Here is a 57,671-nt window from a genome sequence, read left to right on the forward strand (position 1 = left end):
GCGTGAAATTAGCTATGCACGTAAACATAGATCAGCGCTTTCTTTGCTTGCTTTGGATGCAGATTATTTTAAAACCGTGAACGACCGTTATGGCCATGCGGCAGGCGATATGGCACTAAAGTTTATTGCTGAAACCTTACAAAAATTCAGCAAGGGCAGTGACTATGCTTTCCGTATAGGTGGCGAAGAATTTTTACTTTTACTGGTCGATAGCGACTTGAGCCGCGCCAAAATGGTCGCAGAAAATATTCGAATGTGTATTGAAGATACGACATTGCAAACATCTGTGGGGGAAGACTTTAACTTTACCGTGAGTATTGGTTGTACACAGTACGATGGTCATCCAGATTACCAGCGCTTTTTAGATGCGACTGATTTAGCGTTATATAGTGCGAAAAACCGTGGCCGTAACTGTGTATATGTGACAGAAGTACAGAAAATGGCTTAACCGTAAAATACATCAGTGCGCTTGTAGATGAAGCGCACTGTTTAACTTGCTTGAGTTGATTTAAGCTTCGACCACCACATAATATTTTTTAACTTTTTCAACTACTTCAAATGTCCCTTCAAACGCTGGAGGGATAATTCCAGCTTCGCCAGCACTGACTTCAATCACAATGTCTGAATGCTTATGATGCAGGCGGACACGACCTTCAAGCACTGTAAAAAATTCTTGTTTGTTGGCTGCAAAGACAATATTCCATGCACCGACTTCGCACTGCCAAATTCCACAGTCCATGTTGGGGTGCGCATAAGCACTGTAGGTATGACGCTCTGGGTTACCTTTAACCAGACGATCAGGTCGTGGATAATCAACTGCGCACGTACTATCGGTGAGTCCTTCACCTGCAAGCCAAATCTGTGGCATGGTCTTTTCCTCAAACAAAAACTAAATAATTAATAATGGCTGATAAAAAAGCCCCAACAAAAGTTGAGGCTTGATATACAACAGGAATTAGTAACTTTCAGGCACAGCACTTAAGAATTCGCGACGTTCTTCTTTGTTGGTTTTAAAGTCACCTACAAAAGAAACGGTACGTGTTGTTGATTCTTGCTTGCCTACACCTCGCATCATCATACACATGTGTGCAGAGTCAATCACAACCGCAACCCCGCGAGCGCCAGTTACTTCCGCAACCGCTTCAGCAATTTGCTGCGTGAGATTTTCTTGAATTTGTAAACGACGAGCAAACATTTCTGTAATACGGGCAAATTTAGATAAACCCAAAACATTGCCTTCAGGGAGATAGGCAATATGTACACGGCCATAAAATGGCAAAAGATGGTGTTCGCACAATGAATAGAATTCAATGTTTTTAACTAAAACCATTTCACGGTTATCTGAAGGAAAAACCGCATTGTTGGTCACTTCCTCTAAAGTTTGGTTATAACCAGACGTTAGATAAGAAAAAGCTTTAGCAGCACGCATCGGCGTATCTTTAAGACCTGGGCGATTCAGATCTTCACCAACGGCAGTAAGAATGTTAGCGTAGGATTGCTGCATAGACATAGATGTGTTCACTTACACAGAGAGATTGAACAAGGAGCGCATTGTAGCAGAAAACCATTACAATGCCCGCTTTTAAGGAGAAATCCGATTACTGTTTAAACTTTGGGTTCTTTTCTGCACGTTTTAACAAGACTAATACCGCACCAGTCCCACCTTGTTTTTCAGGTGCACTGACAAATGCCAAAACATCGCGGTGCTGACGTAGCCAACTATTGACGTGGGTTTTCAAGATAGCTTCAGGGCCTTTACCATGCACAATTTTGAGTACATTTTCATTGTTGTCTTTGGCCATTTGAATAATCTGCAAAACGGCACTTCGCGCTTCTTCAATGGTACAGCCGTGCAAATCTACCGCTTCAAACCAGCGTAAATTACCTGCTTTTAAATCTTCAAATACACGATGTTGCAAAGTTGCAATGCGGTAGCTTAAGTTGGCTTGGCTGGCAACTGGATTTAACATGGCCTGTGTGTCGGAAAGCAATGTTTCATCCGTTTCTAGGGGGCCAGTCGCAGAGGCACGTTTAGCAAGAATTTGTGCATCTGGTTTTTTCTTCGTGCTCTTTGTTGTTTTTGCAACATTGCTAGCGGCCATTTTTTGCACGCCTTGCATTTGCTTGCGAAAAAAATCTAAGTCTTCTTGCTGTTCCTGTTCTGGCGTTTTTTCAATAGGTGCAATGGGTTCGGGCGCAGGCGCCGGCTTATTGATTTGCTTTTTAAAAGCATTCAGTAAGTTATATTGTTCTTTAGACAGCGAAGAATCGTGTTTGCTCATAATGGAAAAAACAAGGGAGGAGGCTAAGACAGAGCTAAATTATAGTCCCAATTGTGAAAAATGAGAAATATATTACATTTGCGCTTTATATTTTAAATCTGAGTCAGAAGAGTAGTTTACGACCATTTATAGCCAACGCATGTAAAGCTATGCCGTGATACTTGATGTATTCAATATTCAATCTAAGTAAACACACCAACATCTTATTACCAAACTACAGATTTAATATTCGTTGTGCTGTTTCATAGCCATTGATATAGGCACCATGGACTGTGCCTGCATATTTGAGACTACAGTGTTCCCCAGCAAAAAACACTTTTCCATCAATGTGATTTTCAAATACTTGCGTTAATTTTTGGTTGTGATGAAGTGCAGGGAAACTAAAAGAGCCATAGCTGTTCGGATCAGATCCCCAGCGTGTGATAATCAAGTCTTTAGGTTGGCCAATCGTGGTCTTAAATGTGTCCTGCAAACTTTGCTTAATCATATCCCAGGCCGCATTATCATTCGCACGATCCATAAAAACAGATGCTGACCCGCCAAATAACATTAGATAGGTTGGCTTTTGATAGATGTGTGTCAAATCTAAAAGATTAAATAATTTATTATTGCTCCAATACAGCGTACTGGAATTCATCTCTAATGAAGAAGAATGAAGTGGAAGAACATGTCTAATTGAAAAAACACTTTATTAAATGAACCAAATCCCATGTTATTGATGGCATGACGATAGCTATCTGCTAAGGGTGGGCTAAATTGAAGATGTCCATGTTTTAATACACCTAAAGGTACGGCCACCACAATTTGTGAAGCTTGAAAGATTTGATGGTGTTGATCTTCTATTTCGACATAACCAGATTTAAGCGAAATTTTTTGAACCTTAACGTTGAGCTTAATATCAAGATCTTGTGCAAGATGATGAATCACTTGTGTATAGCCTTCAGGAAAAATGACTTCATCTCCCTCAAAATAGCCTTCATAATTTTGATATTGGCTAGAGAGTTGTTCTAAATCTGTGGCATAAGGATCATTCGCGACATATTGAAAAAAACTAAGCAAAAGCATTTTTAAGTCTTGTGCTGAAAATGCATGATTCTGATCATCAAGTGAATTTAAGATGTTTTGCACAGCCAGCAAAGCTGATTCATGCTCACTTTCTAATAATAAAGATTGTATTTTTTCAATATAATTCTCAAAAACTTGAACTTCATATTTAGTAAATAATTGACCGTTAGCGTGAAAATATTGTGGTTGGTCGTAGTTGAATACTTGAGTTTTAATCTTAAATTTTTGGCTCAATGTCCAGATGGGGTTGTTTTGAATACCATGAATCCATGAAGCGCCTAAATCAAAAATATCATCATTCATTTTGTTAGAGTCGATTCGCCCACCAATTCGATCGCGTGATTCCAAAATAATGACGCTTTTGCCAGCATCTTGCAGTTGTTTAGCACAACTAATTCCTGCAATACCTGCACCGATAATATAAATAGGCAGACCACAGTTATTATTATTCATATAGCGTTTGAATCGAAAATTGAGTTTATAAATTGATTTTATAAAAAGAATGAAAAAGGTCGATCTTTGGCAACATCACTACTATGTAAATTTACCTAAAATTACAAGGGTTTATTGCGCTAAAGTAGAGATCTTCTTTTAATTATATGCACTGCGCAGAGGGCACAGAAAGAAGTATCGCATCTAGCGAAATCGTTTAGGGGTGAATGTGTTCACCCCTAAACCAAAGAATTTATTGTGACTGTGGTACGCCAAATAATTCAGCAAAAGCCTGATCAGGACGAGGCTGTTTCATAAAGCTTTCACCCACTAAGAATGCGTGAATATCATTTTCTTGCATCATTGCTACATCGGCAGGTGTAGCGATACCGCTTTCAGTCACTAACAGGCGAGAAGGTTCAAGCAACTTTTTCAAACGTAGTGATGTATTCAAATCTACATCAAAGGTTTTTAAGTTGCGGTTATTCACACCTAATAGGCAACGATCATCTAAACGGAGCGCACGTTCCAGTTCGTCTTCATCATGCACTTCAACCAGCACATCTAAATTATGCTCAAACGCAGTTTTAGACATTTCTTCCAGTTGTTGATTAGACAAGCATGCCACAATCAGCAAAATACAGTCTGCATGCAAAGCACGAGCTTCAATCACGCCGTATGGATCAATCAAAAAATCTTTGCGTAGCGCAGGTAAGTCACAATGTGTGCGGGCAATCTGAATATTTTCGTCTGCACCTTGGAAAAAATCCACATCGGTTAAAACAGATAAACAGGCAGCGCCAGCTTCTTGATATTGCTGTGCAATTTCTGCAGGGTTAAAGTTTTCACGAATTACGCCCTTAGAAGGGGACGCCTTTTTAATTTCAGCAATTACGCCCGGACGTTTGCTTAACAACGATTTTGCAAAACCACGTACAGGCGTTGCCGCTTGCGCGAGTTCTTCAACATCTTTATAACTTTTCTGTTTTAAGCGAACAGCAAATTCTTCCTGCTTACGGTCAACAATTTTACCTAAGATGGTATTTGCGATATCAACCATGATGTTTTTCCTTAATCCTTAGGCTTCGTATTGTTTCAGTGTTTTTGTAAATTCAGACAGCACGTCCATTTTTTCAAGTGCTTGACCGCCATAGATAATGTCATGTGCCAGCGCAACACCCAGTTTATAGCTTGGTGTTAGGCCAGATACATAGATACCCGCACCAGCATTGAGTGCAATCATATTGGCTGCTTTATCACCTTTGGCGCTTTTTTTCTTGCCTAAAGCATCTTTAATCAGCGCTAAGCTTTCTGCTGAACTTTCTACAGATAAACCTGTTAATGTTTGCGATTCAATATCTACATCTTCAGGTTGAATTTGCCATTCAGTCACTTCACCATTTTTTAATTCTGCAACATAAGTGCTTGATGCGAGGCTAATTTCATCTAGGCCGTCTTTTGAGTGCACCACCATCACGTGTTCAGCACCAAGTTGCTTCAATACCTCTGCAATTGGGCGACAAAGTTCAGGTGAAAATACTCCAATGACAAAACGTTTTACGCCAGCCGGATTCGTAAGCGGGCCGAGTAAATTAAATATGCTACGGAAGCCCAATTCTTTACGTGGACCTGCAGCATATTTCATAGCTTTGTGATGGTTTGGTGCAAATAAGAAGCCAACCCCAAGTTCGCGGATGCAACGTTCTGTCTGTTGCATACTAAGATCTAAATTAATCCCAGCTTTTTCAAGCAAATCTGAAGAACCCGAAGACGATGACACACCGCGACCGCCATGCTTAGCAATTGTCGCACCTGAAGCAGCGATAACAAATGAAGACGCAGTAGACACGTTAAACAAGTTTTGACCATCACCACCTGTGCCGACAATATCGACTAAATTAGGCAAGTCGCTCACATCAATTTTAATGGCAAGTTCACGCATCACACGTGCAGCTGCTGTAATTTCATCGATACTTTCACCCTTTAAGCGTAAGCCCATCATAAACGCGCCAATTTGTGCATCAGAGGCTTCGCCATTCATAATGGTACGCATGACTGCTTCCATTTGTGGCTGAGTGAGTTCGATGTTTTTTGTAATATTATTTAAAGCTTGTTGAATATTCATTTGGATATCACTTATGCGTAAATTTCTAAAAAGTTTTTGAAAATTTGGTGGCCATGTTCACTCAGAATGGACTCAGGGTGGAATTGCACGCCTTCAACGGGCAATGTCTTATGTTTTACACCCATGATTTCTTCCATAGAACCATCAATTTCATTGGTCCAGCAAGTCACTTCTAAACACTCCGGTAGCGTTGCTTGGTCAATCACTAATGAGTGATAGCGCGTTGCTGAAAAGGGAGACGGAAGATTGCTGAAAATACCTTTGTCACTGTGATACATATCTGACAAGCGACCATGCATGACTTTCTTTGCGCGAATAATATCGCCGCCAAAAGCTTGCCCTATGGCTTGGTGGCCTAAGCACACACCGAGCAATGGAATTTTGCCTGCAAAATATTGAATAGCAGGAATGGAGATGCCTGCTTCACTTGGTGAACAAGGGCCAGGGCCAATGACCAAATACTTCGGTTGCCATCGTTCAATATCTTCCAAAGTCACGGCATCATTACGGACTACTTTTACTTCCTGGTTTAACTCGCCAAAATATTGCACGATGTTATAGGTAAAAGAGTCATAGTTGTCGATCATGAGAAGCATTTTAGATGTAACCTTTTGAAATTTATCTAAGTTATTCCTTTACATGCCTGAGTAATCATCGTAATGAGTGACTCAGTATATAAGCCCACTGAATAATAAACATTACAAACAGAGGCTATTGGCTAATATAGCATTTATTGCACGCTTTTTTGGGTTTTTATCAAGGTTTTGAATACGCTATTTTTACAGGTTGAAATTGGTTTTAAATGAAGAATAGATATTTGATTTATATATTCATTGTAGATTCATAAAAAAGAGAGGGATCATTTAGTTGATATTTAGAGTGATTAAATTCGCCTCATAAAATCTGATATTTGATTCAAAGAATCAATCATTAAAATAAAATAAGTTTAAATCAATGAAATAATTAAAAAACTTTTAAAAAATAATGATTTAGAAATTAGATGTTTAAAAATGTAGTAATAATGTCTATCAAATTGATTTCATAGGTAAATTTTATCATTTTTTGTGTGTTTTTTTTCGCCATAGTGCTGTGCTATTTTAAGGGCGTAAGAATAATTTAAAGATGAACACAATGATAATAGATGAATTATCAAATAAAAAAATACTATTACTTCAGGGGCCTATAGGTTACTTTTTTCGTAATTTAGCTAGGGATTTAAAAGACGTTAATGCAAGTGTTTATAAAGTAAATTTTAACGGTGGGGATGAATTTTTCTTTAAAAATGGATGGAATTTCAATGGGGAAATGTATGAATTTTCATCATATATTCAGCAGTTAGTAAAGCAGTATGACATCGACAGCATTATGTTGTTTGGGGATTGTCGGCCTATACATCGTTTGGCACGTGCAGCGTTGTCAGAATTTGAGTTGGAATGGTATGTATTTGAAGAGGGCTATTTGAGGCCGAATCACATCACCTGTGAAAAAGGTGGGGTGAATGGTTTTTCAAGTGTACCTAAGCGATTTCAACAATATCTCCAGCATCATCAAGAAGATCACATTATTGCAGATGATGTTGTGGAATTAGGGCGTACATTTTGGTATGCCGCATTTTGGGCAGCCATTTATTACATTATGGCGAGTTTAAAGTCCAAGCAATATCCGTTTTACCAGCACCATCGGCCACTGACAATTGCCGAATTTTGGCCTTGGTTAAAAGGTGGGATTCGTAAATATCAATTTAAATTAAAAGAAAGGCGTATTGAGAAATATTTATTAAATTTCAAAAAGAAAGATTATTTTTTAGTGCCTTTGCAAACCCATAACGATGCACAAATTGAATTTCATTCTAATTACAGTGGAATTGAAGAATTTATTGAAGAAGTGATGTATTCATTTGCCCATCATGCACCTCAAGATACGCTTTTAGTGCTAAAGCAGCATCCATTTGATCGTGGATACCGTGAATATACGCAACTTATACAGCAACTGGCATTGCAGTTAAACATCAGTTCTCGGGTTTTATATATTCATGATCAGTATTTGCCTGATTTACTTGAAAATGCACGTGGCGTGGTCGTGATTAACAGTACTGTAGGAATGTCTGCAGTAGAATCTTTGGTTCCTGTGAAAGTCTGTGGGCGTGCGGTATACGACATCGAGCCCATGACCATGCAATGCCATATAGATAGGTTTTGGCAACAAGCTTTGGCATGGAATGTGGATGAAAAAGTTGTACAGAAATATCTGTATTTTTTACAACACACCACGCAGTTTAACGGTAGTTTTTACAAAAAAATGAGTGGATGTCAAAACCAAACAGGCGTGGTTTGGTCAAAAGTTAAAGTAGAAATATACAATAAAAATCGTTCAACAAATCCATTGTTGAATGTGAAATAATTGAATTAATAGGAAAATAAAAATGTTATTAAAACCCGTCATACTCTCAGGAGGTTCAGGCAGCCGTTTATGGCCTTTATCTAGAGAAAAAAACCCTAAACAATTACTGAAGTTATTTAACGAAAAGACCTTATTACAAAATACCGTGGGCCGTATTTCGGGTTTGGAACAATATTTTGCGCAAATCTCCACACCACTCATTGTAGGGAATGTGGACTATCGTTTTATTGTAGAAAATCAATTAAAAAGTATGCAATCTATTGCACATTGTATTTTAGAGCCTGTTTCGAGGAATACAGCGCCAGCGCTTACCGTCGCGGCGTTTAAGTCAATTGAAAATGGCCTAGATCCTGTGCTGTTAGTGATGCCAGCAGATCACGCAATTTCCAATATTGAGGCATTTGAAAAGGCTGTGCATATTGCAGCAAAAAAAGCTGATGAAGGTGCAGTTGTTTGTTTTGGTATAACACCACATGCAGCAGATATTGGTTTTGGTTATATTAAAACACAAAAAAATGATCAAACTGGTATTCACCAACTTGAGAGGTTTGTAGAAAAACCATCTTTAGAAATTGCCAAACAATATGTGGCTTCTGGCGAATATTATTGGAACAGTGGTTTATTTGTATTAAAAGCAAGTGTATGGCTTTCACTTATCAAACAAGCCAATCTTGCAATTTACACCGCCTGCGAACAAGCATTTCAACTCTCTACAAAAGTAGATGCATTTACGATTTTAGATAAACCAAGTTTTGAAAAATCAGAAGATGATTCGATTGACTATGCCGTGATGGAAAAATTAGGGCAAGGGGCTTTTTCACATGTACCAAGTTATGTTGTGCCATTTGATGTAGATTGGTCGGATGTGGGGGGGTGGGCTGCGGTATGGGAAATTAGCCAGCAGAATGAACAAGGAAATGTGCTCAAAGGTGTCGACCCAACGCTTGTGCATGCGTCCAAAAATAATTTGGTCTACTCTTCGAATAAGCGTGTGGTTTCTCTTTTAGGTGCAGAAAATTTAATTGTGGTAGACACAGATGATGCGCTATTTATTGCTGACCGTGAGAACCTAAATGAAATGCGCGCACTGGTGAAAAAAATAAAAGATCACTATCCAGCGCTCATGGAAAATGGTCGCAAAGTTGATCGCCCATGGGGAACCTATGATTCAATTGATAAAGAACAAAACTTTCAAGTGAAACGAATCGTGGTTAATCCTGGTGAAAAACTCAGTCTACAAATGCATTATCACCGTGCGGAACATTGGATTGTGGTACGTGGAACTGGACGAGTCACTTGCGGTGAAAATGTATTTTTATTAACGGAAAATGAGTCGACTTATATTCCAATGGGAGAGGTTCATCGTCTTGAAAACCCAGGAAAGGTTCCATTAGAAATAATTGAAGTGCAATCAGGACATTATCTTGGTGAAGATGATATTGTGCGCATAGAAGATAATTATGGTCGTTGTGGTTAAGCACAGCTAAAACAATAGATTTGCGGCGAGAGGACCTTACCGCAAATGGTGATAAAAATTTAAATTTTTAAAATTAGAGTAATGCTAGCGCATGTTGAAACAGAAACGTTTATCGTGGTCATTTGTACTGATTGTGATTATTCCCTCAGTATTTTCAATTATATATTTTGGTCTTATCGCATCAGACCGCTACGTATCTTCTTCAAGTTATGTCATACGCAGTCCACAAAAAACCGCCTCCGCAGGAGGCTTATCCGCTTTTTTACAAAGCTCAGGCTTTGCCCGTTCTACGGACGATGCCTATGTAGTCAATGATTTTATGATGTCGCGTGATGCGGTTGCCAAACTGCAGAAAGAGCTTGATCTGAAAAAAATCTATACCCATGCTCATATCGATTTTTTAAGCAAATTTGATGGTATGGGTTTAGATAATACGATGGAAAATCTTTATAAGTATTATCAAGATCGTGTGAAAGTCACGATGGAGTCCACGTCTTCGATTTCTACACTTGAAGTCCGCGCATATTCAGCAGAAGAGGCATATAAGATAAACAATAAGCTGCTCAATATGGCGGAAGATCTGGTTAATGGCTTAAATGCGCGTGGCCGTCAGGATTTAATCCGTACATCGGCTACAGAGGTGGTGGTTGCTCAAAAACGTGTAGAAGCTATTTCAGCAGAGCTGGTGAAATTTAGAAGCAAAAATCAAATTTTTGATTTGGAGAAACAAGCTACTATTGATTTGCAGCTAGTTTCTAAATTGCAGGATCAGCTGATTTTGGTGCAAACCCAAATTGCGCAAGTGCAGCTGGTGACACCAGAAAACCCGCAAATTTCAATTTTAAAAGAACGTGAAAAAAATCTGGAAAATCAGATTTCCAAAATCAAGGGTCAAATGCTCGGCAATGGCAACAGTTCATATAACAATAAATCGATTGAATATGAGCGCCTCATGGTGGCCAAAGAAGTGGCGGTGAAACAGCTTGCTGGTGCTATGGCGACATTGGAGCAAAATAAAAATGAAGCTGAGCGCAAACAGCTGTACTTGGAACGGATCGCACAGCCGAATATGGCGGATGCAGCCATTGAGCCAAAGCGCTTTAAAAATATTATTTCCACGATTTTGATCTCATTAATTTTATGGGGAATCTATAGTTTACTGGCAGCAGGTGTAAGAGAGCATCAAGGTTAAAATGAATAGTTCTTTTGTCAAAAGCTTAAAAATACAGATTCGGGTGATAGGCGCATTGCTACTTCGAGAGGTGCTGACCCGCTATGGACGTCATAATCTTGGCTTTTTATGGCTGTTTATTGAACCGTTACTATTTACGATCGGCATTGTGATTTTATGGTCTTATACAAAGTTGCATACTGGAAGCATTTCGATAATAGCTTTTTCCATTATTGGCTATTCTTACATTCTCATGTGGCGAAATATCAGCAATCGTTTAGCAGGATCTGTTGAGCCAAACTTATCGCTTATGTATCACCGTAATGTCCGTATTGTTGACGTGTATTGGTCTAGGTTGATATTGGAAATTGCGGGTATTACGATTTCATTTATTCTGCTGATGACAATATTTATCGTGCTGGGCTTTATAGATATGCCAGACAATATTTTTCTGATGCTTTGTGCGTGGCTTCTTTTGGCATTATTTACAGCGGGCCTAGGGTTTGTGGTGGGTGTGATGTCTGAAATATCGGAAGTTTTTGATCGGATTTGGCATACATTCACTTATCTGTTTTTACCCTTTTCAGGTGCATTCTATTTTGTAGATACCTTGCCGACATATTTACAGAAATACATCCTATATGTGCCCCCAGTTCATGCGATTGAAATGTTGCGTCATGGTTATTATGGGCATCTTGTACAGACCCATGAAGAACCGCTGTATTTATTTGTTGTTTCTATAAGTATGATTCTTGTTGGATTGATGGGGATATCTTGGCTGAATAAAAAGGTAATTCCTGAATGATAAAACTGGAAAATGTGTCGAAGCAATACCATATTCATTCTGGCTGGAGAACAGTGCTGGATGATATTAATTTTGAAATGAAAGGAAATGATAAAGTTGGTTTTCTTGGGCGTAATGGTGCAGGTAAATCGACTTTAATCCGTTTGATCAGCGGTGTAGAACAACCTTCAAAAGGAACAGTTTCGCGTGGTGTTTCTGTTTCATGGCCGTTGGCTTTTGGCGGTGCTTTTCAAGGTTCGCTGACAGGTATGGATAACCTGAGATTTATTGCCCGCATTTATGATGTGGATATTCAGTATGTACGTGACTTTGTCCAAGATTTCGCTGAATTAGGAAGCTATTTATACGAGCCAGTTAAAAGCTATTCACAGGGTATGCGGGCACGTTTTGCATTCGCGCTGTCTATGGCAATTGAGTTTGACTGTTTTTTGATAGATGAAGTGATCTCAGTTGGCGATGCGCGTTTTCACCGCAAATGTGAAGAGGAGCTTTTTGAAAGAAGAAAAGATAGGGGTATTATTCTTGTTTCACATGAAGTTCATAATATTCGTGAACGTTGCAATTCAGTTTGCGTACTTCATCAAGGAAAAATGAAGCACTTTGATAATATTGATGAAGGGTATGATTTTTATAATTCCTTGATTTAGGGATACAATTTTTATAATTCGTTAATATTAGCTGAAATTTAGGTTTCATTAGAGTTTGATATTAAAAAAGCCAGATCATAATCTGGCTTTTTTTAATTCTAGATTCTTTGCAGTCTGATTTCACTGATTTTCAGTTTATTGTCCTCATTTACATCTATGAAAAATTCAGCATTTTGAATGTCATTTTCTAGATTAAATATTTTTTTTGAGATGATTGAATTAGTGGATTTTTGAATTGGTAAGTCATTAAAGTTTACTGCAATTTGTTTTGAATTAAATTCATCATAATAGCCAATTGAAAAATTTATCATTTGATTTTGAGGTGAAGTGCCTAAAATCTCAATTGTGTATTTTCCTAAGTCTAAATTGACTAGACCGCAAGTCAAAAGATTTCCTTTTTTATTCTGAGTATAAATTCCGCTCTCATTTTTTAGACCAATTTCAGATTTGAAATAATTGTGAGCAGTGTTTAGAAGTATAAAAGGAAGATCACTAGTTTTCTTGATTTCGAAGCAACTTACATATAAGTCATTTTTTTCAGATGATTCTATATAGATTTCAGCTCTATCAATTGATTCATTTAAGCTCACTGGTATATTGCAGATAATTTCAGGAATATCATAAATTCCTTTGCTTAAAGAGAGGGTTAAGAATCTTTTCTCGAATAGTACTTTGATTTCACCATGTAAATGAGTAACAATTTTAAGATTAATTTCTTGTTCAATATAGGATTTACCATATATTTTAAGATCATAGCTGCCACTTTCTAAAGGGAAATAGCCCCCCCAAACAAGTAAACCTTTTTCAAATTTAGATTTAATTCGATCACTTGAGTAAATACCGCTGGTACTATTAAATTTATTTGAACAAACTGGTAATAGCCAAAGTTTATCGTCACGATGCCATGTTTCGGAATTGTGGCCTTTTGTTATGGCATTCATCAGTTGTTTAGCCGATTCTCCCCAGTTTTGTGATGTAAAATTATTGCCTAATTGCTGTTTATGATATTTCAAAATAATATTTTTCAAATCTTCTGCATCATTAAAATATAAGCAGGAATTTTTAGTTACTTCTCGAAACACAGGGATGTTTCTAGCGATAACGGGTGTATTGTGCTGTAATGATTCAATCAGGGGTAGTCCAAAGCCTTCACCTAATGAAGCAGCAATGAGTGCGGTTGAATTTTTATATAAATATGCTAAATCGGCATCTGATATTTTTGAAGGCCAGAATAAGAGTTTATCTTTATATTGACTTGAATTAATTACTTCAATGACTAAATCATTGTTCCAGCCACGAGCACCAACGATGACTAAAGAACCTTGGTAACCGGAATCCCAGAGATCAGACATTGCTTCAATAACTTCTAAGTGTCCTTTACGGGGTTCGACGCTGCCGACCATTAAAAAAACAGGATTTGAAAAATTTATTTTTTGGAGTTCGATATTTAAATTTTTATCTAAATTTATGTGTTTTTCATTTTTAAAATTACCGCCAAGATGAAACCATCCTATTTTTAAATTCGTATTAATGTTCTCTACGGCATTAAGATAATATTTTGAATGTTCCATTACAGATTGTGAAACACATACTAAATGGTCGGCTTTAGCGATCGCCTTAAACCAGCCAAAATGTACAACTGCTGAATTTGGGCTAAAAAAGCTATCACCAAAATCAAAAGGCAAAAGATCATGAATAACAAAAACTGTTTTACATCCTTGTGATCTGAGTTTTTCGTATGCACCTTCTTTTGTATGTGCATTATGGTCAAGATCGATACTAATAAAAATATCTCCAATTCTAATATCATTAATATCAATTGATGAGTATTTTTTATTAATTTTAATGGTTTTTGGTGGATTATCTATGGCTTCAAGAATGTCGCTATGATGAGAAATTTTAATTGGTATAATTTCAAATTGATCGCTGTAGCTTTCGATTAAAGAATTGTAGATTTCATTTGTTACTCTTTGAATTCCTGTAATAAAATCTACAGTTATTAATTGTGAAATATCATATAGAATTCTAGGTTTTCTATTTTCTCGAAAATTTTTAATTATTTTTAAAGCTATTTGTTCTTTTTTCGTATTACTCAGATCGTCATTAATAGTAATTTTTTTAATAGCGTTGACACTTGAATTTATTAAATAAGAAGTATCAGCAGTAACTCTCTCGTTAGTACTACCAAAAGATTCCATGGAATCTAAAATTAATTTTGCACTTTTTTCCCATGTAAAAGTTTTTGAATGACTTTCACAATATTGCGAAATTTCATTCCTTAACTTTGGATTTTCTATTAAATTTTCTAATAATTTCTTTATTTCTAAAGCATTGTAGGGGTCGAAAGTTAAATCTTTTCTTCCAATTACCTCTGGGAGGCTGGTTGTGTTCGATGTAATAACAGCTGCACCACATGCCATTGCCTCAAGAGCGGGAAGCCCAAAGCCTTCATGAAATGATGGGAAAACAAATAAGTAGCAGACGCTGTATAAATCAATAAGCTGTTTGTCTGTAATATATTTTAGAAAAATATAATCCTCATTGTTTAATCCGCATCTGTATGCATAGTTCTTAAACTTATTCAAATGTTCATCATTTAATATCCCAGCAATGATTAATTTACTATTCTGTTTTGCTGTTTTAGATAAAAGTGAGTAAGCTTTAATTAATTTTAAATGGTTTTTCCTTTCGTCACTTGCGCCAAAATAGAAAATAAGTTTTTTATCTTTTAGTTTACAATCCAGCATCTTTTCTATTTTTTCAAAAGATGGCATGCTATTTTTGAAATTTTTTTCAATACCCTCAGATGTTATTATAATTTTTTCTTTAGAAATTCCTAAGTAAGTTTTGAGTTCATTTGAACATGAATTTGATACTGCAGCGTATAAATCTGCTTCTTTAAACTCTGATATTTGCTCTAAATAATATTTTTTAAAATCAGGATTCGGATCGAGATATATTTTTGGCTGTATTAATGGGATTAAATCATGAGATGTCGCGATTACTTTATATCTTCGAGTCTTTGGAATTGATAAAACGGTATCATCATGATAGCCTTCGAAATAAGTTGTTAAGAAAACAAAGTCAGGATCAATTTTTTCAATAAATTTTTCGCGTAAGATGACTGAGATATTTTTATTAATTTTATTATTTGCATTGCTGCCTGAACAGGGCCCTATACCATACCATATATGAATGTTTGAAATTGGTACAAAGTCAGAATAATGGTTTATTAGTTGTCGTAAATTGTCATTAAATTGGCCATTGAATAATAAATGGCAGTCGTGCTGGGTTACAGCTTCTTTTAAAAATCCAGTAACCATTCCTGTAGTATAGCGACCTATTCCACGGTTACGACTTAGGTTTTGACACCCTTGCATGTCTATAACAATACGCATATTTAAAACTCAAAATTATAATTGTTTGATGATTTCATTGAATAACTTTTGTTCTTTATCATTCAATGTTGCAGTAGCGAGTGGTAATGATTTGATATTCTTATTTCTCACAAGTTTTAATTTTTCAAAACTTATACTGTGAGTTGATAAAAAATGTTCTCGCTTAGGTATATCGTTTGATTCGAGTTTAAATTGCAGCTCGGTTAAACGATTCATCAAGATCCGCTGATTTTTTGGCATAGAAGTTGAAAACAAGCGGACGACGGGCAAATAACCAGAAATGCTCAAAGCTTTGAGACGCTGAACATCGAGGCGAATGAGCGTGAGATCTTTTTGATTAAAATGCAATTTAGTTTCAGCTGATTTCAGCATCTGCTCAATGATTGTTAGACGGTCAATACCTTGTTCTAAACGACCCAAATAATATTTTAATCCTTCAGGGTCAGGCTCTCGATTGAGAAAACAGCGGTACAGAATAGTCACGAATGGCGTACCCCAATATTGGAGCATTTTCGGTATATTTATCAGAGTTGTCATTGTTGTTTGGCTTTATATTTGGGTTAATTGAGTTTTTTTTATTCTATATTTGGCACTTTAGTTTGTATATAGAATATAGGCTTTTGCTCGAGAGTAGTTGTGTAATTATTTCGATGAATAACAGTAATTTAATCAAAAAAAATTAAAATAAGTCTTAGTGTTAAAAGTTGTGTAATTGTGTATATTAAATCACTTGTTATTAACAATAAGTGAATAATAAAGAAAATATTCAATAAATTTAAAAGGTGTCAATTGGATACATACATTCGGGTTCTAAAAAACTATGCTAAGAATAGGCCTCTAATCTTTTTACGCGATATAGTTGGGCTCGTTGTTGGTGAAAAATCATTTGAAAAAAATCATTTGCTTAGCGATATAGAGCTGAACAAATGGGGACTACATAAAAAGCGGGTCGCGCTGGTTCATCGCTTGGCACATCTCAGACGGAAGAAACTTGAAAAACACATTAATGCCGAAGATGCAGCGTTTTTTTATACACATGGATATATTGTTAAAGAAAATTTTTTAACTAAGGCTGAGTTTAACGCACTTCAATCAGAAATAGCGGCGCACAGTTTTGATACTCGTGAAATGCTTCAAGGCAATACGGTCACGCGACGGATGTCACTTGATGCACAGCAACTCCAGCAAACACAAAAAATAGCAGGATTTTTACAAAAAACAGAGTGGAATAACCTCATTAATTTTGTTGCCAGTTTTAAAGTACAACCAATGAATTATATCCAAGTGATATTTTCTAAAATTAATCAAGAACAGCCAGATCCACAGACCAATTTTCACAGTGATACTTTTTATTCGAGTGCTAAAGCATGGCTATTTTTAACGGATGTAGATGAAAGCACTGGCCCGTTTATGTATGTGCCTGGCTCGCACCGCGCAGATGAAAAAAGGTTAGCTTGGGAGCAACATAAAGCGACTCAAATATGTACACAACAACATACTGATGTTTTGTCACAACGAGGCTCATTTCGAATTAGTCCACAAGAATTGCAAGATTTTGGCTTTGCTACACCCATTAAATTTAATGTAAAAGCCAATACGCTTTTAATTGCTGATACTTTTGGTTTTCATGCGCGTGGTGAAAGTGAACAGTCTGCCATACGGGCCGAAATTTGGGCTTATGCAAGGCGTAACCCTATGATCCCTTTTATATTTGGGCATTATTTAGCTTTACCTTGGATAAAGGACAGAGCTGTCGGTTTGTACTGGCATGCACTTGATATTTTAGAAGCTCAAAAAATTAAGCGTAGTCCGTGGCGTAAAGTAGGCAAATTAAAGGTGTTGGATCCCGCTCAAATCACCACTGTAGAAAAGCAAAACAAAACTCACGATTAGGTACGCATAAATGCTAAAAATTACATTGCGAGCGTCTTAAAATTATTGCTAATATTTTTAAGCTGAACAAAAAAAGAATAGATTTTCATCAAACCCAGTCATCCAATGAAAATGTGTTCGAATAAGATGATAGGTAAAGGATAAGAAAAGTAATATGTTGAAAATAACAGCGGTTTTTCTTGGATTAAGTGCATCGGTTATATTGTCTGCCTGCTCAAATTCAACAAGTTTTATCCCGTCTTCTGGACCATCTAGTTCCAAGTTAATGTCGAATGAGACGCTAAATAACAGTGTTCATGTGATTGATATTAACTCAGAGAACTACCTATTTTATTCTCAGGCTACACCAAGTTCGATGACTCAGGCTTTTGTACAACGTGCTAAACCTCAACTTCGATTAGGTGCTGGGGATATTGTTCAAATTTCAATTTGGGAAGCACCGCCTGCAGTTTTATTTGGTACAACATCAGCCGATAGTTTAGGTATATCAGGTGGTGTGCTAAATATGCCTGAGCAAATGATTACAGATCAGGGTTATATCACAGTACCTTTTGTGGGAAATGTCAAAGCATCAGGCCGGACTTTAGATCAAATTCAACAGACTATTCGCCAAGGCCTATCGAAAATTGCGAACAAGCCCCAGGTCATGGCACGCTTAAGCCAAAACAACACGAATACTGTAACCTTAATCGCAGATCGTAAATCGGTAAGTATTCCTTTAACTGCAAAGGGTGAGCGTTTAATTGATGTCATTCCAAGTGTGACGGACATTCGCCTATTGAAATCTACAAGTTTTGTCATCGAGCGCGCTCAGCAACATTTTAGTATTCGAGCGGATGATTTAACTCGTAATAGCATGGAAAATATTTATCTGTATCCTGGCGATACAGTTCGTGTGATGCAAGATCAGTATGAAGTGACGGTATTGGGTGCAACCAATAGTAATACCATACTCAATTATGGAGACAATGGGCTCAGTATTTCCGATGTAATTGCTAAAACTTCAGGTTTGAATGATTTTAGAGCCAATCCTAAAGGTGTATTTGTATTTCGAAAGGCAGAATTTAGTCAATCGAAATTGCCTACAGGTGAAGCAGCACCCGAAGTACTACGCTTTGACTTAACCTCGGCGGAAGGTTTGTTACTTGCACAAAAATTCCAGCTAAAAAATAAAGATATGTTGTACGTGTCGAATGCAAGTGGTTCTGAGCTACAAAAGTTCTTAAGTATTATTGGTTCGATTTTATCGCCAGTCTCAACTACGACATCGATGACCAAATAATATGACGACTCAAAAACCCATTTTGATTGAAATTAGCCGCTTAATCTTTCGCTTAATTAAAGGCAAAACGATTACAGGGATTGATCGTGTGACCTTGGCATATATCAAACATTATGCAAAGCATGCGCAAGCAGTGTTGTCATACAAAGGCAGTGTTCATATTTTAACTCAGGTGCAATCTGAAAAGCTGTTTCAAATTCTGTGTCAAAATCAGCCGAAATTACTGCATTCATCATTTTTTAATGTTTTGACTGAATATGTATTTAAAAATGAGTCAGATTATTCACAGTATGCAGGATGCGTCTATCTAAATTTGAATCATAAAGGTATTGAGTCGAAGTCCTATATTCGAAAAATTCAACAACTTCAGCTCAAAACTGTTTTTTTTGTACATGATCTTATCCCAGTAAATTATCCAGAATATTGTCGTGCACAAGAACAAGCAAAGCATGCACTACGTATACGCCACATGTTGCAAGTTGGGCATGCCATAATTGTTAACTCGGCGTTTACCAAAGCCGAGTTATTACAATTTGCTCAGACGCAAAAGCTAACAGCGCCACCAATTACAGTAGCTTTACTCAGCAGTGATTTACATCATCTGCTTGCACCACCTAAACTTTTGCCTGTATTACAGCATAAAAAATATTTTGTGGTGCTGGCGACCATAGAAGCACGTAAAAATCATTTGTTGTTATTGCAGATTTGGCAACGCCTGATTCAGCAACTCGGCAAAGATGCACCATACTTAGTTTTGGTCGGGCAGCGAGGTTGGGAGGCCGATCAAGTCTTTAATTTATTGGATCGCTGTGAGCTTGTTAAGCGCCGTGTGATTGAATGTTCATCTTCTTGTGATGTTGAATTAAAAGCGACGCTGTTGAATGCACAAGCTTTGTTGTTTCCAAGTTTCGTAGAAGGCTTTGGTTTGCCTTTGGTTGAAGCACTCTCTTTAGGAGTGCCTGTTATTGCTAGTGATATTGGAGTCTTTCGGGAAATCGGACAGGGTGTACCAGAATTTATTGATACCTTAGATACAAAGCTTTGGTATGACATGATTTTGGAATACAACAAAAATGCCTCTTTATTAAGGCAAGATCAGCTGTTACGCATGAAGCACTATCAGCATTGGGAGTGGCAAGATCATTTTAATGCGATTCAGTATGTAATTGAGCCTATAGAGCGGGTAGAGGCGGAATGTCATTGATGGGGCTGCATGCTCTGGAATATGTAAAAGAGGCATGGGTCTATGGATTTTCTTATCGAAAATTTTTGATCCTAAAGACTTTTTTGCCTCATTTACAACTCAAGCGCTTTAAGCTGGATCAGCCTATTTCTGTCGAAGCCGTGTTGATTGTATGGGGTATGCAACCAGTACCTTTAGCATTGCAACATGTAAAAACCTTAATCCGAGTAGAGGATGGCTTTATTCGCTCTGTGGGACTAGGTGCTGCATTTAATTCGCCTATTTCTTGGGTTTTTGATGATTTGGGGATGTATTTCAATACACAAGTGGAATCACGTTTAGAGCGTCTGTTAAATCAACATGATTTTTCGGCTAAAGAATGTGCTGAAGCCAAGATGTTGCAACAGCATTTAATCAGTCAAAAGTTGAGTAAATATAATCTAAAAACGAAGCAGTTTAGTGATTTTCCAGCTATTTCAGGGCGGCAGAAAATTTTAGTCATTGGGCAGGTCGAAGGGGATGCATCTTTACAATATGGATCACCGCATATCAAACGCAATTTAGACCTTCTTGCGCAAGTTCGTCAATTATGGCCAGGCGCCTACTTAGTATATCGGCCACATCCCGATGTATCTGCAGGTTGGCGTAAGGACAGTTTGGGTCTGGCACAAGCACAGCACTATGCCAATGTAATTAGAACAGAAGGTGATATTACGGACTGGTTGGATTGGGCAGATGAAGTACATGTGATGACGTCTTTAACTGGATTTGAAGCCCTATTAAGAGGGAAATCCGTGGTCTGTCACGGTTTGCCATTTTATTCAGGTTGGGGCCTTACTCATGATATATACGCTATAGCGCGTACTAAAAGACCATTGAGGTTAGAGGAATTAATCGCGGGTGCTTTAATTCTCTATCCACAATATCGCTCTTTATTAAATCAACGTCATCCACAGATCACTGCAGTGCAAGCCATAGAAGAGCTGGTCATTTTAAAAAATAAAAACAAAATCAATTGGCTGGGTTGGTTACAGCCTTTCATGAAATATTAATTTTCCCAATAAATCATGGCTTATGCTGTTATCGGCACGCCATGTTTTTGTAAAATTTGCATTATTTTTTCCACACTTACATCCCATGAGGTGAGTGGAATAATGTGTGTAGAGCTTGAGTTTAGATCTTTGCTCCAGACATAAAGGGTTTCTGCCAAAGCATCGGGTTTATCCTGCTGAAAATAGTTTGCTTGGTTGCTACTGACTTCACGAAAAACAGGCAGATCACGAACTAAAAGCGGTTTTTGATAATAGATCGCTTCCATTAGGGGTAAACCGAAACCCTCTCCATAAGAGCAATTTACTGCGCCAACCGTATGTTGATAGAGCAGATTTAACTCAGCATCATTCATATCGTCCCACCAAAATATACGTGTTCCAAAATACGGGGATGCTTTCAAATATTGCAGGGTATGTTCAGATTTCCAACCATAACGTCCAACCAAATATAAATGATGTGGATAGTCTGGATAGCGTTTGAGTAATGCTTCAAAAGCTTGGATTAAACACAAATGGCCTTTACGAGGTTCGATCGTCGATACTTTGAGAATATAGCTTGAGGCTAAGAATTTTTGTTCAAATTCAGGGCGAATTTGCGCCGTATATGTGCTTGGGCTAATTTCACCACCAAGTTTAATGGCTGAGCAAGGCAGATCATCAATCTGATGTTCATGCAGGTATTGAAGCACTTGTTTTTTTACGGTTTCGGACACACAAATAATCTCATCGGCACATACCGCAATGACATTCAGCCAAGCTTGGAGTTTTTGTCTATTTTTGGCGGTGAACCACTCTGGATGCTGTAATGCCAAGATGTCGTTTAAGATAAAAACCTGTTTTGACCCTTTGATTTTCCAGGTCATTAAACGTACTTGATGTTTAATAATTTGATCTGCCGACCAATCTAAACCAAAAAATAAATCACCACTTTTGAGATTTACATATTGGCGTTTTTTAATATTTTTTTGTGGATATTGGGAGAGGGCATACTTTTTTTTGCGAGTTGCATAAATCGGATAGAAATTGAGGTTTGGTGCATGCTGTGGCAGACGAGACCATACCGATTTTACAAGGCGTTGAATGCCTGTACCTGCGTCATTCATAGAAATGACAGAGAGATCGGTATAAATGTTTTTGATGGGTTGAGATTGGGTCTTGGGAGTCTGTTGTTTTAAGAGTTGTCGTGCGTAGCTAATATTTCCTAGACGAATATTTATTTTTAAAAAGTGTAGTTTTAGCTTATGCAGCATGTTGCTCGCCCTTAGATTGATCATGCATTTTATTTTGTATGGAAAATATACGGCAAAATCTGTTCAAAAACATGAAGGAAAATGATTAATTTTGCAGAAAATTCTTGAATAGATCGAAGCACATGGTTCGAGATAAGAAAAAATCTGAGGCCTATCGACTATTTGCTGATTGAAGTGTTCGTTTGACTTTCTTGGTTTAATAGGATTTACAATTAAAACTTGTGTGATACGTTAAAAATTAATTTTTATTTTTCTATTAAAGTAAGTTATGAATTAAATTGGTGCATATTATTTCGCATAGAAAAATTTAAAATTAAGCTAGAGTGATTGATTTTTAAGTGTTTTAGGTAATTGTTTACAAATGGCAGCAGTAAAATAAATCATTACAAAATAAATATGCACTAAATTTGTGCGTTAACTCAATTTTTATTCAGAATTAAATATCTCTAGAATGAATATGGTGCATTTCACTTGGCAAACAGTATAATAAGGTGAAAGCAAAGGTGCATAATCTTTAATTCTGATAAGGAATTCAATATTTTAACTTTGCTTTTATAAAGTTGGTACGGTATTTGCTTTATAACAACCAACTACTAACACGCACATCAGCAGTGCAACAAAAAATCATCGGAGCAAAATGAGCATGGCGAACAAGGTCCTTCAACTCATCCAAGAAAGTGGCGCAAAATGGGTCGATTTTCGCTTTACTGATACTAAGGGTAAAGAGCAGCACGTAACTTACCCAGCAGATTCAATCGACGAAGATACGTTTGAAGATGGCAAAATGTTTGATGGTTCTTCAATTGCTGGCTGGAAAGGCATTGAAGCATCTGACATGATCTTACGCCCAGATGCGGCTACAGGTTTCATCGACCCGTTCTTTGCAGAGCCTACAGTTGTTGTAACTTGCGATGTAATTGAACCTTCAACAGGTCAAGGTTATGAACGTGACCCACGCTCTATTGCTCGCCGTGCAGAAGAATATCTAAAATCTACAGGTATTGGTGATACTGCATTCTTCGGTCCAGAACCAGAATTCTTCGTATTTGACGAAGTTAAATGGGACATCGATATGTCTGGCGCGCGCCATACATTAATCGCTGAAGAAGCTGCTTGGTCTACAGGTAAAGACTACGAAGCGGGTAACTCTGGCCACCGTCCACGCGTTAAAGGCGGTTACTTCCCAGTTCCACCAGTAGATTCTTCACAAGACATGCGTGCTGATATGTGTGCACGTATTGAAGACATCATGGGCCCAGGCCGTGTAGAAGTACATCACCACGAAGTTGCATCTTGCCAGCTTGAAATTGGTGTGAGCTTCAACACAATGGTTCGTAAAGCGGACGAAGTTCAACAGTTCAAATATGCTGTTTGGAACGTTGCTCACCAATATGCAAAAACAGCTACGTTTATGCCTAAACCAATGGTTGGCGATAACGGTTCTGGTATGCACGTTCACATGTCTATCTCTAAAGATGGCAAGAACTTGTTCGCTGGTGACGAATACGCAGGCCTTTCTGAAATGGCGCTTTACTTCATTGGCGGTGTGATTAAACACGCTCGTTCATTGAATGCGATTACTAACCCTTCTACAAACTCGTACAAGCGTTTAGTTCCACACTTCGAAGCTCCAATTATGCTTGCTTACTCAGCGCGTAACCGTTCTGCTTCTATCCGTATTCCTTACGTTTCTAGCCCTAAAGGCAAACGTATTGAAGCACGTTTCCCTGATCCAATGATGAACCCGTACTTAGGTTTCGCAGCGCTTCTTATGGCTGGTCTTGACGGTATCCAAAACAAGATCCACCCAGGTGAAGCTGCAGATAAAAACTTGTACGACCTTCCTCCTGAAGAAGAAGCTAAAATCCCTACAGTGGCTCATAGCCTAGATATGGCTCTTGAAGCGCTTGCTGCGGATCATGATTACCTTCTTAAAGGTGGTGTGTTCACTAAAGAAATGCTTGATGCCTACATCGAGCTTAAAACTGAAGAAGTTCGTCGTCTTAACACGACTACTCACCCAGTTGAATTCGACATGTACTACAGCTTGTAATTCTGTAAAGAATTTAAGCTTAAAAAAACCCGCGTTTATCGCGGGTTTTTTTGTCTGGATATTGTTGAATTTAAATACAAAAAAACTAAAAATAGAGTTTTTTTATTTATAAGAAGAATTAAAATGGGATGGATGCTGTCGCTTAAAACACTATTGTCCTGTTTATTATTGGTAGTTATTTTATTTGCGATTTGGGCAGTGGAGCGTTTACGTCCAGACCAGAAGGTCAATCCAGAAATTGTAAAACAGGCCAAACAGACGATTCGTTATCAATCAAATCTTAAGCAGCACAGTGATTTTATGATCATGGGGTTGGATACACAGCAGGATCAACATCAAAATTTACTGGCACGTTTACGTTATACAGTGAGTCATTTAGATGCTAATAACTATGATCATAAATTGATTATAGAGCGTGCTTTTCAGATTGAACGCCGACTGGCTCGTCAAGATATTGATGAGCGTGTAGTAGAGCTACGCCACTTAACTCAATTTGATCCACATTATTTATGGAGTTTGACAGCTGCAGAGCAAAATAAATCAAAGCTACTTGAACTTGTTCAACATGAACAGGCGTTGTTGATTCGTTACGATGCCTATCTAAAACAAAAAAATGAGCCTTTGTTGTATCCTGCGGGGAGTATTTTGGATGTATCAAGAGAAAAAATTATTGGTTATGCCAATACGCTGCGTTTGTTGTCATTTTGGTTTATGGATCAACCTGCTGAGCAAAAACTGCAAGCAGTCCGCAACTATTACTTGGCTTTAGCCCAACTATTGGCAGGGCATAAAATTAATACCGAAGAGACGGCACTAATTGAAGCCATGCATCGAAGTATTGAACTGATGCATATACTCAATCAGCAATTAGAACAGCCAATTCAATTGGCGCAGTTAAATGAGGCACAATTCAGCAGTGCAGATCAAGCTCAGTATACTCTTGCAATGATCTATGATTTATTGATGACAACTAAAGATGAAGAGTCGGGCCGTCCATTATTTTTCTATGAAGGTGAAACTTTAAATGATATATATGCGGCTATACAGCTGCATCAACAGCGTGTAGCAGGACCATATAATGACTATGTGAAGCATGCTGTGTTGACTTTGGAAAAAGAGCGCGAGAAAGAAGCGCCTGCTTTTAATAGCGAGGGACAGCGCTGGGTAAAAATGGCGCAAATCATGCTCAAACAAGATGAAATCCAGCGAAGAGTGTTAGACAGCAAAATTAGGTTGTTCAATCATCTGATGCAGGGTAACACTGATATCGAGTTACTCAACCAAAACACGCAAGCTTATGAGTATTATCGAACCAGTTCAGCCTATTTGCCACACACCTTATGTATTCGGGATCCGTATAGTTCGGACTATCAGCGTGAGGCGATTTATTTCACGGATGCATGTTTGCTGCTCAAGCCTTGATTGATTATCAATACGATGACTTGCTTTAGTGTCTGCGCTGGTGTTCTCCCTGCTGTTTTCGGTAATATAGAGTAGCATTTTCTATTAATCGTAAGCACATGGCTAAACCACGTAAGAAACATACTGGGTTTTTTCCTTGGATTGATCCAGCGGATCAGGCAAAGGGCTTTAAACTCAACTTCTCAGAAGTCACTTATTTGGAAGTGGGGCGGACCGTTGAAGGTTATAAGCAGGCTGAATTTGTCGAACTGAAAAACCCCGACTTAGCTTTAGAATTTGATTACCCTGAAAGTTTTTATATCACAACTGAAGGGTTGGTTTTAATTAAAACACCACAAGGAAAGTTTGAAGCCATTGCCAAGACAGATAACTTTTAATTCAACACGATAAAATTGATCTGAAAAATGACCCGTTACATAGCGGGTCATTTTTATTGAGCATTAAGTAATTTGCAAACCTTCAGTGCAAACCATGTTGTTTTAAGTTATCAATTTCATAAGGCGCATCTTCGGCAGGATAGCGCAGTTGAGTAATGCCTTGAGTTTTAGCAATGGGCCAAATCACACTTTCACCCGCAGGAATGTTTTGACTGTGTAGCGCATATAGTGGGTCTTTTAGGGCGCGCTCTGCTGAGATAAAAGTCCAACCATGAAGTTGAAATGCTGTAATAACATCCTTTAAAAACGCGGCATTAATTGCATTTACATGTAAAAGCAAAACATGCTGTGGGGAACGTTTTAAGCTGAGCTGTGCGAGTTGGTCATAATATTCGGCGCGATTAAGTAGGTGAGCAATATACGCTTGTTTTAACTGCTGTAATTTGTCTAACTCTTGCTGTTTAGCATAGTTGATATATTTTTGGTTATAAAAACAGTCACTGGCATCTATACTCACACCGCCAATGCGATATTGATGCTGCTCTAACCATTGATAGACAGCATCACGTTTTTCAGCGCTATTACCTTCTTTTAAAAATGGATAACGGTAAATTCGCGTGTAATTGGGTAATGTTTTTAATACTGTATCTGCATGCTCAATGCTTTTTATATAATCTTTTACGGATATATTTTCTTTATTCAAGTTTTGATGCAAGGCGCTATGGTTGCCAATCAGATGGCCTGAAATACCCCAATCGCGAATTAATTGTTTGCCTTGATAATCACCAATTTTAATTAGGCTAGGGAAGACAATACTTTTGATGTGTTGGTCTTTTAATTGCCGTAATATGCTTGCATTGATTGTACTGGCTTGAGCATTGAATGCTGGGTTAAGGCCATCATCAAAACTAAGTGCTAATGATTTGGCATGTAAGTGAGCGTTAAAACATAGCAAGCAAATCAGCATGGTATATAGGGCAGTGTGATGTTTTTTCATTTAGGCGTAGAGTTTATTTTTTCTGGCTTATGATACCCATCAGTTACACTAAAGTGTGTTAAAAATGTCATGTAATAAAAACAGAGAAAAAGAGGAGTTTGGCAAAATCTGAACAGCTGTGATGAAAACAATTATCGAGCCATGAAAAATACAGTTCAGTCCGCTACACTAGAGGCAATGATTGAAGGGATATGGAATATGCGGCAGCAGCAAAGCCAATTGCGGGATTGTAAAATCCCCACTGAATTAAGAACGTGGCTGTATGCATCTGGTTCCTTAACGCAACAATTAACAGATTTGGCGCAAGGTATCTTTAAAGTAAAACCAAATGCAGAACATTTTCAGCGTTTGAGCTTGAAAGATGCACAGTGGCTTAAAATGCCAGCTCACCATACAGCGTGGGTACGTGAAAGTTATTTATATGGCTGTGAAGCACAGCCTTGGGTGAAAGCTAAAAGTATTTTTCCGATACTGAGTTTGCAAGGCCGTGCACGGATATTTCAGCATATTGGCAATAAACCAATCGGCTACTTTTTATTTCAACGTACTACACCCGTATGTGAGCGTCGTGTGTTATGGCTAGAAGATGGCTGGACCCGCCAGAGCTGTTATACTTGGCATGGCTGTAAATTTATTGTACAGGAAACTTTTTTACCTGCATTTGAACAGTATCTTCAGCAACATTCTCTAAGAACATCAAGTTAAGGACAGTCATGACAGCAACGCATCCCATTACTTGGCGTCAGCGTTTAGAAGCTTATTATTATTTGTGTCGCTTTGATAAACCGATCGGCACAGAATTGGTATTTTGGCCGACCATGTGGGCACTTTGGATTGCAAATCAAGGTACGCCTCAGCTCGCGATTCTTATACCAATGATTTTGGGCACAATATTTATGCGTGCTGCGGGCTGTGCAATTAATGATTTTGCCGACCGTAAAGTTGATGGTGCTGTTGAAAGAACCAAAAGCCGTCCGCTGGCAACAGGTGTGATCAGTGCGAAAGAAGCGATTTATGTGTTTCTTTTTTTGGTGCTTGCAAGCGCATGTACCTTATTTTTCTTGCCGATTGAAACTTTTTATTGGTCCTTTGGTGCATTGGCATTGGCGTTCATTTATCCATTTATGAAGCGCTATACGCATCTACCACAAGTATTTTTGGGTGCTGCCTTTTCATGGTCGATTCCAATGGCATATACCGCGGTTGGGCAAACGCCTGATTTAACTTGCTGGTTGCTATATTTTGGCAATTTGGCATGGACGGTTGCTTATGACACACAATATGCCATTACTGACCGTGAATATGACTTAAAAATTGGTGTGAAATCGACAGCAATATTATTTGGTAAATACGATATTGAAATTATCTCTTTATTGCAGGTATTAAGTATATTACTCATTGGTTCTGCACTCTATTTAGAAAATTTATTGATGCCATTTGGTTTAATTGCATTATTAGCGGTGATGATTGACTTTATTTATCAGTGGAGCAAAACGCGTCATCGAGATCCTCAATGGTGTTTTTGGGCATTTCGTCACAATCGTTGGGTGGGTTTGTTAATTTTTTGCGGTATTTTCATGGCTTTGACCTTTTAAGATTGTTGGTCTTAAAAGCATAAGTTGTCATAAAGCATCCTATTCGGGTGCTTTTTTTTATGTATTAATAAAATGGCGTGTAGATTCATGTTTAAAAAATAATGATTAAAAAAGGATATTTTATGAAACATTCAAAAATAGTATTGGCTTTAACTGCAACGGTTTCACTGCTGTCCTTAACCGCATGTAATGATAATAATGACACGTCTGACTCCAATTTAACTCAACCGCCAACTTATGTATCTGAGGCAAATTATGATTCAGGTACAGTAGACAATAGCTCATCGATTAAAGTCATGACTTATAATATGACTAACTTGCAAGGGAAATCGGTAGAAGCAACCGCTTTGGTGTTGTTTCCAAAAGCGACACAACCTAAAGATGGTTATCGTGTCGTAGTTTGGGAGCATGGAACGGTTGGTGCTGGTGATGAGTGTGCACCGAGTAAAAACCCAATTCATCCACGTTTTAAAATTCTTGCCGACACATTATTGGCAGCTGGCTATGTCATTGTTGCACCTGATTATGAGGGCTTAGGTACAACAGGGGTTCATCCATATCTTAATTTATCCAGTGCTGCAAATTCTGCGCTGGCGGCAGTGAAAGCAGCCAAAGCGCATTATGGAACACAGTTGAACGGACAGTGGATGTCGATTGGTCAATCACAAGGTGGGCATGCATCTTTAGGTACAGCAGAATTTGCCAATACAGATAGCAGTTATAAGGGCGCAGTTGCAGCAGCGCCTGCATCTAGTTTAGGGGAAATTATTAAGGTTTATCTTGATCCTGCTTTAAATACATCTGGCGTATTTAAAACATATAATATGTTGGATGATCAATTAATGCAGATCCGTTTTGCGTTATCAAAACAACAGATTAGTGTGGCGCAAAGCGAAGTGATGATTGCACAAATTGCAGATGGCTATGCCGAGCTTTTAGCTTATGCGGCATTAACGACAGCTGGGATTAAAGCTTATGACCCAAGCTATGATTTAAAAAATATCTTTACCGGAGAAGCAGCTTCAATTGCAGAAAATGCCTATGGTCGCACAGGGGATGACGGTGCATGTTTAAGTTATGCCGATCCGAATGGTGCCAAAGGACTACAAGATCAATTTAAAGTGAGTTTACTGGCGTTTTTAAAAGATCCAACACATACGATTGCTCAGTATGGTATTGATTTAAGCAAAATTGATTCGGATCCATTGGTACAGAAATTTTTAAAAGACAATCAGCCAGCGACAAATGCAACAGCAGCGAAGGTGATCAAAGCCTCTGTGTATATTATTCAGGGTGGTGCTGATCAGGCGGTGTTACCACAAATGACGCAGAAATTATTTGCGAATATGAAGGCAAAAGCTACTGAGTACTTCCCGCAAGCCAAATATGAAGATGGCTACAAAATGGAGATCGTGCCAAATGCGAGCCATACTCAGGCCATTATTTGTAGAAATGCTGAGGCGGTAGACTTTATTGAGGAAAATATGTCTGCGGGTACGGGTATTACATTAACTAGTGCGCAGAAAGATGCAAGAACGAGTCCGCATTGTACGGGTGTAGCGGCCTCTAATTAATTGGCGAAATAAAAAAGGAGCTTTGGCTCCTTTTTTTATATTTATAGCTTGTGCTGAGAAGCAGCTTTAAGCTCAGTGCAAATCAATTGTAAGGCTTGATGTTGAGATTTTTTCTTATAATTGGCATACAGCTTAAGTGGTTCGATTGAAAAATCAGTTTCTATTATCTGTATATCATCGTTTAAAAATTTCAGTAGATATTCGGGTGCAAAGCTATAACCCATGCTCATGTTAATTAAGTTGATATGCTGCAGTACATTGGTTACCCAATGCATTTGCTGATGCGGCAAATGTTCTAAGCTAAGAATTCGATTGATATTGTCATAAAATACAGGGGAAGCGCTTTGCTCACACATAATGATATTTTGCTTGCTTAAATAAGCTTTGCTGACGATATGACCACTGCTGTGTAGTTTTTTTGAAGCGACCACATAAATTTTTTCGGTCATTAACGCTAAATTTTCATAATCATCGTGCTGAATGGCATAGCGGGTAAAGCTGATATCGAGCTCTGACTTTTTTAATTTTCGAATTTGCTCTAAACAGGTCAGGCTTTGAATGTGAATGGCAATGTTGGGGATTTGGCGTTTTAGTTTATCCAAAATCAGCGGCATGATTTTAAGTTCAGCCACATTTAAAAAACCAATATGAATTTGGTTATTTTTCAGGTGTGCGACTTGTTGCGCGGCCACGGTCGCTAAATGAGCGCTTTCAATTGCATTTAATGCATGCACTAAAAAAGCTTGTCCTTCATCTGTCAATTTGATCTGTTTACTTGAGCGGTCAATCAGTTGAACACCAACTTCTGCTTCTAAATCTTTAATTTGCTGACTCAGTGAGGGTTGTGCAGTAAATAGCTGTTCGGCTGCTTTGGTAAAGCTCCCGTATTGGGCTACGGCAGCAAAGTATTTGAGATGGCGCAATTCCATAGCACGAGCCTCTGCGGGAGAAAAATTAAAAAGCAGATCAGGGTGAAAATATACAGCATGGAAATTATGGCGCAATGTAGATGAAAAGCCTATGCAACTATCGTTTAAATGTCTGGGTGTTTGGTGTGCTTAAAATCTTTTTTACACTTTAGTGATCAAGGCAGGTGCTGGCACCTGATTATAGATGTGAAGTGGCGGAGTTAAAGATGTCAAAGCAATACGATACGGATGTTTTAGTGGTAGGCACAGGGCCTGCGGGTTCTACTTTGGGTTTGGCCTTAGCAAGCTATGGTTTAAAAGTGCAATTGTTTACGCAATTTAACTGGTTGGCAAACAGTCCACGCGCTCATATTACAAATCAACGTGCGATGGAAGTATTGCGTGATTTAGACATTGAAGAGCAAGTGAAAGAAATTGCGACGCCTTGGGAAGAAATGGGTGAAAGTTTAATTACTACCAGCTTAGTGGGTGAGGAAATTGCACGCATGAGTGCGTGGGGCACAGGAGATGAGCGCCATGGTGATTATGTTCAAGGTAGTCCATGTCCATTGGTGGATTTAATACAACCTAAAATGGAAGCACTCCTGGTGAAAAATGCAGGTGAGCGGGGTGCAATTTATCATTTCAATACAGAATATATGTCTCATATCCAAGATGAAGATGGTGTAACGGCAGTATTTTTTAATCATGCAACCCAACAAGAATTTAGTTTACGTGCAAAATACTTGGTAGGAATGGATGGTGCGCGTTCTAAAATTGTCGAGCAGCTGAATCTGCCTTTGGAAGGCGTGATGTCACGTGGTGGTACTGTATATGTGACGTTTAAAGCCGATCTATCGCAGTATGTACAGCACCGCCCAGCGATTTTACAGTGGATTGTGAACCCAGAAGCGGGTTTTGGCGATATTGGTATGGGGCTACTACGTGCCATCACGCCTTGGAATCAGTGGATTATGGGGTGGGGCTTTGATATTGATCAAGGTGAACCGCAAGTGACAGAGGCACAGGTGCGCGCTCGCTTAAATGCCTTTGTTGGTGCAGAAGTGGATGATGTTGAAATTGAAAAAGTGTCATATTGGTATGTGAATCAAACATGGGCAACCGAGTATTCTGTGGGTCGTGTGTTCTGTGGTGGCGACGCCGTACACCGTCATCCGCCTTCAAGTGGTTTGGGTTCAAATACCTGTATGCAAGATGCATTTAACTTGGCTTGGGAGCTGGCTTATACAGTGAAAGGCTGGGCAAAACAAAGCTTGCTAGAGACTTATACGGCAGAACGTGCACCTGTAGGCAAGCAGATTGTTGCACGTGCCAATCAATCTCGCTTTGATTATAAACACTTAAAAGATGTGTTTGGTTTTGATCAGGGCATAACGACACAAGCGCAGATGCTGGAGCGTATTTTTGCGGAAACAGAAGAGGCTGCTCACATCCGTGAACAGTTATTTAAGGCGCTAGAAATTAAACATTATGAATTTAATGCACAAGGCACAGAGCTGAACCAACGCTATGTGTCGGATGCTGTTGTGCCAGAAGGCGCTGAAGAAATCTTTAAGCGAGACCCGCAATTATATTTACAGGCAACAACGCGTCCCGGTGCAAAAGTACCGCATACATGGTTAATTAATGCAAAAGGTCAAAAACGTTCAACACTGGATATTACTGGGCACGGACGTTTTACCTTATTGACGGGTTTGTCTGGTACAGGCTGGAAGAAGGCTGCAGAGGCGCTTGAGCTCCCTTATTTAGATGTGGTTCAGATCGGCTCACGTGAATATCGTGATGTGTATGGCACATGGAATACGAAGTCTGAAGTACATGAAGCAGGTGCAGTGTTGGTGCGTCCAGATGGCTACGTGGCATGGCGTATGGCTGATAAACCTGCAACGGACTTTGACTATGTGGCGACATTAGAACAAGTATTAAATCAAGTGCAATTAAGCACCTAATATGGTGGCTATGCGAACACGATTTGCAATGCAAACGTGTCTCGCATAGGTGCTAGAGATGCGTATATTGGTTGTGGCTTTTCTAATTTTTGCTATATTGGACGGCCACCGAATAGCGCAACAATCTGTAGGGGTTTAGATGTCTACATCCGAAACAAAACCAAATCAAAAGAAAATGATTATTTTGATGTCATTGGGTTTGCTTATCCCTGTCTTTTTGCTGAGTATGGCGTATTTAGCAGTAACCAGTGATGAGAAGAATCAGGCTGAATATGCTCGAATTAAAGCGGAAAATTTAGCACGTATACAAGCACGTGAGGCTGCAAAAGCAATGCAAGCCAGCTCTGAAGCAGATACGACAACCACTGCAAAGTAGATGTAGAGATCTGCTAAAAAGTATATTCAAAAGCCAATCAGATGATTGGCTTTTTTGACGTCAATTTTTAATTCATTTCACATCTGAGTAAATGTGTATGAGGTTTATTACACATCATTCTTGTGATATTGATTTTGCTAGCGAAGAATATCGTTTTTGAGGGTGATTGCACTAGGAATATTGGTATAGCGGAGTACCCGATATCCAGCTTCTTCTAACATTGCATCACGTTCAGCATCGGCCTTTTCTTTGCTTAAATGTGAAGGATCATCCAATTCTATAATCACGACTACATTAAAATCATGATCTAAAATCACAAAATCAGTGACTTTGCGGTTAAAGAGATTGCGGATTTTATATTGGTGGTTGGTGATGAGTGCACTAAAAGCAACTTGAGCCAGCACATGATGCTGTGGGAGGGCTTGTAACAGGCGCGCATACATTTTACTTTCAAAATGTGTAATGACACGACGTGGATAGAACTTTTGCTTACGATAAAAGAATTTTGGAAATAGCATACATAGCAAAGTGAAACTTGCTAAACAGCCGATAATAAAAAATATAAGTTGATTTAAGTCGAGCACGCTAAAACTTACACATAAGAAAAAGCCCAAGGCTTAAATGCTTGGGCTTTTAGAATCTTGGCTCTCCCACCTGGGCTCGAACCAGGGACCTGCGGATTAACAGTCCGTCGCTCTACCGACTGAGCTATGGGAGAATCTGAAACGAATTCTATGTGGCAAACGTGCTTTGGTCAAGTCATTGATTAGGAAAAACAGTCAAAACTGAATTAAGTGTCTTAAAAGTAGTCAAAATGCTCAATTTAATATTTTTAAGAAAGATTTTTAATGGCATTCACATAAACATCAGCACTTTGTGAAGGTGTAGCTTTACGACAGTTTGCGATCAGTGCCATTAATTCTTGTTGCTTCATTTGAGGGTGAATTTGGCTTTGAATGGTTCTAAGTGTTGTTTTTTGCGTGATTGGTAGCTCTTTTGTGCATTGATATAAGCGCTCATACATTTGGTTAGAGGCTTGTCTGTTATTTTCAGAGCGTTGCGTGCATTGAAAAATCCCTAACACAGCAATAATTAAGATGGTCCAAAAAATCATAGATTTCAGCCATGGAAGTTCCATTTTTTATTCTCCTTATAAAGTCTGTATGGCTTTAAGGTATAGCGAATAGCGCGTAGATGAAAGCAGAAAATACAGCGTTTGGGTTGTATGGATGGCTTTGGAGGGAGTGGTGATCTATAAAATAATAGGCTGAATTTTATATGAAACGGAAGTATTTGAAGTAGGGGTAAAGTGCTAGGCAATAAAAAAGCCCAAGGCTTAAATGCTTGGGCTTTTTTGAATTTGGCTCTCCCACCTGGGCTCGAACCAGGGACCTGCGGATTAACAGTCCGTCGCTCTACCGACTGAGCTATGGGAGAATCTGAGACGCATTCTATGTGGCAAAGCTGAATGGGTCAAGGGTGTAAATAAAAAAAAGCAATATTTTAAGATTAAATGATTTAAAAACAGGCAAGAAGATAAAATCTGAACATTAATATTGATGTTTTTATATTGGATTAAGCTTTAATTATGAAATTTATTTTTTTAGTTAGTTAATTACCAATAGTAAGTTATGTGTGTTGTATGGAAATCTAAGTCATAATTTTTGCATAAGCAGATTGAACTAATCCATGAGCGCCATAATTGAGTGTAAATATTATTGTTATAAGGGCAATAAATTTTAGGTATAAAAAAGCCCACTTCGTAATGAGTGGGCTTTTTAGAATCTGGCTCTTCCACCTGGGCTCGAACCAGGGACCTGCGGATTAACAGTCCGTCGCTCTACCGACTGAGCTATGGAAGAATAGATGGCTCTCCAACCTGGGCTCGAACCAGGGACCTGCGGATTAACAGTCCGTCGCTCTACCGACTGAGCTATTGGAGAATCTGATGCGCATTTTAGGGATGAAAGCTAAAGTGGTCAAGTAAAAATGGAAGATTAAGCGCTTAAATGTTTTTTTATTATCCAAAGATGGGTTTGTTGCTTATTTATTGATTCTTTTGGGCTTTTGGCAGGGTTAAAAGTTGTCAGAATACTTTAGCTTTTATAGTTAGATGAGTGATGGATGGAGTTGAGCGTTAGGTTACGTTAGATCGCTATTATATTCCAAACATGTGGAAAGCACTGCGTGCCGAAATTCTATGCGCAAGATTTTAACTTAAATAAAGTAATTTTTTGATCTTATATAGGATGAATCATAAACAGGGTAGTAGTGGAAAATTATTTTAAGAAAATTTAACCAGACAACTTTTTATTGGTATTACTTATGAATTATTATTTTTATATGTAAATTACTGATATTTGGTTTTGTATGAAGTTAGGTGATAAAGTAGTCTTAAAGACACCTTTTTCATCTCCAATAATGATTGTTCGTTCAATTAATGGAGATGATGTGTGTTGTGAATTTGAAATTAATGGTTGGACACAAGAAGTAAATTTAAAAGCAAATCTTTTAAAAACTAGTCCGCCAGAAGTACCTATGGGTATGATTGATATTGATATTTTTGGTTGGAAGAGAGAATAAAAGTACATCTCACCACTTAGTCGAAGTTATCTTTAGTGGTGAGACCACTTGTGCTTTAACGATAGCTTGCTTCTGATTTTTTAACCTTAACATTTTTAAAGTCTAGTGAGTTTATTGCAAGGGAGACATCAATTTCTCTAGAATTGTTTTTAGGGCCTAAAATAACTTCTTTGATTGGATTTATATCATGATAGAAGTCTATATCTATGAAAGGCGTAGGGGTTGATCCATTCATACGAAAATTGATTTTATATTCTTTGCATTTCTCGCCATTCTCAATCCCGCCACCAAATGTATATCGAGGATTTTTTGAATCTGATCTATCTATTTGAATTACATGAACCATCCGTATTTCTTGTTCTTCTTTGAATGCGGAGTTTTTAAAGCCAGATAACCTAACTGAAAAATCCACACAGAGATCAATAAAACTGTCATGACCTTTACTTTCATTCGGATTATCAATTCTTCTCTTGTACATATACCAAATAAAATTTTCAACGATCTGTTTTTGTTCTTCTTTGTTGTAACAAACCTCAATGAATCTAGTCGGAAGTTTGCTCAAATATTTGGCAGAAAATCCTATACTATAGCCTGAGGCATCTAGAGCATAAGCTCTCCATTGACTTAAAACATCCCCATCCTTAGAAAAGCAGCAGGCTAGACTTAAAGTAAAATAACTTTCTTGGAAAATAATTTTTGTAATTTCTTTTAGAAACGCAAGATCAATACTTTTTTCATGCTCTAATTGATTTATAACTTCAACCCAAATGTTGTATCCCCATTGTTTTTCCATGTGATCATTCATTTGATATAAGCTTGAAAATCTTAATTTTTTACCACTACATATTGCCAAAAATGTCTCAGGTGAGCAGTAATGGTAAAAAATAGTATCTTCAGTGTATATATCATTAATTCGCATAATTTCTTTGTATTGATCGTCCACTAAGCATTACTCTTTTTTGAAATTATCTATGATTTATATAATACAGCGTATATAAAATATTTTATATTTAAATCATGGATTTATGGTTTTTTGTAAGTCAAGTTATAGTGATTGGAGCTTTTTGAGGATTTATCATATTCGACAAATTATATGCATATTATGTTTGATGTTTTTTTAAACTAAAAACAGTATCGTCAATTGCTTTTTCTAAATTTAAAATTGAATACCCATAAAAAAATCACCCATTCAGGGTGATTTTTTTATGCTGAAATAAAATCAAAAGATCTTATTTTTCAACACCAGCAGCTTGGCCAGCGTATTTAGCATTTGCATAGTCCCAGTTCACTAGGCTTTCTAGGAAAGTAGAGATGTACTTAGGACGAGCGTTACGGAAATCGATGTAGTAAGCGTGTTCCCAAACGTCAATCGTCAACACAGCAACTTTACCGTGAGCAAGTGGCGTGTCAGCATTTGAAGTTTTAAGGATAGAAAGGTTGCCGTTTACTTCATCAGCAACTAACCAAGCCCAGCCTGAACCGAATTGAGTTGTAGCTGCAGCTGCAAACTCTTCAGCGAATTTTTCGTAAGAACCGAAAGCTTCGTCAATTTTAGCAGCCAAAGCGCCAGTAGCTTTACCGCCGCCGTTTTTAGCCATACAGTTCCAGTAGAAAGTGTGGTTCCAAACTTGCGCAGCATTGTTGAATACGCCAGCTTTAGAAGCATCGCCAGCTACAGCTGTGATGATTTCTTCTAAAGATTTGCCTTCAAGGTCTGTACCAGCAATTAGGTTGTTCAAGTTAACAACATAAGTGTTGTGATGCTTGTCGTGGTGGAATTCTAAAGTTTCTTTGCTGATGTGCGGAGCAAGATCTTCGTAACCGTATGGTAACGCTGGTAAAGTAATCGTTGTCATGTTTTCAATTCCTTGCATTTTGCTGGGTTTTGACATTAAGTGCACTTATTGTAATAGATAATCGAGTCAAATTGCGCATTGCTTATAAATAAGAATACAGAATAAAGCTCGAAATTAAACGTATAAGGCCAAATGTCAAAAACAGGCTTATTTGAAAAATTAAATCGGATTGTTTAATTCGAAATAACTATACTCAATATTGAAATGTTCTGAAATAGCTTTTCCAAGGCGCTGCACACCATAACGCTCGGTCGCATGGTGGCCACAAGCATAGTAGTGAACGCCTAATTCTTTCGCTTCATAGAAGGTGCGTTCACTGACTTCACCTGAAATATACGCATCACAGCCTTGCTCAAAGGCTTTAGAAATATAATCTTGCGCGCCACCTGTACAGAAGCCGACTTTTTGAATGCTGGTTTTATCCGCAGGCAAGTGGATTGCGTCAAAACCTAAACGTTCCGAAAGCAGCTGCTTAAATGCTTCAGGCGACATTGCTTCTGCAAGATAGCCAATATTGCCAATCGGGTTGCGCTCAGTTGGATCAAGCGCTTCAATATTTTGCAGTTCTAAAATATCTGCAATGGCCGCATTATTACCAAGTGTCGGGTGACTATCTAAAGGTAAGTGATAACCCACCAATGAGATGTCATTTTGAATTAAGCTCTTAATGCGTTTTCCACGCATGCCTGTAATTGGGTAGGCTTCACCCTTCCAGAAATAACCATGATGAACTAAAAGCATATCTGCGCCCGCAGCAATAGCAGCTTCAATGGCATCTTGAGATGCAGTCACTGCACACAGAATTTTATGTACTTCAGCTTTACCTTCAATTTGTAGGCCGTTGGGTGCGTAATCTTTAAATTCACGCGATTTTAAAGTTTGATCACACCATTGAATAATTTCGTTTAATTGCGCCATAAACATCTCTTTAAAATTCGCAGTATTTCAGCGGTCTCGATATGCGTTTAATTGTAACTAAAGCATGACAAAACTCTGTGTTTATTTTAATAAGAACAGCATTTTTTGCATTACAATATGAGCTAAATGACTGAGTCATCAAATAAATTAAAAATATTTTTAGAGGATATAAGCGTGCGCCGGACCTTTACGTGGTTACCTTGGGTGTTACTCATAATTGTGATTATAGGTTTTTTCGGCTGGCATCAATTACAAAAACCTAAAGCGCCTGTGGCGGCTGATGGGGTAAAAATGCCTGCAGAAAAGCTAGAACCACTTATTGATACAACTCGTACAGGTGGTGTGGTGTCTTATAGTGCAGCTGTTAAAGTAGCCGCGCCAGCAGTGGTGAATATTTTTACCACTCAAAAAGTGAAACAATTAGATCATCCTTTGCTGAATGATCCTGCTTTTCGAGAATTTTTTGGTAATCAATTGCCTGATGGCCAAAGCCAAGACCCAAATGAAAATAGCTTAGGTTCTGGTGTGATTGTACGCCCAGATGGTTATATTTTGACGAATAACCATGTCATTGCTCAGGCGGATCAAATCGTGGTGGCTTTACGTGACGGCCGACGCGCCTCCGCTAAAGTCATTGGTACAGATCCAGACACAGATTTGGCTGTGATTAAAATTGAATTAAATAATTTGCCTGTATTGCCATTTAAATTAAGTGGTAATGAAGTGGGTGATGTTGTACTTGCTATTGGTAATCCATTCGGTGTGGGCCAAACCGTAACACAGGGGATTATTTCTGCCACTGGTCGTTCTGATCTAGGGATTAATACCTATGAAGATTTCATTCAAACCGATGCAGCGATTAATCCCGGCAACTCAGGCGGTGCTTTAATTGATGTGGCAGGTAATTTGATTGGTGTAAATACGGCGATCTTCTCGCAATCGGGCGGATCACTTGGAATTGGTTTTGCGATTCCAGCAAAAATTTGCCAACAAATTATGAATGCGATTTTAAAAGATGGTCGCGTGGTACGTGGTTATATGGGCATTAGCTTACAAGCGGTTTCTCAGGATAATGTTTTTGAGACCAAGGCACCTGGTGTGGTTGTAGCGAATGTACAGAAAAATGGTCCAGCGGATAAGGCCGGTTTTCAAAAAGGCGATAAAATATTGAAAGTGAATGATGAGCAAATCAGTTCGGCATCTTACTTAATTAATTATGTCGCGATGCAAGCACCGAACAGCACAATACAAGTGTCAATTGAGCGCGATGGCAAGCCAATGACTTTAAATGTTGTGGTGACAGAGCGCCAAGTACAAAACCAGAATTCTGATGCGCAGTATATTCCATTACCGCGTTAGTTAAAGTGATTCATACTAAAAGCACCTGAAAAGGTGCTTTTTTTGCTTAATGGTTAAAAATAGCCCTATAAACTCAGTAATAAAAATAAAAGCTTATGTAAATTTTGGTTGCAAAATAAGCGATGAAAATAAAATCGAGCTACGCTATGTTTAACTCATAATAACAACCGAAGAGAATAAAATGAGCTTTATTAGCGCAAAAGAAGCGAAAGAGTTTTCTACACATGCCAATTTAAATATTGAGCAGTACAAAATACGATTAGCACAGCAAATAGAAAGTAATGCGAAGCAGGGCAATACGGCGGTTTTCACTGTTTTGCCGAAGCACTTACCTTTAGATCAAATTCGTGCGCTGTCTGCAGAATTAACTCAAATGGGGTATCAAGTACGCTTTGAGGTAAATGAGTTTTTTTATAGCTTGAATGTGTACTGGATTTAAAACGATCGCTAAGTTGTAAATTTAAATAGCATTGAATAGGCACATATTTTGCTGAATGGTAAAATCTATATTAAAGCACAGGCCGTTCAATGCATTATCAGATTCATCCTTGTATACATAATCCAAATGCAGATTATGTGGTTTTTTCTTCAGGCTTAGGTGGTCATGGCGCTTTTTGGCAGCCACAGCTGCACGCATTTCAACAGCACTTTCATGTGGTTTTATATGACCAAGAAGGCTGTCATGCAGGTGCAGCGCATTTGCCACAACCATACAGCATGCAGCATCTGGCGCAGCAGCTGCTGAATATTCTATTCGACGCAAAAATTCAGACCTTTCATGTGGTCGGACATGCGCTAGGCGGGCATATCGGCATAGAGCTGGCGCGGTTAATTGCACAGCAAAATCTGCCCTTAATAATGAAAAGCTTAACGCCGATTAATGCATGGAATGAATTAGACCCGCATACGCAAAAATGCTTCCAAGCTCGAATCAGTCTATTGTTAAATAGCGGTGCAGAAGCCTATGTACGGGCTCAGGCGCTGTTTCTGTACCCACCGCAGTGGATTTCGGAGCATATCGAACAACTGTCACAGGCCGAAAATGCACAGCTGGCTAATTTCCCGCTCAAGGAGAACGTTCTCGCACGTTTAAACGCGCTACAGCAGTTTAAAGTCACACAGGCGCATGTTGATGCCTTGGAACAGACCCGCATGCATTATGTGGCCAATCAAGATGATTTTTTAGTACCTGTACAAAAATCAACGGATTTAAAACAGCACATTGGGCATGGTGAACTGAGTATTTTTGCAGAAGGGGCGCATGCATCTACACATACTCAGACAGAAATTATTAATCAGGCTGTGCTGGATTTTTTACTGCAGCCTAGCAATTAAAAAACTGAGTTAACACCAAAAAAACTCGAATAATTATTCGGGTTTTTTAATGGTTAGTAAAAATATATATTGAGTGAAAAATATCCAATAATATTTTTAAGCTGGTAATTTCTTAGTTCGAAACACGCACCGTTTTAAAACAGCACTACCTAAAATAGATCACATGGTTTATTTTATTTTTTACTAAAAAGTAAAATAAAAAAATAATAAGTACTTGATATTAAATATAATAATAAATTTGGCACAGCATTTGCTAAATATCCATTAAGAATCTATTTAAGTTTTAGGCTGACGAAAAACAGCTATTTTTTATCAAAATGTAAAAAGAGGCGGTGTCTATGAAAATCGGTGTCTTCTGTCCAATTGGCAATAATGGCTGGTTACTTTCTGAAAATGCGCCACAGTACAAACCTAGTTTTGAGATGAATAAACAAATCGTGCAGCGTGCAGAACATTATGGTTTTGACTTCGCATTATCCATGATTAAGCTGCGCGGTTTTGGCGGTAAAACAGAATTTTGGGATCATAACTTAGAAACATTTACTTTAATGGCGGGTTTGGCTGCAGTAACCAGCAAAATTAAAATTTATGCGACTGCTGCCACATTGGTTATGCCGCCTGCAATTGTGGCACGTATGGCATCGACCATTGATTCTATTTCCAATGGTCGTTTTGGCTTAAACGTAGTGACAGGCTGGCAAGCGCCTGAATATACGCAAATGGGCATGTGGCCGGGCGATGAATACTTTGGCAAACGTTATGAATATTTGTCTGAATATGTACAAGTCCTGCGTGAACTTTGGGCGACAGGCAAATCGGACTTTAAGGGCGAGCATTTTCAAATGGAAGATTGCCGTGTAAGCCCAACACCGCAAGCAGACATGAAAATTATCTGTGCGGGTCAGTCTGATGCGGGCTTAGCATTTTCAGCACAATACGCAGATTACAATTTTGTATTCGGCAAGGGTTTAAATACACCTACAGCATACGCAGACATTAATGACCGTTTAAAAACCCATACAGATGCAACAGGCCGTGATGTACAGACCTATGTGCTGTTTATGGTGATTGCAGCTGAAACAGATGAAGAAGCTTTTGCAAAATGGCAAAGCTATAACGACGGCGCAGATATGGAAGCTATCAACTGGCTGATGAACCAAGGCGGTAAAGATACGACCTCTGGTGCAGATACCAATATTCGTCAAATGGCATCAAGTGTTTCACCAGTGAATATCAATATGGGCACGCTCGTGGGTTCATTTGAAAATATCGCAAAAATGCTGGATGAAATTGGTGAAATTAAGGGTACAGAAGGCATTTTGCTGACGTTCGATGATTTTATTCAAGGTGTTGAGGATTTTGGTCAACGCGTACAGCCCTTAATGAAATGCCGCCAAGGCATTGTGGTTGATGCAGATCCAGCACCACTTGCTGTTTTGGAGAAATCAGCATGATTGAGCTTAAATCTAAAGAGACAGTCTGCAGCAATTTCACTGCAAAAGCAGGCACAGGAAAATGCCTTATGGCTGAGCCAGAGTCAATCATGCTGGCGCCTGAGCAAACTGCGCTGATCGTCATTGATATGCAAAATGCCTATACATCACAGGGCGGCTATTTGGACTTAGCAGGTTTTGATGTATCGAAAACAAAACCTGTGGTTGAGAATATTCAAAAAGCAGTTGATGCAGCCCATAAAGCCGGCATTCAAGTGATTTATTTTAAAAATGGCTGGGATGAGCAATACCGTGAAGCAGGCGGTGCAGATTCACCGAATTTTCATAAATCCAATGCATTAAAAACCATGCGTAAAAAGCCTGAATTACAAGGCACTTTGTTAGCAAAAGGGCATTGGGATTTTGAACTGATTGATGAGCTTCAGCCATTGCCACAAGACCTTGTGATTGAAAAGCCACGCTACAGCGGATTTTTCAACACGGCATTGGACAGCATGCTGCGTTGCCGAGGGATTCGCAACCTTGTGTTTGTAGGCATTGCAACCAATGTTTGTGTCGAGTCGACATTGCGGGACGGCTTCTTCCTTGAGTATTTTGGCGTGGCTTTGGACGATGCTTGTTATCAAGCAGGGCCGAAAGAAGCCCATGAAGCTAGCTTATTTAATATCAAGACTTTCTTTGGCTGGGTATCGGACACAGCGAATTTTGTTGAAACCTTTCAGCCTAAAGCACAGTTAGATAAATCAGCTTAAATATTTAAAGATAAATTTGGAGAACGAAACATGCCTAAAGAAATTATTGTGCCAGCAGGAACAGCTAAACCGCTTGCGCCATTTGTACCAGCAACTAAAGCAGACAATATTGTTTATGTATCAGGCACCTTAGCTTTTGATGAACATAACAATGTGGTGCATGTCGGAGATTGTGCTGGCCAAGCGCGGCATATTTTAGAAACCATTAAAAAAGTGCTGGAAACCGCAGGCGGCACAATGGATGACGTGACCTTTAACCATATTTTCCTTAAAGATTGGGCGGATTATGCCGCTTTCAATACGGTCTATGCTGAATATTTCCCAGGGGATAAGCCGGCGCGCTACTGCGTACAGACTGGGTTGGTAAAGCCAGAAGCTTTGGTCGAAATAGCATCGATTGCGCATGTATAAAAATGAATTGAATGAAGGCTGAGGTGCCTAAGCCAGAACTGCTTAGCATCCGAGCCTGTGGAGAAGGCGATGAATAGCAAGATCAATGCAACAGAAATGATGAGCGCATTTTCAAAACAGCATGTACCTGCCTTAGCAGAAGATGTGGTCAATACAGCTATGGTGATTGAACAAGTGGATCAGGCAAGATTTAGACAGGGCATGTCGAATTTAGGTGCGGCAGTCAATGTGATTACCACTCAAGGCGACGCTGGCCAAGCAGGCTTTACAGCATCTGCGGTGTGCAGTGTGACGGATACGCCTCCGACATTGCTAGTGTGTTTAAACCGCTCGGCGTCCGTCTTTGAAACCTTTAAAGCCAATAAGGTGCTATGTGTAAATACACTGAATGCGCAGCAAAGTCATCTTTCAAATATTTTTGGCGGTAAAACCCCAATGCTGGAACGTTTCTCGCATGGTGTTTGGCGCACATTAACAACGCAAGCGCCTGTTTTAGAAGACGCTTTGGTGTCTTTTGATTGCGAGGTGGTACAGAGCATGTCTGTGGGGAGCCATGATGTACTGATTTGCGAAGTAAAAGCCATGCAGTGTCAAGAAGGCGCGAATGCCTTGATGTATTTCAACCGTAGCTATTGTGAACCTCAACCTATGAACTCATAAATATCCGTCCCATCTGAAGGAGGGGAGCCGAATGAATACAAAAGAACCGTGGTTTCCGAAATTTAAGCCTTACACAGGCAATCTAGATACAACGCCAGTACAAACTGACGAATACTTACCCCCTTCAAAGAGCATGGTCTTGGGCCTGCAGCATGCGTTCGCCATGTTTGGCGCGACTGTGCTGGCTCCCTTGCTGATGGGTTTTGATCCAAACCTCACGATTTTTATTACAGGCATCGGCACAATTTTATTTTTCCTTATGACTGGCGGACGCATGCCAAGCTATTTGGGATCAAGCTTTGCTTTTATTGGTGCCGTGGCTGCAGCAACTGGTTATAGCGGGGTAGGTTCTAATCCGAATATTGCGCTGGCCTTGGGGGGCACGATAGCCTGCGGTTTAATTTATGCAGCTATTGGCCTTGTGGTGATGAAAACAGGGACAGCATGGATTGAAAAACTCATGCCGCCGATTGTTACGGGCGCGATTGTGATGATCATTGGTTTGAATTTGGCACCCGTAACGATTAAAAGCGTGTCTGCAAATAATTTTGATATGTGGATGGCGGTGGTCACCATTTTATGTATCAGCGCGGTCGCGGTATTTACCCGCGGTATGGTGCGCCGTTTATTGCTCTTGTTAGGCCTTGTAGCTGCTTATACGGTGTATTTCTTGCTGACCAATGTGATGGGTTTTGGCAAGCCTATTGATTTTGCAGCGATTTCAAATGCGGCGTGGTTCGGTTTACCAACATTCCATGCGCCAGTATTTGAAGCCAATGCCATGCTGCTGATTGCACCTGTTGCTTTGATTTTAGTGGCAGAAAATTTAGGCCATTTCAAAGCAGTTTCTGCCATGACTGGCAAGAACCTTGACCCATACATGGGTCGTGCATTTTTAGCGGATGGTGTATGTACCACTATGTCGGCTTCTGTCGGCGGTACAGGCATGACGACCTATGCTGAAAACATTGGTGTAATGGCCGTTACTAAAGTGTATTCAACTACAGTGTTTGTCGTCGCTGGTGTATTTGCTGTATTGCTTGGATTGTCACCAAAGTTTGGCGCCGTGATCAGCACAATTCCTGTGGCATTGCTGGGCGGGGCATCCATTGTGGTCTTCGGCTTAATCACCATTGCTGGTGCAAAAATTTGGATTGATCATAAAGTTGATTTTAGTAAAAACAGCACTTTGATTATCGCTGCAGTCAGTTTGATTATGGGAGCAGGTAACTTCAGCTTGCATATTGGCAGTTTTGATTTAGGCGGTATTGGTACAGCGACATTGGCTGCAATTTTCTTGAACTTTATGCTGAACCGCGGTGAAGAAAAAGATGTACCTGCTGTATCTGCAGAATCTAAAGATGATTCAGTGCCAGCAGCAGCGCATCACTAGGAGATGACTTTGAAACAAACTGTGGCATTTATTGGTTTAGGCGCAATGGGCTGGCACATGGCTTCCCATTTGCCTAAAACAGGTTTAGAGGTACTGGTCTGGAACCGCACAGAAGAAAAAGCGAAGCAACATGCAACCACTTTTTCAACTCAGGCAGTCAGTATTGAACAAGCAGTTCAGGCAGATTTTATTATTTCTTGCCTGCCGACCAGTGCAGATGTGGAACAGCTCATTGCATCGCATCCGCCAAAGTCGGGCAGTGTGTGGATTGACTGCACCAGCGGTGTGCCTAAGTCAGCACAAAAGTTAAGTGATGTTTTGGCTCAGTTAGGATCTGCTTATTTAGATGCACCAGTTTCGGGTCAGACCATTGGTGCAGAAAAGGGTACGCTGACTGTGATGGTGGGCGGTGATGCGGCGGCATTTGAAAAGGCGAAGCCTATTATTCAAGCATTTGCAGGTTTAATGGAGCATGTTGGGGGCAGTGGCGCAGGCTTTGCTGTGAAAGCGGTCAACAATACGCTGATGGCGACGCATCTATGGGCATTGGCAGAAGGCTTAACGGTATTGAAATCGAAAGGCGTCGATTTAGCTTCTGCACTGAGCTGCATTAACCATTCCAGCGGCAAAAGCAGCATGTCGGAAAATATTATGGCGCAGCGTGTGTTAAACCGTAGCTTCAATAAAACTTTCGCATTGGATTTACTGCAAAAAGATATTGGCATCGCTATTGATTTAATTCAGCAGGAACAGCTTCAGCTGCCAGCCATGCGTATGATGCAAGAGCAGTTTGCCTTAATTGAAAAATCACAAGCGCAGTCTTTAGATTTTTCAGCTGCTGTGCAGAGCTTAGAGAAAATCAATCAAATTGAATTATCTTAAAGAATTTGAAAATCAGAAATTAAAAAACCGCAGTCAGCTGCGGTTTTTTATAATTTTTAGCAGCGCTTTATTCCGCTTTTTGGTATTCGTTAATCACTTCTAAAGCCGCACGAAAAGCTTCTTGAGTTGCTGGTGCACCGCAGTATGGCAGGCTATGCAGTAGCACTTCCTGAATTTCTTCTACTGTTGCGCCGTTATTGAGTGCGCCACGGACATGGCCTTTTAGTTCAGTTGGGCTTTTTTGTGCAGTTAAAAATGCAATGGTAATTAGCGAGCGGTATTTACGCGGTAAAACGCCTTCACGTTGCCATGTTGAGCCCCAAGCATGTTCATTAATCCAGTCCTGCAAAGGTTGAGTAAACGGCACAGTATTGTCTTGTGCGCGTTTGACAAAGCTGTCACCCATGACTTCGTTACGTACTTTTAAACCATTTTCATAATCTTGCTGAGACATTTTTACCCTCTATATTTTATTTTACATCTATAGCCTATACCTATCTTTGGGCGAAACCATTGGCTGATGGTCTTAGACCTAAAAATTCAGCAGCGGATGGTTGCTGAATTTAAGAGCTTTAAACAACGTTTAAAAGATGAAATTTAGAACCTTAAAAACGCTTCAGGTTCATCTTCTGCCTGTTTTTTATTTACGTGATCAGCTTGAGCATGCGGGTTATCCAGTTCCAACTCATGCTTAAGCTCAGTATCAAAAATATCAGTCAGCATGCTGTCATAACGCTGAATGTTATAGGCTTTCAGCTGCTGCGCTTCTTCTGCGCTGATAAACCCAGTGGCTTGAGCATCTGCAAGGTGTTCTTCAAAACTTAGACCTTTAAATTTACCTTTAGATTCTGCTTTTTTAAATTTATCCCATAGCGGTTCAATGCGAAGCAATTGTAAAAATGCAGCCTCCATCCGTCCATTCACATCATGTGCTTCTACAGAATAGTGCACATGCTGTTTTAATTGCTGACGGAAAGCATTGTCTTGCATAAATGCTTCGGCCACCTTTCTTTTTAACTCGTCGCTTGGTTTGTTGAGTGGACGACCAAATGGGAAGCAGATGAATTTCACTAACATTGCTGCTGGGCGGATTGGGAAATTTTCAAACAGGCCATAAAAAGCTTCTTGGGCCTGATACAGCGCTTTATCTAATGCCAATTGTGCATGCAGCTGTTCATCTTCAGTTTTTGAACCATGTTCGTAAAATTTTAAAATTGAGGTGGCTATAAACATATAGGAATGCATATCTGCTAAACGTCCAGAGAGCATTTCTTTACGTTTAATATCGCCTGCCAGTAAGCCGAGGCACATGTCTGCGGTAAGTGCAAAGTCGGTACTTAAGCGATTAATGATTTTGTAATAAGGTGCTGTAAATTCATCAACATGTTCAGAGGCTTGGCTCGAGCCGCCAGTAAAGCCATAAGCAAAGGCGCGTGCGGTACGGTTAAAGGTATAAGCCAAATGCTTAAACAATAATGTGTCAAACTCAGCTAAAGCCGACGCACTGTCTTCTGCTTGCAGTAGTTGCAGTTCTTCATATAAATAGGGATGACAACGCATGGAACCTTGTCCAAAGATCATGAGTGAGCGACTCAGAATATTGGCGCCTTCTACAGTGATTGAGACAGGAATGGCTTGATAGTTTAGTGCTAGAAAGTTGCGTGGACCATGCTGTACGGCACGACCGCCAACAATATCCATGCCGTGATTGACTACACGGCGCATGGTTTCAGTAGCATAGTATTTGGCCATGGCAGTCATGACAGCAGGTTTGCCACCTTGGTTTAAGCCACACGTCACCATATAGCGGAAAGCTTCCAACATATAAGCATCGCTGGCAATATCACTGGATGCTTCTTGTACGCCTTCAAACTTGCCCACAGAGATTTTGAACTGCTGGCGAACTTTGGCAAATGCCCCAACATTTAAATAACTCATTTCACCAGCCGCCGTAGACAAAGCGGGTAGAGAAATACCACGACCTACTGCGAGGCATTCCATCAGCATACGCCAGCCTTTGCCTGCATTTTTGACCCCGCCGATAATCCAGTCTAGCGGGATAAACACGTCTTTTCCTTCAACCGTACCATTCATAAACGGTGAGCCTGGATTGTGGCGTGCACCAGTTTTTACACCATCATGGTTTGCAGGTAAAAGTGCACAGGTTATGCCGTAATCTATTTTTGCTGTATCTCCAAGCAGATGCTCTGGGTCGTATAGCTTAAATGCTAAGCCAATTACGGTGGCTACTGGGGCTAAGGTAATCCAACGTTTGGAGAAATTCATTTTTAAGCCCAGCACTTGCTGGCCTTCATATTCGCCATAACACACCACGCCAGTATCAGGTATTGCACCTGCATCTGAACCAGCTTCTGGGCTAGTTAGACCAAAACAAGGTATTTCTGTTCCTTTGGCTAAGCCGGGTAAATAGCGATCTTTTTGTTCATCTGTACCGTAGTGCAACAATAATTCACCTGGGCCAAGCGAGTTTGGCACCATACAACTGACGGCAGTGGTTAATGAGCGTGAAGCGATTTTGCTCATAATACGGCTTTGCGCAAAAGAGCTGAACTCACGGCCACCGTATTCTTTGGGAATAATCAGCCCTAAAAAGCCGTTATCTTTAATAAATTGCCATGCTTCAGGGGGCAAATCTTTATATTGATGGTGAATATCCCATTCATTGACCATATTACAAAGTTGCTCGACTTCATTGTCTAAAAAACTTTGTTCTTCTGCGCTGAGCTCTGGATAGGGATAAGCATCAAATTTTTTCCAATCTGGCGCTCCCATAAACAATTCTTTTTCCCACCAACTGGTACCCGCATCCAAAGCTTCACGTTCTGTGCTACTCATGCTAGGCATGGCATTGGCTAGGGTTTTATAAGCTGGTTGGCTAATAAAGCGCATACGTAATGGCTCAATAAGTACCAGCAAGCTAATGAGGATTAGCGCTAAACCCAACAAAAGTGACCAAGGGCTGACCCACGCTACAATTAAAGACAGTATGATTAGCGTGGCACTGCCAGCAATACGAGAGAGCTCAAAAAAGAAAATAGCCCATAAGGCTGCAATCAGTAAAATAATGCAAAGCAGAAATAGCATAGAACTGTGCTCCTTTGGCTTACGCCTGATAGTGCATCAGCACGGTCACATTTAAGGACTAAAAAACAATGTGCTGTTGTTTTAAATATATTATGTCGTGCAGTTATAAAGACTTAATGCTCAAAATCTGGCAGAGCAAAAATGTATGTTTTAAGGCTGAATAAAAAATGAGCGTTACACAATATTTTTATGTTTTAGAAATGTATTTTTAGGTAATTAGGCTGTGTTGGCCCTGCAGTAAGTAATTCATGCGCAATATAAAAGCCCTCTATATCAGAGGGCTTTTATATTTAGTGTGCTTTAAAGAAACTTAAAACATTAAGCTTCAATCGTTTGCACAGCAATTTTTTTAGCAGGATCAGTTTTACGACGTACAGCTGGTACAGGCTCGCCGTAATATTGACGGTCTGCAAAGTAGCTTGAACGAACCATTGGCGCTGCCCAAATATTTTTGAAGCCAAGTTTTTGGCCATGCGCTGTGTAGCGTTCAAATTCTTCAGGTGTTACAAAGCGGTCAATAGGGGCATGTTCTTTAGACGGCTGTAGATATTGACCAATTGTTACGTAGTCGACATCGTGTGCACGAAGATCATCTAAAAGTGCAATCACTTCTTCTTCAGTTTCGCCAATACCTACCATCAAACCGCATTTAGTCGGTACATCAGGGCAGTATTCTTTAAACATTTTAAGCAAGTCTAAAGAGTGCTGGTAGTCAGAACCTGGACGCATTGCTTTGTATAGACGAGGCACCGTTTCGATGTTGTGGTTAAACACATCTGGCGGGCACTCAGTCATAATACGAAGCGCAATATCCATACGGCCACGGAAATCTGGCACTAAAATTTCTAAAAGTGTTTTTGGGCTAAGTTCACGCGTTTCTTTAATACAATCTACAAAGTGCTGTGCACCACCATCGAGTAAATCATCACGGTCTACAGAGGTGATTACGGCATATTTCAAACCTAAGTTTGAAATTGTTTCAGCCATGTGGCGCGGTTCATCAGGATCAAGCGCATTTGGACGGCCATGGGCCACGTCACAGAATGGGCAACGACGCGTACAAATATCGCCCATGATCATAAATGTTGCAGTACCACCACCAAAACATTCAGGTAAATTCGGGCAAGCTGCTTCTTCACATACGGTATGTAATTTTTGGGCACGTAATGTGGTTTTAATGCGTTGCACTTCTTCTGGTGCAGACATTTTTACACGGATCCAGTCTGGCTTACGTGGCGTTTCAACCGTAGGAATAACTTTTACAGGTATACGAGCGACTTTTTCTGCGCCACGAAGTTTGACACCCTGTTCAGGTTTACGGTTTTCAGACATATTCAACTTTTCCACTGTTTCAGACGGGGAGAGATACGAAAATAAGTCCCAATATTATAGCCGAGTTAAGCTTAAATGGGGGAAAAACGATATTCATTTAAAAAATGTTGTTATCATCTAATATGTGTGAGCTAAATACAGCAAAAGCACAATATTTGCGTCATAATATAGGCCAGAAAGAAGCATTTTTGAATTTTTTGATTTTTTAAGGAGCGTTGAATGCCACGTAAAAAAGAGGTCGTTAGTGGGAATTTCGTGAAGTACGATGCGGTAGTTCTCGGCTCGGGCCCTGCGGGTGAAGGCGCTGCAATGAAACTTGCGAAATCTGGTAAGCGCGTCGCGATTGTGGATATGCGTGAGCAACTTGGCGGTAACTGTACACATGTAGGTACGATTCCAAGTAAAGCTTTACGTCAAACCGTATCGAGCATTATTCGCTACCAGCGTGATCCAATGTTCCAAAAAGTGGGTGAATGGAAACAGTTCACTATGAAGCAAGTGCTTCGTAATGCACACAAAGTGATTCAACTTCAAGTTGATACGCACTCACGTTTTTATGATCGCAATAAAATTGATATCTATCATGGTCGTGCATACGTACAAGACAAAAATACCGTGATGGTATTTAGTGCTGATGGCATGACAGAAACGCTTGTTTTCCAACAATTAGTGATTGCAACAGGTTCGCGTCCATACCGTCCAGATATTTTAGATTTTAACCATCCACGTGTATTTGATTCAGACAAAATTTTGGATCTAGATTTCTCAATTAAGAAAATCATTATTTATGGCGCAGGGGTGATTGGCTGTGAATATGCATCAATCTTTATTGGTCTAGACCATAAAGTTGATTTGATCAACACGCAGCACAAGCTTCTGAGCTATTTGGATGACGAAATTTCAGATGCATTGTCTTATCACTTGCGTGAACAAGGTGTATTAATCCGTCATAACGAGCAAATCGAATTCTTAGAAACCTTTGATGACCATGTTGTGATGCATACACAAAGTGGTAAGAAAATTAAAGCTGATGCGATTTTGTGGTGTAACGGTCGTTCAGGTAATACTGATGGTTTAGGTCTAGAAAACGTGGGCTTAAAACCAAATAGCCGTGGTCAATTGACGGTGAATGAGCAATACCAAACCGAAGTTGAAAATATCTATGCTGCAGGTGACGTGATTGGCTGGCCATCACTGGCTTCTGCTGCTTATGACCAAGGTCGTAATGCAGGCGGAAACATGAGCGGCGAAGAAGGCTTAAAACCTGTAACGTCTATCCCGACAGGTATTTATACTATTCCGGAAATTTCTTCAATTGGTAAAACTGAACAACAGTTAACTGAAGAAAAAATTCCTTACGAAGTGGGTCAGGCGTCTTTCCGTCATTTGGCACGTGCGCAAATTACGGGCGATACAGTGGGCGAATTAAAGATTCTGTTCCACCGTGATACTTTGGAAATTTTGGGCGTACATTGCTTTGGGAATAACGCAGCCGAAATTATCCATATTGGTCAGGCTGTGATGAACAGTCCGAACAATACCATTAAGTATTTTGTAGAAACAACATTTAACTACCCAACGATGGCGGAAGCTTACCGTGTGGCAACCTTAAATGGTATGAACCGTTTGTTCTAAGTCTAGCTTATCTAAAAGAATCCGCTACGGCGGGTTTTTTTATGCCTTTTATTTAGATGTTTAAGCCAAGAAAAATAGACTTAGCTTCACTAAAAAAACACGAAAAGTGCATAAAAATTACATCGTACAAATGCGATGGAAAAAATAGTATGGGTAGATCAATCGGTATAAATAGAATTGGATAGGTCATAGATGACGGATAAAATACGTTTAGCATCATGGGGTGTGCTGTGTCTAATGTTATTAGAGTTGATCTGTGCAAATACAGCCATGGCTAAAACGAAAGTCAAAGACCCAATGCAAATGACTTATAGTCAGCAACATGCATGGCAAGAGATAGAACAGTTCTTACCCAAAGAATTTCAATTAAGCCCCAATCATTTACCCACAGAGGAATGGTGGGCATGGCAAGGTCATAATATTCATTTAGATACGTTTCGTAATCCTAAAGCTAAAATCAAAGTCATTTTATTTCATGGGGTGGGAACCAATGGGCGCCAACTTAATTTGGTTTTAGGTGGACAGCTTGCTAAGCGTGGTTATGAGGTCATTGCGATTGATTTGCCAGGCTATGGTATGACACAGGTTGGCGCTGGTATTAATATTTTATACGACGATTGGGTGCAGGCAGGTCATGAACTGATTGTAAATGAGCAAGCTCAAGACAGCCGTCCCATTGTTCTTTATGGATTAAGTGCAGGTGGGAAGCTGGCCTACGATGTAGCAGCAAAAAATAAACATATTAAAGCCATTGCGGGGATGACGTTTTTAGACCCACAAAACCTTGAAGTGAGAGATCAAATTTCCATAAATAAATGGATGAGCCGTGTTGGTTCTACGACCGCAAGTTGGACGTCTAAATCAGCTTTTAAAAATACAAAAATTCCCATTCGTTGGGTGAGTAAAATGTCAGCTTTGGTGAATAACCCGCAAGCATTAGATGTATTTTTGGCCGATAAAAGCTCTGCAGGTAATACGGTTTCGGTGGCTTTTTTAGATTCGTATTTAAATTATACGCCCGCCATTGCACCTGAAGACTTTAAGGTCGCGCCAATCTTATTAACACAGCCAGAGAAGGACCGTTGGACGCCACTTGCCCTGAGTGAGCTATTTTTGCAGCGGATTCAGCATGTACCTGTAAAAACAGTCATTTTAAAAAATGCAGGGCATTATCCTTTAGAGCAACCAGGATTAAATCAAATGGTAAATGCTATTGACGCATTTTATAAAGCCAATGCGAAATAAAATGCAGATTTAAAAAATAAAGAATTAAAAAATTAAGCACCATACAGGATGGTTATTGTTTTACTGTATGGTGCGCGCGGATTGAAATATTTCTTATTGTTTTAGCTTGTTTTTATTGCACATGAGATTGAATGCTAAAGCATTAAAACGGACGACCTCCAGCTAAGCTAATACGTTTAAGCAAACGGCGTTGCTCCGATGGAAATGGACGGCGTGAATGCAAAGTGACTTGATTGTCCCAAAATACAATATCTCCCGTTGACCATTGATGCTCATAACGAAACTCAGGTTTTAATAGATGCTCACGTAATTGTGCAATCAGCTCACTTCCTGCTTGATCATCATAATTGACCAGCTCAACTTCATTATGCGTGCTGAGCCAAAGTGCTTTACGGCCTGATTCTGGATGGACTCTCACCAGTGGGTGGGCATAGGCATCGCCAACAATTGGTTGGTCTTTAAAACGATAGCGTGGAAATACGCCATAACCTGCACTTGGATCTTGTACTTTGTTTTGTGCAATACGGACAAAAGGGTTATAGGTAATGAGCTGTAGCTGACCAATATGCTGTTTAGTTGCGTCATCTAAGGCATCATAGGCTTTAATGGTGTTATACCAAGAGGTTTGGCCACCATCTTGTGGCAGTTCAATGGCATAAAGTAAAGAGCCAAAGGAAGGCAGTGGTGTCCACTGATGATCAGCATGTGGCGTTAGTTCACCGTGGCCAGTATAGTCACCTTGACCGACTGCGTTGGATACAGGAACCACATCTGGTGGAGTGCCTGTTTCTTTTTGCGTCGCCAAGACTGGTGTGTCGGCACTTGGGCGAAAGATTGAACCAAAGTAACTGGCAAAAGCAAGGTACTGAAGATCATCTAAACTTTGCTGTTTAAAAATTAAAATCAGATGCTCAGCCAAGGCTTGCTTTAGGCGATAAATGGTTTCGCCTGCTTGTGCTTTTTTTGCATCTAGGCCATAGACTTCGGCACCGAGTGCCTCACCTGTTAAGGGTACAATTTGGATGTCTGCTGGGTTTTGAAATTGATCTGCTTGGTGCCAACGAGGGGCATCGTGTATTGCTTGAGAAAGTTGGGTTAACGCTGTCATTTTTATTTCACAGATGTTGTATTTGGATAAACAAAATCTATGAAATATCATGGAGGTTGAGAAATTAAAAAATAAGATAAGTTTATGAAAAATGAAAAAAATATCTTAAGTTAATGATTTATTTTCTTTTAGTCTTTCTTGCAAAAATATCCTTAAAAACTGCTAAAAAATGTCAAGTTTTTGACATCTTTTAGCTAGGTTTTTTTTTTGCTAAATTGAATTAATGTGCACAAAAAGCTTGTTGGAAGTCATTAAACAAAGCAGGGGTTTGCATCCATAAAATAATGGAAAGTGCAAATAGCACTGCAATACCTACTGAAATGGAAAACTTAAGCCAAAACATTGAATTATTCATGAACGACAGTGTCCTCAGTAACCCAGAAATGCACCAATACACCAAACACACTCAGTAGAATGGAAAAAGCCCACACCATATTGTAGTTGCCTGTCATGTCATGGTTCAGGCCACCCAGCCAACCGCCAAAAAATGAGCCAACTTGATGGGTGAAAAATACAATACCGCTGAGCATGGTTAAATATTTAACCCCGAACATATTGGCCACAATACCATTGGTTAAAGGGACTGTAGATAACCACAATAAGCCCATCGTGACACCAAAGGCATAAATTGTCCATGTGCTTAAAGGCAACAATAAAAACCCGATAATTGCGATACCCCGTAAACCGTATAACAACATCAGCAAATGAGGCTTAGAATATTTGCCACCTAACCAGCCTGCGCCGTATGTGCCTACAATATTAAATAGCCCAACCAAGGCCAGAAAGATTGTACCTGTGGTGGCATTGTAGCCGTGATCGCTTAAATAGCCGGGTAAATGGATCCCAATAAACACCACTTGGAAACCACAGACAAAGAAACCCAAAGAGAGAAACCAAAAAGGCTTGTGCTGTTTTGCAATGACTAAAATTTGTTTAAAGCTTAAGCTCGGATGCGGACTTTGCGCAGAAGCATTTGGGTCGACATAAATAGGTGCTTTAAGCATCCAAGCTAAAGGAACAATGAGTGCAACCAAAATGGCACTGACCACCAGAGCCGCTGACCAACCGATATGCTGCAATAGCAATAGGGTTGATGGAAGCATAATAAATTGCCCAAATGAACCCGCTGCACTGGCAATCCCCATGGCAAGACTACGCTTTTCAGGCGGGGCTGCACGCCCTACAGCAGACAATAAAACAGGAAAAGAGGTTGCTGAGAGTGCTAAACCTAAAATTAAGCCAACGCTCAGATTTAACAAAAGCCCAGTGGAGCTAATCGCCATAAGGAGTAAGCCAATGACATACAGTACGCCACCAATAGCTACTACAACCTTGCTACCATATTTGTCGGCAAATGCACCTGTAATGGGCTGAACTGCACCCCAAATGAGGTTTTGCATGGCAATCGCAAGGCTAAAAACATTGTGCCCCCAGCCAAATTCATGGCTCATTGGGACCAAATATAATCCAAAGCCATGGCGAATCCCTAAGGACAAAGCCAAAATAAATGCACTACCAATTAACATATAAATCAGAGGCTTGGAAAATCGAGTATCTGTCATTGGCATGGTCATTATGAAAATAATATCGTTATTTTAAGCCAATACAGTGTGTGAAGGGATTAATTAAATTTCACCTGATGATAAAATTTTGTTATGCGAGTTTGTCATAAAAATCAAACAAGACAGCAGTTGCTGTCTTGTTGATGAGCTAACTTAGATTAGAGCAGAAGGGCATTTAGCTTAGAAGCGTATGCCTACACCTGCGTATGCCAAAATTGGATTAATCTCAATATCTGCTGTAGAGCGAATAAGTTCGCCTTTGGTTGCATCACTGACCGTAATTGTTGTATCACCTTTTAGGTGTGCATAAGACACAGAGCCTACAGCAAACCATTTGTCATTAAAGT

General features: G+C 39.4%; 55 protein-coding genes and 4 tRNA genes (1 of these 59 running past the window's edge). 30 read left to right on the forward strand and 29 right to left on the reverse strand.

The genetic code is table 11. The features are described from left to right. Positions 1-448, forward strand: a 448-nt coding sequence (locus EXE29_RS11570) for a GGDEF domain-containing protein (protein WP_130125656.1), incomplete at its 5' end; no start/stop codon positions are given. Between the two features lie 60 nt (positions 449-508). On the opposite strand, the gene EXE29_RS11575 is transcribed toward EXE29_RS11570, so the two are convergent. The 8 genes from EXE29_RS11575 to EXE29_RS11605 all read right to left on the reverse strand — a co-directional run bounded on the left by EXE29_RS11575 (position 509) and on the right by EXE29_RS11605 (position 6,500). Further along, positions 509-868, reverse strand: a complete 360-nt coding sequence (locus EXE29_RS11575; RefSeq protein WP_120364708.1) for a cupin domain-containing protein — start codon at positions 866-868, stop codon at positions 509-511. 87 nt (positions 869-955) lie between these two features. Continuing rightward, complete coding sequence (folE, locus tag EXE29_RS11580; protein WP_171356341.1) at positions 956-1,504, reverse strand: GTP cyclohydrolase I FolE; 549 nt, start codon at positions 1,502-1,504, stop codon at positions 956-958. A 94-nt stretch (positions 1,505-1,598) separates the two neighbouring features. Continuing rightward, complete coding sequence (locus EXE29_RS11585) at positions 1,599-2,282, reverse strand: Smr/MutS family protein (protein ID WP_106986286.1); 684 nt, start codon at positions 2,280-2,282, stop codon at positions 1,599-1,601. 214 nt (positions 2,283-2,496) lie between these two features. Beyond that, entirely contained in the window at positions 2,497-2,919 is a 423-nt protein-coding gene (locus EXE29_RS17750) for an FAD-dependent oxidoreductase (protein WP_252383551.1), read from the reverse strand. 2 nt (positions 2,920-2,921) lie between these two features. Continuing rightward, entirely contained in the window at positions 2,922-3,800 is an 879-nt protein-coding gene (locus tag EXE29_RS11590; protein WP_252383552.1) for a flavin monoamine oxidase family protein, read from the reverse strand. A gap of 232 nt (positions 3,801-4,032) precedes the next feature. After that, the gene (trpC, locus tag EXE29_RS11595; protein WP_117007305.1) at positions 4,033-4,839 is read right to left on the reverse strand and encodes an indole-3-glycerol phosphate synthase TrpC; all 807 of its coding nucleotides are present in this window, start codon (positions 4,837-4,839) and stop codon (positions 4,033-4,035) included. A gap of 18 nt (positions 4,840-4,857) precedes the next feature. Next, positions 4,858-5,904 (reverse strand): anthranilate phosphoribosyltransferase, encoded by a 1,047-nt coding sequence (trpD, locus tag EXE29_RS11600; RefSeq protein WP_117007304.1) that lies wholly within the window; start codon positions 5,902-5,904, stop codon positions 4,858-4,860. Positions 5,905-5,915: 11 nt separating this feature from the next. Beyond that, positions 5,916-6,500, reverse strand: a complete 585-nt coding sequence (locus EXE29_RS11605; protein ID WP_120364709.1) for an anthranilate synthase component II — start codon at positions 6,498-6,500, stop codon at positions 5,916-5,918. A gap of 709 nt (positions 6,501-7,209) precedes the next feature. Here EXE29_RS11605 and EXE29_RS11610 point away from each other — a divergent pair. The 5 genes from EXE29_RS11610 (at position 7,210) to EXE29_RS11630 (ending at position 12,404) form a co-directional block, all read left to right on the forward strand. Further along, the gene (locus tag EXE29_RS11610) at positions 7,210-8,304 is read left to right on the forward strand and encodes a capsular biosynthesis protein (RefSeq protein WP_165382495.1); all 1,095 of its coding nucleotides are present in this window, start codon (positions 7,210-7,212) and stop codon (positions 8,302-8,304) included. A 22-nt stretch (positions 8,305-8,326) separates the two neighbouring features. Next, positions 8,327-9,781 (forward strand): mannose-1-phosphate guanylyltransferase/mannose-6-phosphate isomerase, encoded by a 1,455-nt coding sequence (locus tag EXE29_RS11615; RefSeq protein ID WP_120364711.1) that lies wholly within the window; start codon positions 8,327-8,329, stop codon positions 9,779-9,781. A 91-nt stretch (positions 9,782-9,872) separates the two neighbouring features. Continuing rightward, positions 9,873-10,973: a KpsE/RkpR family capsule polysaccharide export protein gene (locus EXE29_RS11620; RefSeq protein ID WP_120364712.1), complete on the forward strand. Its 1,101-nt coding sequence runs from the start codon at positions 9,873-9,875 to the stop codon at positions 10,971-10,973. A 1-nt stretch (position 10,974) separates the two neighbouring features. After that, positions 10,975-11,757: an ABC transporter permease gene (locus EXE29_RS11625; RefSeq protein ID WP_106986294.1), complete on the forward strand. Its 783-nt coding sequence runs from the start codon at positions 10,975-10,977 to the stop codon at positions 11,755-11,757. Continuing rightward, positions 11,754-12,404: an ABC transporter ATP-binding protein gene (locus tag EXE29_RS11630; protein WP_106986295.1), complete on the forward strand. Its 651-nt coding sequence runs from the start codon at positions 11,754-11,756 to the stop codon at positions 12,402-12,404. Before EXE29_RS11625 ends, EXE29_RS11630 begins: the two co-directional genes overlap by 4 nt. A 98-nt stretch (positions 12,405-12,502) precedes the next feature. On the opposite strand, the gene EXE29_RS11635 is transcribed toward EXE29_RS11630, so the two are convergent. Further along, on the reverse strand, positions 12,503-15,802 hold the full coding sequence (locus EXE29_RS11635; RefSeq protein ID WP_120364713.1) for a glycosyltransferase family 4 protein: 3,300 nt from the start codon (positions 15,800-15,802) through the stop codon (positions 12,503-12,505). A gap of 15 nt (positions 15,803-15,817) precedes the next feature. Next, on the reverse strand, positions 15,818-16,339 hold the full coding sequence (locus EXE29_RS11640) for a DUF4214 domain-containing protein (RefSeq protein ID WP_120364714.1): 522 nt from the start codon (positions 16,337-16,339) through the stop codon (positions 15,818-15,820). A gap of 252 nt (positions 16,340-16,591) precedes the next feature. Between EXE29_RS11640 and EXE29_RS11645 the strand changes: the two genes are divergently transcribed. The 4 genes from EXE29_RS11645 to EXE29_RS11660 all read left to right on the forward strand — a co-directional run bounded on the left by EXE29_RS11645 (position 16,592) and on the right by EXE29_RS11660 (position 21,212). Then, positions 16,592-17,695 (forward strand): phytanoyl-CoA dioxygenase family protein, encoded by a 1,104-nt coding sequence (locus EXE29_RS11645; RefSeq protein WP_165382496.1) that lies wholly within the window; start codon positions 16,592-16,594, stop codon positions 17,693-17,695. Between the two features lie 154 nt (positions 17,696-17,849). Beyond that, positions 17,850-18,977 carry a polysaccharide biosynthesis/export family protein gene (locus EXE29_RS11650; protein ID WP_120364716.1) on the forward strand — a complete coding sequence of 376 codons (1,128 nt, stop codon included), beginning with the start codon at positions 17,850-17,852 and terminating at the stop codon, positions 18,975-18,977. Between the two features lies 1 nt (position 18,978). Further along, positions 18,979-20,181: a glycosyltransferase family 4 protein gene (locus EXE29_RS11655; protein WP_120364717.1), complete on the forward strand. Its 1,203-nt coding sequence runs from the start codon at positions 18,979-18,981 to the stop codon at positions 20,179-20,181. Further along, complete coding sequence (locus EXE29_RS11660) at positions 20,172-21,212, forward strand: capsular polysaccharide export protein, LipB/KpsS family (protein WP_117007297.1); 1,041 nt, start codon at positions 20,172-20,174, stop codon at positions 21,210-21,212. Before EXE29_RS11655 ends, EXE29_RS11660 begins: the two co-directional genes overlap by 10 nt. Positions 21,213-21,232: 20 nt before the next feature. Here the strand turns inward: EXE29_RS11660 and EXE29_RS11665 are convergent, their stop codons facing one another. After that, positions 21,233-22,462, reverse strand: a complete 1,230-nt coding sequence (locus tag EXE29_RS11665; protein WP_165382497.1) for a glycosyltransferase family 4 protein — start codon at positions 22,460-22,462, stop codon at positions 21,233-21,235. A 637-nt stretch (positions 22,463-23,099) separates the two neighbouring features. Between EXE29_RS11665 and glnA the strand changes: the two genes are divergently transcribed. The 3 genes from glnA (at position 23,100) to EXE29_RS11680 (ending at position 26,314) form a co-directional block, all read left to right on the forward strand. Beyond that, a complete protein-coding gene (glnA, locus tag EXE29_RS11670; RefSeq protein WP_171356331.1) occupies positions 23,100-24,515 on the forward strand; it encodes a type I glutamate--ammonia ligase in 1,416 nt (471 codons plus the stop codon). Positions 24,516-24,638: 123 nt separating this feature from the next. Continuing rightward, the gene (locus tag EXE29_RS11675) at positions 24,639-25,937 is read left to right on the forward strand and encodes a hypothetical protein (protein ID WP_130125657.1); all 1,299 of its coding nucleotides are present in this window, start codon (positions 24,639-24,641) and stop codon (positions 25,935-25,937) included. Between the two features lie 98 nt (positions 25,938-26,035). Further along, on the forward strand, positions 26,036-26,314 hold the full coding sequence (locus EXE29_RS11680) for a hypothetical protein (protein WP_106986304.1): 279 nt from the start codon (positions 26,036-26,038) through the stop codon (positions 26,312-26,314). An 82-nt stretch (positions 26,315-26,396) separates the two neighbouring features. Here the strand turns inward: EXE29_RS11680 and EXE29_RS11685 are convergent, their stop codons facing one another. After that, entirely contained in the window at positions 26,397-27,281 is an 885-nt protein-coding gene (locus EXE29_RS11685) for a polysaccharide deacetylase family protein (protein ID WP_120364737.1), read from the reverse strand. Between the two features lie 228 nt (positions 27,282-27,509). Here EXE29_RS11685 and EXE29_RS11690 point away from each other — a divergent pair, with 228 nt between their 5' ends. The 3 genes from EXE29_RS11690 (at position 27,510) to EXE29_RS11700 (ending at position 30,480) form a co-directional block, all read left to right on the forward strand. Then, the gene (locus EXE29_RS11690; protein ID WP_106986305.1) at positions 27,510-28,016 is read left to right on the forward strand and encodes a chorismate--pyruvate lyase family protein; all 507 of its coding nucleotides are present in this window, start codon (positions 27,510-27,512) and stop codon (positions 28,014-28,016) included. 8 nt (positions 28,017-28,024) lie between these two features. Further along, positions 28,025-28,906 (forward strand): 4-hydroxybenzoate octaprenyltransferase, encoded by an 882-nt coding sequence (gene ubiA / locus EXE29_RS11695; protein WP_117007295.1) that lies wholly within the window; start codon positions 28,025-28,027, stop codon positions 28,904-28,906. A gap of 122 nt (positions 28,907-29,028) precedes the next feature. Then, a complete protein-coding gene (locus tag EXE29_RS11700) occupies positions 29,029-30,480 on the forward strand; it encodes an alpha/beta hydrolase (RefSeq protein WP_120364720.1) in 1,452 nt (483 codons plus the stop codon). A gap of 41 nt (positions 30,481-30,521) precedes the next feature. On the opposite strand, the gene EXE29_RS11705 is transcribed toward EXE29_RS11700, so the two are convergent. After that, positions 30,522-31,409: a LysR family transcriptional regulator gene (locus tag EXE29_RS11705; protein ID WP_120364721.1), complete on the reverse strand. Its 888-nt coding sequence runs from the start codon at positions 31,407-31,409 to the stop codon at positions 30,522-30,524. Positions 31,410-31,615: 206 nt separating this feature from the next. On the opposite strand from EXE29_RS11705, the gene EXE29_RS11710 reads away from it, so the two are divergent. Continuing rightward, the gene (locus EXE29_RS11710; protein ID WP_120364722.1) at positions 31,616-33,358 is read left to right on the forward strand and encodes an FAD-dependent monooxygenase; all 1,743 of its coding nucleotides are present in this window, start codon (positions 31,616-31,618) and stop codon (positions 33,356-33,358) included. A gap of 139 nt (positions 33,359-33,497) precedes the next feature. Next, complete coding sequence (locus EXE29_RS11715) at positions 33,498-33,734, forward strand: hypothetical protein (RefSeq protein WP_120364723.1); 237 nt, start codon at positions 33,498-33,500, stop codon at positions 33,732-33,734. Between the two features lie 137 nt (positions 33,735-33,871). Here the strand turns inward: EXE29_RS11715 and EXE29_RS11720 are convergent, their stop codons facing one another. The 6 genes from EXE29_RS11720 to EXE29_RS11745 all read right to left on the reverse strand — a co-directional run bounded on the left by EXE29_RS11720 (position 33,872) and on the right by EXE29_RS11745 (position 35,677). Beyond that, positions 33,872-34,318 (reverse strand): DUF2726 domain-containing protein, encoded by a 447-nt coding sequence (locus tag EXE29_RS11720; protein ID WP_120364738.1) that lies wholly within the window; start codon positions 34,316-34,318, stop codon positions 33,872-33,874. A gap of 58 nt (positions 34,319-34,376) precedes the next feature. Next, positions 34,377-34,452: transfer RNA gene (locus tag EXE29_RS11725), tRNA-Asn, on the reverse strand. 114 nt (positions 34,453-34,566) lie between these two features. Then, a complete protein-coding gene (locus tag EXE29_RS11730; protein ID WP_120364724.1) occupies positions 34,567-34,872 on the reverse strand; it encodes a hypothetical protein in 306 nt (101 codons plus the stop codon). A gap of 223 nt (positions 34,873-35,095) precedes the next feature. Further along, positions 35,096-35,171, reverse strand: a tRNA-Asn gene (locus tag EXE29_RS11735). A 349-nt stretch (positions 35,172-35,520) separates the two neighbouring features. Next, positions 35,521-35,596: transfer RNA gene (locus tag EXE29_RS11740), tRNA-Asn, on the reverse strand. A gap of 5 nt (positions 35,597-35,601) precedes the next feature. Further along, positions 35,602-35,677: transfer RNA gene (locus EXE29_RS11745), tRNA-Asn, on the reverse strand. Positions 35,678-36,104: 427 nt separating this feature from the next. Between EXE29_RS11745 and EXE29_RS11750 the strand changes: the two genes are divergently transcribed. Further along, complete coding sequence (locus EXE29_RS11750) at positions 36,105-36,317, forward strand: hypothetical protein (RefSeq protein ID WP_120364725.1); 213 nt, start codon at positions 36,105-36,107, stop codon at positions 36,315-36,317. A gap of 55 nt (positions 36,318-36,372) precedes the next feature. On the opposite strand, the gene EXE29_RS11755 is transcribed toward EXE29_RS11750, so the two are convergent. The 3 genes from EXE29_RS11755 to EXE29_RS11765 all read right to left on the reverse strand — a co-directional run bounded on the left by EXE29_RS11755 (position 36,373) and on the right by EXE29_RS11765 (position 39,091). Next, entirely contained in the window at positions 36,373-37,260 is an 888-nt protein-coding gene (locus tag EXE29_RS11755) for a DUF2971 domain-containing protein (RefSeq protein ID WP_130125658.1), read from the reverse strand. Between the two features lie 286 nt (positions 37,261-37,546). After that, on the reverse strand, positions 37,547-38,173 hold the full coding sequence (gene sodB, locus EXE29_RS11760; protein WP_117007287.1) for a superoxide dismutase SodB: 627 nt from the start codon (positions 38,171-38,173) through the stop codon (positions 37,547-37,549). Between the two features lie 159 nt (positions 38,174-38,332). Continuing rightward, on the reverse strand, positions 38,333-39,091 hold the full coding sequence (locus EXE29_RS11765) for a Nif3-like dinuclear metal center hexameric protein (RefSeq protein ID WP_117007286.1): 759 nt from the start codon (positions 39,089-39,091) through the stop codon (positions 38,333-38,335). A gap of 174 nt (positions 39,092-39,265) precedes the next feature. Here EXE29_RS11765 and EXE29_RS11770 point away from each other — a divergent pair, with 174 nt between their 5' ends. From EXE29_RS11770 to EXE29_RS11810, 9 genes are all read left to right on the forward strand, one after another. Continuing rightward, entirely contained in the window at positions 39,266-40,450 is a 1,185-nt protein-coding gene (locus EXE29_RS11770) for a trypsin-like peptidase domain-containing protein (RefSeq protein WP_117007285.1), read from the forward strand. 181 nt (positions 40,451-40,631) lie between these two features. After that, positions 40,632-40,889, forward strand: a complete 258-nt coding sequence (locus tag EXE29_RS11775; RefSeq protein ID WP_117007284.1) for a hypothetical protein — start codon at positions 40,632-40,634, stop codon at positions 40,887-40,889. A gap of 89 nt (positions 40,890-40,978) precedes the next feature. Next, positions 40,979-41,785 (forward strand): pyrimidine utilization protein D, encoded by an 807-nt coding sequence (gene rutD / locus EXE29_RS11780; RefSeq protein WP_120364727.1) that lies wholly within the window; start codon positions 40,979-40,981, stop codon positions 41,783-41,785. 338 nt (positions 41,786-42,123) lie between these two features. Next, positions 42,124-43,239 carry a pyrimidine utilization protein A gene (gene rutA / locus EXE29_RS11785; RefSeq protein ID WP_120364728.1) on the forward strand — a complete coding sequence of 372 codons (1,116 nt, stop codon included), beginning with the start codon at positions 42,124-42,126 and terminating at the stop codon, positions 43,237-43,239. Next, positions 43,236-43,991: a pyrimidine utilization protein B gene (gene rutB / locus EXE29_RS11790; RefSeq protein ID WP_120364729.1), complete on the forward strand. Its 756-nt coding sequence runs from the start codon at positions 43,236-43,238 to the stop codon at positions 43,989-43,991. Before rutA ends, rutB begins: the two co-directional genes overlap by 4 nt. Positions 43,992-44,021: 30 nt before the next feature. After that, positions 44,022-44,402, forward strand: a complete 381-nt coding sequence (gene rutC, locus EXE29_RS11795) for a pyrimidine utilization protein C (RefSeq protein WP_106984657.1) — start codon at positions 44,022-44,024, stop codon at positions 44,400-44,402. A 159-nt stretch (positions 44,403-44,561) separates the two neighbouring features. Further along, the gene (gene rutF, locus EXE29_RS11800) at positions 44,562-45,062 is read left to right on the forward strand and encodes an NADH-dependent FMN reductase RutF (protein WP_227865946.1); all 501 of its coding nucleotides are present in this window, start codon (positions 44,562-44,564) and stop codon (positions 45,060-45,062) included. 31 nt (positions 45,063-45,093) lie between these two features. Further along, positions 45,094-46,455, forward strand: coding sequence for a pyrimidine utilization transport protein G (gene rutG / locus EXE29_RS11805; RefSeq protein ID WP_117007279.1), 1,362 nt, complete (start codon positions 45,094-45,096; stop codon positions 46,453-46,455). A gap of 3 nt (positions 46,456-46,458) precedes the next feature. Beyond that, positions 46,459-47,337, forward strand: coding sequence for an NAD(P)-dependent oxidoreductase (locus EXE29_RS11810; RefSeq protein WP_117007278.1), 879 nt, complete (start codon positions 46,459-46,461; stop codon positions 47,335-47,337). A 67-nt stretch (positions 47,338-47,404) separates the two neighbouring features. On the opposite strand, the gene EXE29_RS11815 is transcribed toward EXE29_RS11810, so the two are convergent. The 3 genes from EXE29_RS11815 to lipA form a co-directional block, all read right to left on the reverse strand. After that, entirely contained in the window at positions 47,405-47,791 is a 387-nt protein-coding gene (locus tag EXE29_RS11815; protein ID WP_120364731.1) for a carboxymuconolactone decarboxylase family protein, read from the reverse strand. Positions 47,792-47,934: 143 nt separating this feature from the next. Further along, a complete protein-coding gene (locus EXE29_RS11820) occupies positions 47,935-50,442 on the reverse strand; it encodes an acyl-CoA dehydrogenase (protein WP_120364732.1) in 2,508 nt (835 codons plus the stop codon). A gap of 318 nt (positions 50,443-50,760) precedes the next feature. After that, positions 50,761-51,774: a lipoyl synthase gene (gene lipA, locus EXE29_RS11825; protein ID WP_106984662.1), complete on the reverse strand. Its 1,014-nt coding sequence runs from the start codon at positions 51,772-51,774 to the stop codon at positions 50,761-50,763. A gap of 219 nt (positions 51,775-51,993) precedes the next feature. On the opposite strand from lipA, the gene sthA reads away from it, so the two are divergent. Both sthA and EXE29_RS11835 read left to right on the forward strand, forming a co-directional pair. Further along, on the forward strand, positions 51,994-53,409 hold the full coding sequence (gene sthA / locus EXE29_RS11830; RefSeq protein ID WP_106984663.1) for a Si-specific NAD(P)(+) transhydrogenase: 1,416 nt from the start codon (positions 51,994-51,996) through the stop codon (positions 53,407-53,409). 192 nt (positions 53,410-53,601) lie between these two features. After that, positions 53,602-54,654 (forward strand): alpha/beta hydrolase, encoded by a 1,053-nt coding sequence (locus EXE29_RS11835; protein ID WP_228198791.1) that lies wholly within the window; start codon positions 53,602-53,604, stop codon positions 54,652-54,654. A gap of 142 nt (positions 54,655-54,796) precedes the next feature. Here the strand turns inward: EXE29_RS11835 and EXE29_RS11840 are convergent, their stop codons facing one another. From EXE29_RS11840 to EXE29_RS11850, 4 genes are all read right to left on the reverse strand, one after another. Then, positions 54,797-55,762, reverse strand: a complete 966-nt coding sequence (locus tag EXE29_RS11840; protein ID WP_120364733.1) for a TauD/TfdA dioxygenase family protein — start codon at positions 55,760-55,762, stop codon at positions 54,797-54,799. A gap of 220 nt (positions 55,763-55,982) precedes the next feature. Further along, positions 55,983-56,117 carry a hypothetical protein gene (locus EXE29_RS17835; RefSeq protein WP_265936311.1) on the reverse strand — a complete coding sequence of 45 codons (135 nt, stop codon included), beginning with the start codon at positions 56,115-56,117 and terminating at the stop codon, positions 55,983-55,985. Next, positions 56,110-57,324, reverse strand: coding sequence for an MFS transporter (locus EXE29_RS11845; protein WP_117007310.1), 1,215 nt, complete (start codon positions 57,322-57,324; stop codon positions 56,110-56,112). The genes EXE29_RS17835 and EXE29_RS11845 overlap by 8 nt, the downstream gene beginning before the upstream one ends. A gap of 180 nt (positions 57,325-57,504) precedes the next feature. After that, positions 57,505-57,671: the 3' end of an OmpW/AlkL family protein gene (locus EXE29_RS11850; RefSeq protein WP_117007273.1), read on the reverse strand. Its footprint extends 976 nt past the window's final position; the window shows 167 of its 1,143 coding nt (coding positions 977-1,143); the start codon falls outside the window, past its right edge; it ends in the stop codon at positions 57,505-57,507.

Source organism: Acinetobacter sp. WCHAc060006, assembly GCF_004209135.1.
Classification (GTDB): Bacteria; Pseudomonadota; Gammaproteobacteria; order Pseudomonadales; family Moraxellaceae; genus Acinetobacter; species Acinetobacter cumulans.

What these genes read in the sequence shown, in the direction of transcription:
- EXE29_RS11620 (WP_120364712.1), top strand. Translation starts at nt 9,873, where the DNA reads ATGTTGAAACAGAAACGTTTATCGTGGTCATTTGTACTGATTGTGATT.
- rutA (WP_120364728.1), top strand. Translation starts at nt 42,124, where the DNA reads ATGAAAATCGGTGTCTTCTGTCCAATTGGCAATAATGGCTGGTTACTT.
- trpD (WP_117007304.1), bottom strand. Translation starts at nt 5,904, where the DNA reads ATGAATATTCAACAAGCTTTAAATAATATTACAAAAAACATCGAACTC.
- EXE29_RS11605 (WP_120364709.1), bottom strand. Translation starts at nt 6,500, where the DNA reads ATGCTTCTCATGATCGACAACTATGACTCTTTTACCTATAACATCGTG.
- EXE29_RS11835 (WP_228198791.1), top strand. Translation starts at nt 53,602, where the DNA reads ATGACGGATAAAATACGTTTAGCATCATGGGGTGTGCTGTGTCTAATG.
- EXE29_RS17750 (WP_252383551.1), bottom strand. Translation starts at nt 2,919, where the DNA reads ATGAATTCCAGTACGCTGTATTGGAGCAATAATAAATTATTTAATCTT.
- EXE29_RS11625 (WP_106986294.1), top strand. Translation starts at nt 10,975, where the DNA reads ATGAATAGTTCTTTTGTCAAAAGCTTAAAAATACAGATTCGGGTGATA.
- rutC (WP_106984657.1), top strand. Translation starts at nt 44,022, where the DNA reads ATGCCTAAAGAAATTATTGTGCCAGCAGGAACAGCTAAACCGCTTGCG.
- EXE29_RS11685 (WP_120364737.1), bottom strand. Translation starts at nt 27,281, where the DNA reads ATGCTGATTTGCTTGCTATGTTTTAACGCTCACTTACATGCCAAATCA.
- rutG (WP_117007279.1), top strand. Translation starts at nt 45,094, where the DNA reads ATGAATACAAAAGAACCGTGGTTTCCGAAATTTAAGCCTTACACAGGC.
- EXE29_RS17835 (WP_265936311.1), bottom strand. Translation starts at nt 56,117, where the DNA reads ATGAATAATTCAATGTTTTGGCTTAAGTTTTCCATTTCAGTAGGTATT.
- EXE29_RS11680 (WP_106986304.1), top strand. Translation starts at nt 26,036, where the DNA reads ATGGCTAAACCACGTAAGAAACATACTGGGTTTTTTCCTTGGATTGAT.
- EXE29_RS11655 (WP_120364717.1), top strand. Translation starts at nt 18,979, where the DNA reads ATGACGACTCAAAAACCCATTTTGATTGAAATTAGCCGCTTAATCTTT.
- EXE29_RS11810 (WP_117007278.1), top strand. Translation starts at nt 46,459, where the DNA reads ATGACTTTGAAACAAACTGTGGCATTTATTGGTTTAGGCGCAATGGGC.
- EXE29_RS11820 (WP_120364732.1), bottom strand. Translation starts at nt 50,442, where the DNA reads ATGCTATTTCTGCTTTGCATTATTTTACTGATTGCAGCCTTATGGGCT.
- EXE29_RS11575 (WP_120364708.1), bottom strand. Translation starts at nt 868, where the DNA reads ATGCCACAGATTTGGCTTGCAGGTGAAGGACTCACCGATAGTACGTGC.
- EXE29_RS11610 (WP_165382495.1), top strand. Translation starts at nt 7,210, where the DNA reads ATGTATGAATTTTCATCATATATTCAGCAGTTAGTAAAGCAGTATGAC.
- EXE29_RS11665 (WP_165382497.1), bottom strand. Translation starts at nt 22,462, where the DNA reads ATGCTGCATAAGCTAAAACTACACTTTTTAAAAATAAATATTCGTCTA.
- EXE29_RS11700 (WP_120364720.1), top strand. Translation starts at nt 29,029, where the DNA reads ATGAAACATTCAAAAATAGTATTGGCTTTAACTGCAACGGTTTCACTG.
- EXE29_RS11650 (WP_120364716.1), top strand. Translation starts at nt 17,850, where the DNA reads ATGTTGAAAATAACAGCGGTTTTTCTTGGATTAAGTGCATCGGTTATA.
- EXE29_RS11840 (WP_120364733.1), bottom strand. Translation starts at nt 55,762, where the DNA reads ATGACAGCGTTAACCCAACTTTCTCAAGCAATACACGATGCCCCTCGT.
- rutB (WP_120364729.1), top strand. Translation starts at nt 43,236, where the DNA reads ATGATTGAGCTTAAATCTAAAGAGACAGTCTGCAGCAATTTCACTGCA.
- rutF (WP_227865946.1), top strand. Translation starts at nt 44,562, where the DNA reads ATGGTGATTGAACAAGTGGATCAGGCAAGATTTAGACAGGGCATGTCG.
- EXE29_RS11615 (WP_120364711.1), top strand. Translation starts at nt 8,327, where the DNA reads ATGTTATTAAAACCCGTCATACTCTCAGGAGGTTCAGGCAGCCGTTTA.
- trpC (WP_117007305.1), bottom strand. Translation starts at nt 4,839, where the DNA reads ATGGTTGATATCGCAAATACCATCTTAGGTAAAATTGTTGACCGTAAG.
- sthA (WP_106984663.1), top strand. Translation starts at nt 51,994, where the DNA reads ATGCCACGTAAAAAAGAGGTCGTTAGTGGGAATTTCGTGAAGTACGAT.
- sodB (WP_117007287.1), bottom strand. Translation starts at nt 38,173, where the DNA reads ATGACAACGATTACTTTACCAGCGTTACCATACGGTTACGAAGATCTT.
- ubiA (WP_117007295.1), top strand. Translation starts at nt 28,025, where the DNA reads ATGACAGCAACGCATCCCATTACTTGGCGTCAGCGTTTAGAAGCTTAT.
- lipA (WP_106984662.1), bottom strand. Translation starts at nt 51,774, where the DNA reads ATGTCTGAAAACCGTAAACCTGAACAGGGTGTCAAACTTCGTGGCGCA.
- rutD (WP_120364727.1), top strand. Translation starts at nt 40,979, where the DNA reads ATGCATTATCAGATTCATCCTTGTATACATAATCCAAATGCAGATTAT.
- EXE29_RS11845 (WP_117007310.1), bottom strand. Translation starts at nt 57,324, where the DNA reads ATGACAGATACTCGATTTTCCAAGCCTCTGATTTATATGTTAATTGGT.
- glnA (WP_171356331.1), top strand. Translation starts at nt 23,100, where the DNA reads ATGAGCATGGCGAACAAGGTCCTTCAACTCATCCAAGAAAGTGGCGCA.
- EXE29_RS11635 (WP_120364713.1), bottom strand. Translation starts at nt 15,802, where the DNA reads ATGCGTATTGTTATAGACATGCAAGGGTGTCAAAACCTAAGTCGTAAC.
- EXE29_RS11690 (WP_106986305.1), top strand. Translation starts at nt 27,510, where the DNA reads ATGCGGCAGCAGCAAAGCCAATTGCGGGATTGTAAAATCCCCACTGAA.
- EXE29_RS11590 (WP_252383552.1), bottom strand. Translation starts at nt 3,800, where the DNA reads ATGAATAATAATAACTGTGGTCTGCCTATTTATATTATCGGTGCAGGT.
- EXE29_RS11765 (WP_117007286.1), bottom strand. Translation starts at nt 39,091, where the DNA reads ATGGCGCAATTAAACGAAATTATTCAATGGTGTGATCAAACTTTAAAA.
- EXE29_RS11750 (WP_120364725.1), top strand. Translation starts at nt 36,105, where the DNA reads ATGAAGTTAGGTGATAAAGTAGTCTTAAAGACACCTTTTTCATCTCCA.
- EXE29_RS11710 (WP_120364722.1), top strand. Translation starts at nt 31,616, where the DNA reads ATGTCAAAGCAATACGATACGGATGTTTTAGTGGTAGGCACAGGGCCT.
- EXE29_RS11730 (WP_120364724.1), bottom strand. Translation starts at nt 34,872, where the DNA reads ATGGAACTTCCATGGCTGAAATCTATGATTTTTTGGACCATCTTAATT.
- EXE29_RS11715 (WP_120364723.1), top strand. Translation starts at nt 33,498, where the DNA reads ATGTCTACATCCGAAACAAAACCAAATCAAAAGAAAATGATTATTTTG.
- EXE29_RS11675 (WP_130125657.1), top strand. Translation starts at nt 24,639, where the DNA reads ATGGGATGGATGCTGTCGCTTAAAACACTATTGTCCTGTTTATTATTG.
- EXE29_RS11630 (WP_106986295.1), top strand. Translation starts at nt 11,754, where the DNA reads ATGATAAAACTGGAAAATGTGTCGAAGCAATACCATATTCATTCTGGC.
- EXE29_RS11585 (WP_106986286.1), bottom strand. Translation starts at nt 2,282, where the DNA reads ATGAGCAAACACGATTCTTCGCTGTCTAAAGAACAATATAACTTACTG.
- EXE29_RS11815 (WP_120364731.1), bottom strand. Translation starts at nt 47,791, where the DNA reads ATGTCTCAGCAAGATTATGAAAATGGTTTAAAAGTACGTAACGAAGTC.
- EXE29_RS11660 (WP_117007297.1), top strand. Translation starts at nt 20,172, where the DNA reads ATGTCATTGATGGGGCTGCATGCTCTGGAATATGTAAAAGAGGCATGG.
- EXE29_RS11705 (WP_120364721.1), bottom strand. Translation starts at nt 31,409, where the DNA reads ATGGAATTGCGCCATCTCAAATACTTTGCTGCCGTAGCCCAATACGGG.
- folE (WP_171356341.1), bottom strand. Translation starts at nt 1,504, where the DNA reads ATGCAGCAATCCTACGCTAACATTCTTACTGCCGTTGGTGAAGATCTG.
- EXE29_RS11640 (WP_120364714.1), bottom strand. Translation starts at nt 16,339, where the DNA reads ATGACAACTCTGATAAATATACCGAAAATGCTCCAATATTGGGGTACG.
- EXE29_RS11775 (WP_117007284.1), top strand. Translation starts at nt 40,632, where the DNA reads ATGAGCTTTATTAGCGCAAAAGAAGCGAAAGAGTTTTCTACACATGCC.